Genomic DNA, 55480 nt, shown 5'->3' with positions numbered 1-55480 from the left:
GTCTTGAACGACTGCTTGTGTCTGCAAACGCGTTGTCTAAAGACAACTGCTGTGTGCCATTTTCGCTCCACACTTCCTTTCACCCCCCAACCCCTCCAACCAAGCAGCCGTCTCCGGCAGCCGGTGCAAATTGTTGCGGACCTCCAGCAGCAGGCGGGGGGTGGCGGGGAGGGCTGCAAGCGTGTCGATCACCGGTTGCCACGGAATGCGCCCGTCTCCGGGGTGCCAGTGGCGGTCGGCGTGGCCGTCGACGTCTTGCAGATGCACATGCACCAGCCGCGCGCCCGCAAGGGTCAGCACATCCACCACCGGCGGCGCGCCGTAGTTGCCATGCGCCAGATCGGCATGCCCGGTATCGACTGACAGCCCCAGCCGGGGATGGTTGATCATCGCCACCAGATCAGCGCGGTCTGCCGGGTCGGTGTCGTCGATATTCTCCAGCGCCAGCGTTACGCCCGCCGCCGAAGCACGCTCCAGCACCGGGGCAAGGCATTCGGCGCAGGCCTCCATCATGCCCGCGCGCAACTGGCCGTAGTTGACGTAATTCAGCCGGTGCCAGAAGGTGAAGGGCGAGTGGATGACCATCAGGTCAGCCTCCAGCCGCACCGCAATCTCCACCCCCTGCACCAGCCGCCGGGTCAGGACCGCCCGGATCTCACGGTCAGGGTTGGACAGGTCGATGCCAAAGAACGGCCCGTGAATGCCGCGCGGCCCGGTATGACCGTCCAGCATGGCGCGCCAGCGGGTGATCAGATCAGCCGGGTCACCAAGGTTCGGCACCACGAAATCCTGAATCTCGATGGGGCGCTGGGTGTCAAACAGCCAGTCGCGCAGGATCTCCATATGCGGCAGCAGGACGGCGGCGCCGATGGGGGCCATGGGGAAACCTTTCATTTGATGCCCGCGCGCATGAAGCTCTGCACGAATTGCCGCTGGAACAGCAGAAACCCGATGAGAAGCGGCGCGGAGGTGATGAGGGTGGCGGCAGTGATGATCGACCATTCGGTGCCGCTGTCAGAGGTGGCGAAGATGGACAGGCCGACGGTAAGCGGCCGGGTTTCGACCGACGAGGTGATGATCAGCGGCCAGATGAAGTTATTCCAGTGGTGACTGACCGAGACAAGGCCGAAAGCCAGCATTGTCGGTCTGGCAAGCGGCACATAAACGCGCATCAGCAGGCCCAGCCATGAACACCCCTCGATCCGCGCGGCCTCATCCAGTTCGCGTGGGATGGTCTTGAAGGTCTGGCGCAGCAGGAAGATGGCGAAGCCGCTGGCGAAATAGGGCAGGCCGATGGCGAGGATCGTATCGACAAGGCCAAGCGAGCGGATGGTGGTGTAGTTGCGCACCAGAAGGATGTCCGGCATCACCATCAACTGCACCAGCACCAGCGCAAAAAGCACCCCCTTGCCGGGAAATTCAAACCGGGCAAAGGCAAAGGCGGCGAGCGAGCACAGCACCAGCTGCGCGGCAAGCACCATGGTTACCAGCGCAATGGTGTTGAGGAAGTAGCGGCCAAAGGGCGCGGCGTTCCATGCGCGGGAAAAGTTCTCCAGCGTCAGCGGGGCGAACAGCACGAAGCGGGTTTCAAAGGCCGGGGGGTGAAACGCTGTCCAGACGGCATAGGCCAGCGGCAAAAGCCAGACCAGCGCCAGAAGCCATGCGCCAAGGGTGAAAAGCGCGCGGTCAGTGCTGCGGGTCATCGGTAATGCACCTTGCGGTCCAGCACGAAGAACTGACCGATCCCCACCAGCGCCAGTATCGCCACCATGACAACCGTCAGCGCCGAGGCATAGGACGTATCCCAATAGCGGAAGCCCTGCTCATAGATGTAGTAAAGCAGCAGCATCGAGGCGTTGTTCGGCCCGCCCTGCGTCATGACGAAAATATGGTCCACCGTGCGGAAGGCGTTGATTGTCGCGTTGACCGAGATGAACAGTGTGGTCGGCATGATCAGCGGCCAGGTGACGCGGCGAAAGAAGGTGACGCGACTGCAACCCTCGATGGCGGCGGCCTCGCGCAGCGACGCCGGGATGGTTTGCAATGCGGCCAGATAAAAGATCATGAAGAACCCCGCCTGCGCCCAGACGGTGACGACGGTTACGCCGTAAAGCGCGGTTGCCGGGCTGCCGATCCAGTTGCGCGGGGCGAGGCCCAGCGCGCCGCGGATCTGCTCGAACAGGCCAAAGCCGGGCAGGTAGAAGAACAGCCAGATATTGGCCACCGCGATGAGCGGCAGTACGGTGGGCGTGAAAAAGGCCATGCGCAGAAAGCCCCGGCCCAGAATGCGGCCCTGCACGAACAGCGCCATGGCCAGCGCGAGTGCGATGGAGGCGGGGATGGTGATGGCGCCGTAAATGGCGTTGTTGATCATGGCGCGGATGAAGACCGGATCGGCCATCATGCGGGTGTAGTTATCCGTTCCCACAAAGACCGACGGTCGCCGCCCCCGCGCCGTGGACCAGAAGCTGTCAATCACGGTCTGGATGGCGGGGTAATGGGTAAAGCCGAACAGAAGGATCAGCGCGGGCGCCAGAAAGGCAAGCGCTATCAGCCATTCGCGTTTCAACATGCCGGGCGGCCCTTGCAGAGACTTGTGGACATTCGGAAAGAAGCGAAGCGCCCGTTGCGGGGCGCCTCGCGGTTGCGTGGTCAGCGATAGGCGGCCAGTACAGCGTCGGCAGCGGCCTGAGCATCGGCCATGGCCTGAGCGGGGGTTTTTTCACCGACGATGGCGGCGGCAAGGTTGTCGTTCAGGATCTGGCGAACACGCGCATTCTCATAGGTCGAGAACTCGGCAACCGCATATTCAAGCTGATCGCGCGCAACCAGGGCGCCGGGGGCCAGCTCAACATAGGCGCGCATCGTCTCGGTTTCCCAGATATCCGGGCGCGGGGCGACATAGCCGGTGGCAATCGACCATGCCGCCGCCTGATCTGGCGCGGTGGCCCATTTCACGAAGTCGATGGCTGCGCGGGTCTCGTCATCGTTGTGGCCGCTGAACAGAAAGAAGTCACCGCCGCCGGTAGGCGCGCCGCGCTGCGTGCCGGCGGGCAACATCGCCACGCCGAAATCGAAAGTGGCATTGGCGCGGATGTTCGAGAAGTTGCCGGTCGTCGTCCAGACAATGGCGCTTTCGCCATCAAGGAATGCGCGGGGGGTGGCGCCCCAGTCGATGATGCCCGGCGGCATGATCTCATGCTCTTGCGACAGCGAGACCAGATACTCCAATGCCTCGACGGCCTCGGGACGGTCGAAATAGACCTCGGTCCCCTCAGCGTTCATCAACTCCAGGCCGTTGGCAGTGGTGAGGCCCTGAAACAGCCAGTAGGGAAAGCCCGACGAGGGAATGCGCAGGCCCCATTGAGTGACCCTGCCGCTATCGTCGCGCAGGGTCAGCGCCCGGCCCGCTTCAACCAGCTCTTCCCATGTTGCAGGGGGCGTTTCGGGGTCCAGCCCGGCGGCAGCAAAGGCCTCGCGGTTATAGTACATCACCGGGGTTGAGCGCTGAAAGGGAATGCCCCAGGTCTGCCCGTCGATGAGTGTGTTGGCGCGAAACGCGTCATAGAAGCCGCCAATCCAGCTTTCGATCTCGGAATCCGACAGATGCGCATCCCAGGGTTCGATGATGTCTTCCTCGATAAACATGAACACGTCCACCGCCGAGAGGATTGCCAGATGCGGCGGGTTGCCACCGCGCGCAGCGGTAATGGCGCGGGTGGTGGTATCGGCATAGCTGCCGGTATAGATGGCACTGATGGTCACATCAGAGTTTTCATCCATATACGCCTGTGTCAGGCCCTCGATGGTAGCGGCGGCGTCACCACCCACGGCGACCGGAAAATAGAATTCCAGTTCTGCCGCCCATGCGGCCTGCGCCACAAGGGCCAGCCCGGCAGAGCTGGTGGCGAGGGTTTTCAGAAAGGTTTTCATTCACGGTCTCCAATCAGGCAGGGGCGGACTTGACGAAGCGCCCGTCGCGGGGCGCCTCGCCGGGGTTGCAGGTCTCAGCGATAGGCAGCGAGGATGGCGTCAGCGGCGGCCTGTGCATCGGCCATGGCCTGCGCCGGGGTCTTGTCACCCACAATGGCGGCGGCGATGTTGTCATTGAGGATCTGGGTAACGCGCGGGCCCTCAAAGGTTGACAGCTCAGGCACCGCGAATTCCAGCTGATCGCGGGCAACCATGGCGCCGGGCACTTCCTGCGCATAGGCCTGCATGCGCTCGGTTTCCCATGTGTCGGCGCGCGGCGCGACATAGCCCGTGGCGATGGACCAGTCGGCCGCCTGATCAGGCGCGGTGGCCCATTGCGCGAAATCGACCGCCGCTTCAAGCTGCTCGGGCGAGGAGCCGTCGAACAGGTAGAAATTGCCGCCACCCGTGGGTGCGCCGGGACGGACATTGGCGGGAAGCATCGCCACACCGAACTCGAACGGGGCATTGGCCCGGATGTTGGTCAGGTTGCCCGTGGTCGTCCAGACAATGGCGCTTTCGCCGTCCATGAAGGCGCGCGGCGTTGCGCCCCAGTCCAGAATCCCGGGCGCCATGATCGCATGCTCACTGGCCAGCGAGGCCAGATATTCCAGGGCGCCGACCACTTCGGGCGTGTCGAAATAAACCTCGGTGCCCGCGTCATTCGCCAGCCCGTCCTGCCCGTTCGAGGCTACGAGGCCGGTAAACAGCCACGACGGAAAGCCTGAGGACGGGATGCGCAGGCCCCATTGCGTCACGGTGCCCGAGGCATCGCGGAGTGTCAGCGCGCGGCCCATATCCACCATGTCCTGCCATGTGGCGGGCGGGGTTTCCGGGTCAAGCCCGGCGGCGGCGAAGGCTTCCTTGTTCCAGTACATCACCGGGGTGGAGCGCTGGAACGGAATGCCCCAGGTCTGCCCGCCGGACTGGCTGTTGCGCATGAAGGACGGATAGAAACCGCCGATCCAGCTTTCGACCTCTTCCTCGGTCAGGAAATCTTCCCAGGGCAGGATGATGTCTTCGTCCATCATGGTGAACATGTCGGTGGACAGCAGGATCGCCAGTTGCGGCGGGTTGCCGCCGCGCGCGGCGGTGATGGCGCGCGTGGTGGTGTCAGCATAGCTGCCGGTATAGATGGCGTTGATGTTCACGCCGGGGTTGGCCTCCATATAGGCCTGGGTCAGACCCTCGATGGTGGCGGCGGCATCGCCGCCCACGGCGACCGGAAAGTAGAACTCCAGATCAACCGCCCATGCGGCTTGAGCCATCAGTGCCAGCCCGGCGGTGGTGGTGGCGAGGGTCTTGAGCAAAGGTTTCATTCAGCGACTCCTGGTGGGGTAGGGGGGTGGTATCGCTCAGCCCCGGTAGGCGCCTGCCGTGCTGATCGAAGTAATGAAGCGCATCGGCGGGCAGGCCCAGCGTCAGGCTTTGCTGTGCGGGCGGGGTCTGGCCGGGCTGGCGCAAAAGGATGCGGATGCTGCCCAGTTGCAGGGCAACAAGCTGGTCAGCGCCCAGATATTCGATGTTCAGCACCTGCGCGGTGAGGCTGTGCGCCTGCGGGGCGGGTTGCGCCAGCAGGTCTTCGGGGCGGATGCCGATAGTGGCCGTACCCTTCGGTGCGGGAAGGCCGGGCAGGTCAGCCACCGGAATCAGGTTCATCGGCGGGGTGCCGATGAAACCGGCAACAAAGGTGGTGGCCGGGCGCGCGTAAAGCGCGCGCGGGGTGGCGACCTGCTCAAGGCGCCCGGCGTTCATCACCACGATCTGGTCGGCCATGGTCATCGCTTCGACCTGATCATGGGTTACATACACCATGGTCAGCCCCAACCGCTGCTGCAACGCCCGGATTTCGCTGCGCATTTCAGCGCGCAGCTTGGCGTCGAGGTTCGACAGCGGCTCATCCATCAGGCAGACCGGGCGCTCGGAGATCACGGCGCGGGCCAGTGCCACGCGCTGCTGTTGCCCGCCCGAAAGCTCAGCGGGTTTGCGTGCCAGAAGCGTCTCCAGCCCCATCATCGTGGCCACGCGGTTCAGCCGCGCGGCCTGATCGCGCTTTGTCACCCGGCGCACGGCAAGGCCGAAGAGGATGTTTTCGGCCACGCTGAGATGCGGGAAAAGGGCGTAGGACTGAAACACCATCGACAGATTGCGCGCGGCGGGGGGCAGCCCGTCAATCCGCGCGCCGCCCAGCGTGATCTGGCCGCGTGTGGGGTGGTCCAGCCCGGCGATCAGCCGCAGCAGCGTGGACTTGCCGCAGCCCGAAGGCCCCAGCAGGACAGAGAAGCGCCCGGCAGGCAGGGTCACGCTGATATCGTGCAGGGCGGTGGCGGTGGCATAATCCTTGCGCAACCCGTCAATCCGAAGATCGGCGGGCGCAGGCGTCGTTACCGGGGGCGTGGTTGTGGTCAACATGCGCCGAGGGCTATGCGATCCACATGAACGGTTGATGACGTTTCGGTTAAGCGGCTGTGACAGAGCTCAGCGCAAACGAAAACCGCGCCGGGCAGGTTTCTGCGCGGCGCGGTTCTTTTTGTTTTTCAGTATGTTAACGTGAGCCGCCCGGTCAGGCAGCCGCGCGCGATGCCATGTCTTCGGCAGCGGGAACAAGCGCGTCATGGAGCAGCCTGATGGCCGTCTCCATCTTGTCGCGCGGAACAAGGAACTGCACATCGACCCGGCGCAGCCCCTGCTGTGCGGCCAGCGCCCGGACGTCGCCTTGCTCCAGCGCCGAAAGGCCGCGCGCCAGAACCGAAAGGTCGCTCAGGTCTGAGCCGATGACCGACACCATCGCCAGCGCCCGCGCCGTGATTTCGGCATTGGGATAGGTGCGCAGCACCTCCTGCTCGGCACGGCGGATGGCCTTGAGCGAGCCGGAAAGGTAATGCGTGATGGTATTGGCGTTTGAATGCTTGGAGACGATCCACAGGTTATGGCGGGTCAGCGCCTCAAGGATGCAGCGGTCATAACCCTTGACGCCCACCATGTCAGGCTCATGCACGGTGAAGGCATGCACGGCCAGCCCGGTGACCATTTCCACCCGGCCCGGCGCACCGCCCTCGGGGCCGATAAGGGTGCCGGCATCGTCAGGCTCGAACGCATGTTTGACACGCAGCGGCACATCGGCGCGGCGCAGCACGCGGGCGGCGTTGGGGTGGATTGCCTCCATCCCCATGTTCGACAGCTGATCCGCCACATCATAGCTGGTGCGACCGATCTTGACGGTGTTTTCAAGGCCCACAAGCTTGGGGTCGGCGGAAGAGAGGTGAAATTCCTTGTGGATGATCGCCTCCCGCGCGCCGGTCCGGGCGGCGAGATGGGCAAAGACCACTTCTGAGTAGCCGCGGTCATACTCGCGCATCAGCCCCTCGGCGCAATGGGCATAGCCGGTGACGACGGGCAGCTCAGTGCTCAGGTCCACACCCGAAAGCGCCTGATCCAGGCGCTCGCTCAGCGTGGGGTTCGCCTCATCGCGCCAGCCCGACAGATCGACGAAGCGGGCGTTCAGCCCATGGCGGCGCAGCAGCAGGGCGGTCACGAAAGCCGAATGCGCCTCGCCCATGCCCGAGAGCAGCTCGCGCAGCGTGTGCATCTGCTGGTCGATGCGGAAATGGCCGTAGGAGCCAAGGCGCTGAAGGTCCAGCAGGCAGGCGCGCGTACCCTCGATGCGGTCGCGCACAAAGGCATCGGCGCGCTCCCGGTCGGCGCCGTCATCCAGAATCTCGCCATGGATGTCGCACATCGCGCGGGCGGTGGCCTTGAGCGCCTCCAGCCAGCCCGCGCCGCTGTCATCGCTGGCGAACTGGGCATAAACGCCGGGTTTGCCGGTTTTCTTGTGTTCCAGCAGCATGTTGGTGATGCCGCCAAAGGCCGACACAACAAAGATGCGGCCGTAGCAGGCGGCGGGTTTGCGCTTGCCGATGTAAAGCGTGTCCAGCAATTCGCGCGAGCGGCTCATGCAGGTGCCGCCGATTTTCTCGACTGTATGGGTCATCAGGGGTCAGGGCAGGTGGCTTTTCACCCCTGCCCGCCTTTTTCAGGAAGTTTCCAGCGCGTAAGAGCCATCAGCCTGATGCACTTCTTTCCCCGTCACAGGCGGGTTGAAGCAGCAGGCAAAGACCATCTCGGTCTTGCAGCGCAGGATGTGTTTGTCATGCAGGTTCAGCGCATACATCACGCCGGGGCGCAGTTCATGCACCTCGCCGGTGGCAAGGTCTTCGATGCTGCCCTCGCCCGAGATGCAGTAAACGCTTTCAAAGTGGTTCTTGTAGTGAAACTGATGTTCGCTACCCGCTTCGATCGTGGTGATGTGAAAGGAAAAGCCCATCCCGTCATCGGCCAGCAGCATGCGCACCGATTCCCACTTCTTGTCAGCGACGCGGCGATTGGTGTTCTTTTCCTGATGAAAATCCCGGATGATCATGCTTGCTTACTCCGCTGCAATTTGCTGCCGGGCGCACTGCGTCTGCACGGCGGCTTTCAGAATATCGAGGCCCGCTTCAAGCTGGGCCTGCGGGATGGTCAGAGGGGCCAGCACCTTGACCACCTCATCATGCGAGCCTGAGGTCTCGATGATCAGGCCGTTGTCAAAGCAGGTGGCGCAGATCGCCGCCGCCAGTTCGCCCGATCCCACATCAATGCCCTGCATCATGCCGCGCCCCTTGAGCGTTGCACCCGGAACAAGCGCCGCGATGGCCTGCAGGCGCTCGGACAGGGCCGCCGCCTTGGCCTCGGTCTGGCGCTGGAAGGTGTCATCCGACCAGAACTTTTCCAGCGCCACGCGGGCGGTGACGAAAGCGTGGTTGTTGCCCCGGAAGGTGCCGTTGTGTTCAGCCGGTTTCCAGACATCCAGATCAGGGCGGATCAGCAGCGCGGCCATCGGCAGACCCATGCCCGAAAGCGATTTCGCCAGCGGGATCAGGTCAGGCTTGATGCCCATGCCCTCAAAGCTGAAGAACGGGCCGGTGCGGCCGATGCCTGCCTGAATGTCATCCATGATGATCAGCGCGCCATGTTCGCGCGCAATCGTCTGCAGACCCTTCAGGAACGCGGCCGAGGCGGCATTCAGCCCGCCCTCACCCTGAACCGGCTCAATCAGGAACGCCGCCGGGGCATCAAACCCGCTGGAGGGGTTTTCAAGCATGGCGCGGATCATCGCCAGCGAATCCACCCCCTCAACCGCGCCCTCATAGGGCAGGCGCATCACGCCGGACAGCGCCATGCCCGCACCGGCGCGCTTGCCGGCGTTGCCGGTGGCCGCCAGCGCCCCCATGGTCATGCCATGAAAGCCGTTGGTGAAGGCGATGATGTTTTCACGCCCGGTTGTCTTGCGCGCCAGCTTCATCGCGGCTTCAACGGCGTTGGTGCCGGTGGGGCCGGTGAACATGACTTTGTAGTCCATCCCGCGCGGCTTCAGGATCAGCTTCTCAAAGCTTTCCAGAAAGGCGGTCTTGGCGGTGGTGTGCATGTCCAGCCCGTGAGTGACGCCGTCAGCGCTGATATGTTCGATCAGCGCCGCTTTCATATCGGCATCATTATGGCCGTAGTTGAGCGACGAGCAGCCAGCGAGGAAGTCAATGTATTCACGCCCGTCGCTGTCGGTCAGCGTGGCGTTGCGGGCGGCAGTGAAGGTCACGGGGAACGCGCGGCAATAGCTGCGCGCGTTCGACTCGCGACGGGTATAGATATCGGTTGCGGAACCGGTGTTCATGGCTTTTGGCCTTTCGGTTTTCAGAGAGTCAGGGGTGACGCACGCCTGTTTTGGGGCCCGTTTGGGGGCGCCCGGAATCAGGCGGCGGCGCGCAGGCGCCTGCGCGGCAGTTCGATCGTCACCAGATGCTCGGTCGCATGGAGGCCATCCAGATGCGCGTCACGCTCGAAATGCGGGGCATCCGAAATGTCACCCCCCATATCGCGCGCGAAGCTCTGGAACAGGCCCCAGGAGGCGGCGTTGCTGCGGGTGATCGTGGTTTCCAGCTTGCGCGTATCGGTGCAGGCGGGGCGCGCAAGAAGCGCTTTCAGCATCCGTTTGCCCAGCCCAAGGCCGCGCGCATCTTCATGCACGGCAACCTGCCAGATGAAGAGGGTGTCCGGCGTATCCGGCTTGATATGGCCCGAGATCCAGCCCAGCACACGCCCGCCACGCTCTGCCAGAATGCACGTATCGGCGAAATGGTCGCACTGGAGCAGGTTCATGTACATCGAATTCTGATCAAGCGGCGGGCATTGCGCGATCAGGTTCCAGACCTCGGATCCGTCATCCTTGATGGGCTGGCGCAGGGCCAGCAGGTCACGGGAATTAGTGAATACGGTCGGGTTTTCTTTGGTCATAACTTCATTCTGTGGCTGCCAACGGATGTGATGAGAATATAGGCGCTTCTGATTGTTTTGCAACACTAAGCAATTTTCCGTGAGGGTTGACAGCTTTATTAATATAAATCAGTTATTTACGTTGTATGTCTTACGGGGTGCGCCCTAGTTATCTTCTAAATTCATTCGGTTTCATAAATTTATCTCTATCGAAGCGTAAACCGCCGATGACTTGCCTTTGCGCGCGGCGCGGGGCAATCTGGCGGCCCCGCCATCCCAGTATGCAGGTTCCCTTGCTTGACCGCTCCTCCGAGACTCTGATCGCGCTGCGCCGCATCATGCATGCGCTGGATGAAAACGCGCGGGCCATGGCGCGGGCTTCGGGCCTGACGCAGGCGCAATTGCTGGTGCTGCATGCGCTGGCCAAGAACGGGCAGGAGATGCCGCGCGACATTGCGCGCCTGCTGGGGGTTGGGCAGGCGACGATCACCATCCAGATCGACAAGCTGGAGGCGCGCGGGCTGGTGCGGCGTGAGCGCCGGCAGGCCGACCGCCGCGCCATCTGGGTTATCCTGACCGACGAGGGCCGCGCCCTGCTCGATCAGACGCCCGATTTTCTGCAAGAGCGGTTCGCCGGGCGCTTCCGCGATCTGGAACCGTGGGAGCAGGCGATGCTGCTGGCGGTGACAGAGCGGCTTTCAAGCCTGTTTGACGCCGAAGACATCGCCCCCTTCCCGCCAGAGGGGGTGGCGGGCAAAGCGCCTGTCGGCTGACCTGCGCACCGGCACTTACACGGCGGCGGCTTCCGGGGGCAGAACCCAGCCATCGCTGACCGCCATGCGCAGGTCGCTGCCCTCCGGCGCGCTGTCCACCTCACAGTGCAGATGGAGCTCCGGCGCGGCGTCGGGGCTGACGGTCAGTTGATAGCGGTCACCAAGCTGGCGGCAGTCGATGACCTGTGCCGCGAAACCCTCAGCGCCCGGCGCGATGTCACGCCGCCGCAGGCAGGCGAACGCCGCACCGCGGGCAAGGCCTGTGGGTGCGCGCAGGCTGACCTCATGGCCGAACAGGCGCGCGCGGGCGCGCGGCCCGGCCCCGGTCAGTTCTACCGGCACAATCTGACCCCGGCCCAGAAACCGCGCCACGGTGGCATCCGCCGGTTCGCGCCAAAGCTGTTGCGGCGCGCCGATCTGCAGCAGCTTCCCGGCTGACATCACCGCGATGCGGTCCGCCAGCGCCATCGCCTCGGCCTGATCATGGGTGACATAGACAATGCTGACGCCGGTCGCGCGGTGCAGGCGGCGGAACTCTTCCACCATGGCTTCGCGCAGATGGGCATCAAGGTTCGCCAGCGGCTCATCCAGCAGCAGCAGGCGCGGCTTCATGGCCAGACAGCGGGCAAGCGCAACCCGCTGGCGCTGCCCGCCTGACAGGTTCTGCACGCGGCGACCCTCAAACCCGGACAGGCCGACCGTTGCCAATGCCTCGGCCACGCGGGTGTTGCGCTGGGCGGTGGGCATCCGACGCACCTTCAGCCCGTAGCCGACATTTCCCGCCACATCCATATGCGGCCAGAGCGCGTAAGACTGGAACACCATGCCGATTTCGCGGTCTTCGGGGTCAAGGTGCAGGCCGGGGCCCGAGACAACGCGCTCTTCCAGCCGGATTTGCCCCACTGTTGCCCGCTCAAACCCCGCGATCAGCCGCAGCAGCGAAGACTTGCCGCAGCCCGAGGGGCCGACCAGCGCCAGAAACTCCCCCTCAGCCAGCGACAGGTCGATCTTTTGCAGAATGCGCGAGGAACCGGCGGCAAAGCCGACGCCCTCAAGGGTCAGGGCTGCCATGGCAACACTCCTTCAGGCAGGCGGCGCGCCAGCAATGAGACCAGACCGGCAAGGCCCAGGACCACGGCCAGAACCCAGACCGAGACCGCGGCCGCCATGGTGGTGCGTCCCTCGTCATAGAGCGAGAAGATGACCACCCCCAGCGTTTCATTCCCGCGTGACCACAGCAGGGCGGAAACCGTCAGCTCGGAAAACGCGCCAAGAAAAACAAGGATCGCACCGGCACCGACCGCAGGCGCGATCATCGGCAGGACGATGGTGAACAAGCGCCGCATCCCGCGCGCACCGGCGTTGCGCGCAGCCTCTTCCAGCGCGGGGTCAAGCTGGGTCAGGGCGGCAACGACCGGGCGCAGCGCCAGCGCGAAGAACCGCGCGAGATAGGCCAGCAGCAAGATCCAGAGGGTGTTGTAAAGGCTGATCCCCAGCACCGGCAGCGGCTGAAGGAAAGCGAGGATAAACGCAATCGACAGCACGATACCGGGCAGCACATAGGGCGCATCGGCGGCAAAGTTGAGCGCGCGGGCAAGGCGTGAACCCCGCGCCATCAGCCACGCCAGCGGGACGGCGGCAGCCATCGTCAGCGTGGCTGCCAGCAGCGCCAGCGTCAGGCTGTTGGCGAATGCGCGCCGCGTCACGCCAAGGTCGGTGATCACATGGCTCAGGTTCGCCAGTGTCACTGTGTCCGCCGTCAGCCGCACACCGACCGAAGGTACCAGCGCCGCCGCGACAAGCGCGGTCAGGGGCAGGATGGCGATGGCGGTCATCAGCGCCCAGACCGCAAGGCTGACAGGCCCCCGCGCGCGCCCCAGCGCAAAGCCGCGATGCCCGCCCGCCGTGCGGTCTGTCGCGACCGCGAAACGGCGCAGCGCCAGCGTTTGCAGCGCGATCCCCATGGCGGCGAGACCGGCAAGGATCAGCGCCAGCGCCGCCACATCGGGAAGGGCAGACGGGCCGAAGCCCGAAAGGCGCTGATAGATCAGCGTCGACAGCACCGGGAAGCGCCCGGGAATGCCCAGAAGCGCGGGCACGCCGAAATTGCCGATGGCCGACACAAAGGCCAGCGCCGCCCCGGCGGCCAGCGGCGGCCACATCAGCGGTAGCACCACACGCCACACGGCGCCCAACGGGCGCGAACCGGCGGCGCGGGCGGCGTCGATCAGGTCGCCCGGCAGCGCGCGCAGGCCCGCGCGCAGGGCCAGAAACACCATCGGCGCGTGTTCAATCCCCATGACCAGAATAACCCCCTCGCGCCCCAGAAGCGGGTTGCGGGCGGGGCGCAGAGCCTCCAGCCCCGGCAGCGTCCAGAGCGGGCTTTGCGGGCCGATCAGCGACATCCAGGCCAGCGCCGAAACCTGCGGCGGTATCAGCAGCGGGAGGATCAGCAGGAACACCAGCGCCACCCGCCCGCGCAGATCGCTCAGGCTGATCAGCAGCGCCATTCCCCCGCCCAGCACCACCGACAGCAGCGTTGCCCAGAGCGCGGCATCCAGCGTGTTCAGCGTGGCGACGCGCGCGGCCCGGCTGGCCCAGACCTGACCGACAAGGCCGATCCCCCCGGCCAGCCCGCCCTCGAACACCAGCGCCAGCAGGCGCAGCAGCGGCCAGAGGCACAGGCCCAGCACATAGAAACCGAGGGCCGCCAGCAGGAGGCCCTCGGGGGTGAACTGCGGTCTCAGGCCCGCGAAAACGCGCGACACGGCTGCGGGCATCAGCCGCCGAACAGATCGGCGAAGCGCTGCTTGATCTCTTCCGACTGCTCAAGCAGCAGCGCGGCATCGGCCTGGATGATCTCGATCGCCACATCGGGGAAGGTGGCGGGCCGGTCGATTCCGTCGCGCAGCGGCAGGTAACCCTGCTCGACATGGAAGCGCTGGCCCTCTTCGGAAAGCTGCCAGTTGACGAAGGCCTGCGCCGCCTCGACATTGCTAGCGCTGGACAGGATCGCCACCGGCTCGGTCACCGCCGTCACGCCCTCATCGGGGAAGACAAAGGCGATGGGCGAGCCGTCGGCGGCCGCGTTGAGCGGCATGTAGTCGATGATGACACCATAATCGGCCTCACCACTGGCAACCGCCGACAGCACGCCACCATTGCCGCGCCCGGCGATGGCACCATTGGCGGCCAGCGTTTCATAATATTCCCAGCCGAAGCCAGCGGTGTTCGCCACCGTCCCCACATGGATCATCGCCGCGCCGGAATAGAGCGGGCTTGCCATGGTCAGGCGGCTGGCGATGGCGGGATCGGTCAGCGCGGCCCAGCTGGTGACAGGCTCGGGCACGTTTTCGGTGTTATAGGCAAAGCCGGTGGTGATCAGCTTGGTTGAGAAATAGTAACCATCGGCATCATGCAGCGTGGGGTCGGTATCGGTGGTGTCGGCTTCCGGGAAGGCCAGCAGCCGGTCTTCGGCTTTCAGGCCCTCCATCACCACGGTATCGGCGATCAGCAGCACGTCCGGCATGGGGTTTCCGGCGGCGAACTCGGCCTCAAGGCGGTTCATCACCTCGGTCGTGCCCGAGCGGAAGTATTCAACCGCAACATCGGGGTAGCTTTCGTTGAACCGCGCGACAAGCTGGTCCATCTGGTCGGTCGGCGTGGACGTATATATTACCAGCGGGCCGGACTGGGCGAAGGCGCCCGTGGCAAGGGTTCCGGCGACAAAGGCGGCAAGAGTGGTCCTGAAGGTGGTGCGCACAGGCATCTCCCGGTGTTGAATGTTCATATCCGCGCCTTCGTAGCCGGGCTGTGTCACAGTCAGATGACACTGGCGCAGGTGCGGCGGCCCGGGCACCACCGGCACCAGCGCGGAACTGGCACCGACACCGAAATAATACAAATCCGTCATCAAGATGTTGTGCCTGCCATGTCACGCAGTGGCGTCCTTAGGTGAGGCCCGCTGCCCATGCCCTTTGACCGCTTTTGCTCTGAGCCACCGGCGCCCGGCAGGACGCTGTTTCTGTCAGACCTGCATCTGGGCGCGCTGGGTTCGCGCAGTGACCTTGTGCTGGATTTCCTGCAACGCCACCCGGCACGCACCTATGTTCTGGTCGGCGATGTGCTTGACCTGTGGCAACCGCTGTTGCCGCATTGGACGCCTGCGGATCAAGCCGTGATCGACCACCTGAACCAGCGCTGGAAAAGCGGCGCGCGGCTGGTCTATGTGCGCGGCAACCATGACCCTGACCCGGCCTGCGCGCCGGACCATGCCCGCCTTGCGGTAACGCCCGTGCCCTCATACCGGCACCGGGCGGGTGACGGGCGGCGCTATCTGGTGGTGCATGGCGACGAGGCCGACAGCCGCCTCATCCGTACCCATCTGATGACCCGTCTGGGCAGCCGCATTGACCACGCGCTACGCCGTCTTGACCAGCGTCTGCGCAGGATCGGGCGCAGCCACGATGCGCCGCGCAGCACGGTAGAATGGCTGATCAAGGCGGCCAATGGCATGGCCTATGCCGGGCGCTCGCATGAGCGGCGCATGGTCGAGATGGCGCGCGCCGAGGGGGTGGACGGGGTGATCTGCGGGCATTTCCATATCGCCGGGTTGCATGACCGCTTTGGCCTGACCTATGCCAATTGCGGCGACTGGGTGGACAGCATGACCGCGCTTGAAGACAGTGGCGACGGCGTGTTGCGGCTGCTGGGCGGTCGGCGCGTGGTGTCTGACCTTGTCGCGCAGCCGGACGGGGTTGCCCTTTCATGAGCACGTTTCTGCTGGCGCTGTCGGCGGTGCTGCTGGTCGCGCATCTGGCCAGTATTCTGCTGGCTTTGCCGCGCCGGGCAGAGCGCCGGAAACCGCCTGACCAAAATCAGGGCACCCATAACCACATCGGCCTCCCGCCCGTCACCCTTCTGCGCCCGGTCTGCGGCAGCGATCCGTTTGACGCGCTGACGCTGGGTGCCTCTTTCCGGCAGGATCATCCTGACTACCGGGTGATCTTCTGTGCCCCCAGCGCCGAGGATCCGGCCTGCGATCTGGTTCGCCGCTTGATGGCCGAGCATCCGCATGTCCCTGCCCGCCTGCTGACCGGCGAGGATGCCGGGCTGCGCAACCCCAAGCTGCGCAATGTCTGGAAAGGTTGGCACGCGGCTGCCGACGACTGGATCTGCATGACCGACAGCAACCTGCTGATCCCCGACAGCTACCTGTCCGACCTTTGCGCCGCATGGGGCCCCGCGACGGGGCTGGTTTCCGGCCCGCCCGCAGGGATATGGCCGGAGGGGGCTGGCGGGCATCTGGAATGCGCCTTTCTGAACGCCAATCAGGCGCGGCTGCAACTGGCCGTGGCCCGGCTGGGCAATGGCTTTGCGCAGGGCAAGACCCTGTTCTTCAACCGTCCGCTGACCGAGGCGGCAGGCGGGCTCAGGGCGCTTGACAGGTATCTGGCCGAAGATGTCGCTGCTACCCGCCTGATCCGGGGCATGGGCCGCAAGGTCACGCAGACCCCGGCGCTTTATGCCCAGCCGATCGGCCGGCGCAGCCTGCGGCAGGTCTGGGACCGGCAGGTCCGCTGGGCAAAGATCCGGCGTGAGGGTTTCTTGCCACTGTTCCTGCTGGAGCCGCTGAACGGCGCGCTGGCGGCGCTGGGCCTCTGGGCGGCGGGCATGTCCGGCGCGGGGCTGCCGGGCTGGTCGCTGCTGGCACTGGCGCTGGTCTGGTATGGGGCCGAGTTTGCCTTGCTTGGCCGTCGCGGCTGGTCTGCGACATGGCGCGATCTGGTGGCGCTGCCGCTGCGCGACCTGATGATGCCCGCTATCTGGATCGCGGCGCTGGGCCGCCGAAACTTTGTCTGGCGCGGCAATCCGGTGGCAGATGTGACGCCGGAAGAGCCGCCGCTGGCTGCCTGACGGCTAGCGCGCCAGTGCCAGCAGCCCCGGCACATCCAGATTCGCCTCGATATGACCGGCCAGCGCATCGAGCGTGGCATCAATCAGCGCGCCGTGCTGCAACCCTGAAGGCGCAATGCCCAGCCCCGCCAGAAACGCCGCGCGGAACCTGTCGGAGGCAAAAATGCCGTGCAGATAGGTGCCCGTCACCCGCCCGTCTGCCGATACCGCGCCCTCATCGCGGCCCTCAACACCGTCCTCAATGCGGGCAAAGGGCCGCGCGCCATCCGGCCCCGATGTCCGGCCCATGTGAATCTCGTATCCCGCAACCTCCTGCCCCGTGGCCTGATGCCGCGCCCGCACCCGCGCCAGCCGCTTTTCCGGCACCATGACCGTTGACACATCCAGCAGGCCCAGACCGGGCGTCTCCCCCGCCGGGCCCTCAACGCCGCCGGGGTCTGACACCACCTGCCCCAGCATCTGATACCCACCGCAAAAGCCCAGCACATGGCCGCCGCGCCGCAGATGCGCGGCAAGGTCGATATCCCAGCCCTGCGCGCGCAGGAACGCCAGATCGCCGCGCGTTGATTTTGACCCGGGCAGAATCACCAGCCGCGCGTTGCCCGGTATCGCCTCGCCGGGCCGCACCATGACCAGCTCCACGCCGGGTTCGGCCTGCAACGGGTCAAGATCATCGAAATTGGCGATGCGCGACAGGGCAAGGCAGGCCACCACCACCCCGCCCGAAGCGGCCCCGCGCCCCAGATCCAGCGCATCCTCGGCGGGCAGCAGGCGGGCGCGCTCAAACCACGGCAGAACGCCAAAACCGGGCCAGCCGGTGCGCGCTGCGATCATCTGGTAGCCATCGTCAAACAGGCGGGGGTCGCCGCGGAACTTGTTGATGACAAACCCCGCCACCATCGCCGCATCGCCCGCTTCCAGAACCGCCTGCGTGCCCACGATCTGCGCGATGACGCCGCCCCGGTCGATATCGCCCGCCAGCACCACCGGCACACCGGCGGCGCGGGCAAAGCCCATATTGGCAATGTCGCCGGGACGCAGGTTGATCTCGGCGGGGCTGCCCGCACCCTCGGTGATCACCAGATCATAGGTTGCGCGCAGTCGGGCATGGCTCTCCAGCACGGCGGCCAGAAGCGAGGGTTTGAGCGCGGCATAGTCGCGCGCCCTGAGCGTGGCAATGCGGTGGCCTTGCACCACAACCTGCGCCCCGGTTTCGCTTTCAGGCTTAAGCAGAACGGGGTTCATATCCGTCACAGGCTCCAGCCCGCAGGCCAGTGCCTGCAATGCCTGCGCGCGTCCGATCTCACCCCCATCAGCGGTGACGGCGGCGTTGTTCGACATGTTTTGTGGCTTGAAAGGCGCAACCGACAGCCCGCGCTGCCGCGCCGCCCGGCACAGACCGGCAACCAGCATCGACTTGCCCACGTTCGAGCCGCAGCCCTGAATCATCAGCGTGCCCACGGGCAGCCCCCTGCCGCGCGCGAAGGCCGCGTCATCAGAACTCCACCCCCGGCTGACCCTTCACGCCCGCGCGGAACGGATGCTTGACCAGCGTCATCTCGGTGACCAGATCGGCAGCACCGATCAGCGCCTCTTTCGCGTTGCGCCCGGTCAGGCAGACATGGGTCAGGGGCGGCTTTTCGGTTTGCAGGAAGCTCACCACCTCGTCGATATCCAGATAATCGTAGCGCAGCGCGATGTTGATCTCATCCAGCAGCACAAAGCGGATTTCCGGGTCGCGGATCAGCTCTTTGGCCTTTTCCCAGCCCTTGCGCGCCATGACGATGTCGCGCGCCTTGTCCTGCGTTTCCCAGGTGAAGCCCTCGCCCATGGCGTGGAACTGGCACAGCTCTGCGAAATGCCCTTCGATCAGGCGCCGCTCGCCGGTGTCCCACGCGCCCTTGATGAACTGCACCACTGCGCAGGGCATGCCATGGGCGATGCAGCGCAGAATCATCCCGAAACCGGAAGATGACTTGCCCTTGCCCGGCCCCGTGTGAACGATGATCAGGCCCTTTTCACCCTCTTTTCCCGCCATGATCTTGTCCCGCGCGGCTTTTTTCTTTGCCATTTTCGATGCGTGGCGGGCCAGATCCGCGTCGGTATCGGCGGCTGGCATTGTCGGCGAATTTTCGGTTGTGTCGGTCATGTTCCCGGTCCTTTTGCTTGACTCCGCTTGTTTATCTGGCAAGGGAGAGGCGTAACTTGAGCGCTGGTGCCTGTCGTAAGACAGGCCAAAAGGGAATGCGACAGGTTTTGCGACCCTATGGTCAAGGAACCCAAGCGCAGCCGCCCCCGCGACCGTGACCGGAAAGGTCCACCCAATGCCACTGGCCGCAAGGTTCGGGAAGGCGGGTGGAGCGCCGGAGCCCCGCCGAAAGGCAAAGCTCCGATATCCGCAAGCCGGGAGACCTGCCAGCACGCTGAACTGAAACGGGCGGACGGGGTGTTCCGCTACCTTCGGACATGGGTGCGCAGGCACCCGTCCCGTCGGCGCGTCATCCCTTTGCCGTGAAAGGGGATGAAATGGCGACTGTGCTTCATGTCTGCATGACCTGCCGGGCCGGGCAGCCCGTGCCCGAGGGGGAGGCCTGCCCGGGTGCGCGCCTCTTTGCCGCGCTGTCGGTGGCCGGTGCGCCCGAGGGTGTCACCATCAGGCCGGTTGAATGCCTGTCCGCCTGCGACCATGGCTGCGCCGTTGCCCTGACACGGCCAGACGGCTGGTCCTATGTCTACAGCCGCATGACGGAGGCCGACGCGCCCGAAATCCTGCGCGGCGCCGGTCTTTATGCCCAGAGCAATGATGGCATCGTGCCGTGGCGTGAGCGCCCGGTGATTTTCCGCAAGCAAAGCCTTGCCCGCATTCCCCCGATGGAGGCCCTGAATGTCTGATCTCACCAAAACCCCCGTGACCGTGATCACCGGCTTTCTGGGCGCGGGCAAAACCACGCTGATCCGGCATCTGATGGCCAATCCGCAGGGCAGGCGGCTGGCGGTGCTGGTCAACGAGTTTGGCACGCTGGGCGTGGACGGCGATATCCTGAAATCCTGCGCTGACGAAAACTGCCCCGCCGAGAATATCGTCGAGCTGGCCAACGGCTGCATCTGCTGCACCGTCGCGGATGATTTCATTCCCACGATCGAGGCGCTGATGGCGCTGCCGCAGCGCCCGGACCATATCCTGATCGAAACCTCGGGCCTTGCCCTGCCAAAGCCGCTGCTCAAGGCCTTTGACTGGCCCGCGATCCGCTCAAGGATCACGGTTGACGGGGTGATCGCCCTTGCCGATGCCGAGGCCGTCGCTGCAGGCCGCTTTGCCCCCGACGTGGCCGCCGTGGATGCGCAGCGCGCGGCGGATGACAGCCTTGACCATGAAACCCCCTTGTCCGAAGTGTTCGAAGACCAGATCGCCTGCGCTGATATCGTTCTTCTGTCCAAGGCCGATCTGGCCGGTGAGGCGGGCCTTGCCACCGCGCGCGCCACAATCAGCGCTATCACCAGCACCCTGAACCGGGACAGCGCCCTGCCGGTTCTGCCAATGACCGAAGGCGTCATTGATCCGCGCGTGGTGCTGGGCCTGAACGCTGCGGCGGAGAACGATCTGGGCGCGCGCCCCAGCCATCATGACGGCCACGACGATCATGAGCATGATGATTTCGACTCGGTCGTGATCGACCTGCCCGAGGTGGCGGATATCGAGGCGCTTGTCGCCCGGGTTCAGCGCCTTGCCCGCGAGCAGAATATCCTGCGCGTGAAGGGTTATGTTGCGGTTTCCGGCAAGCCCATGCGCCTGCTGCTGCAAGCCGTGGGCGAGCGGGTGCGCCATCAGTTTGACCGGCCATGGGCCGGGATGCCGCGCGAGTCGCGTCTGGTGGTGATCGCCGGGCATGACGATATCGACGAGGCCGCGATCCGCGCCACTCTGACCGTCTGAGCACCCATGCACGTCGTTTTCCGCGAAACCCATGGGCTGGACGAAGCAGGCGCCCCCTTTGATCCGGGGCAGGACCCGGCTGATCTGGTGGTGCTGTCGTTTTCCGACAGCGACCTTGGCGCTTTCGCGGCGGGCTGGCACAGGGCGGCGCGCGCGCCCGGCACGCGCCTGCCGCCGCTCAGGTTGCAGAACATCGTGGCGCTGAAGCATCCGGTTTCCGTCGATACCTATGTGGAGCGCACTTTGTCAGGCGCGCGGGCCATCCTGATCCGGCTGATCGGCGGCGAGGCCTATTGGCCCTATGGGCTGGCCTCGGTGCAGGACATGGCCCGGCGGCGCGGCATCGCGCTTGCCGTGCTGCCCGCCGACGGGCGGCCTGATCCGGCGCTGGACGCGGCCTCAACCCTGCCGGTATCGACCCTGCGCCGCCTGCAGGACCTGTGCGATGCGGGCGGGGCCGTGGCGGCGCAGGCCGCGCTGGCGCAGCTTTGCCTTGCGGCGGGGCTCTATGCAGGCCCGGTTCCGGGCGACAAGCGCATGCCTGACATGGGCTTTTATGACCCTGAGCGCGGCGTCATTGCCGCCCCGCCAGACGGGGCGCTGGTGCTGGTGTCCTTCTACCGCTCATATCTGACGGCGGCAGATACCGGCCCGGTCGATGCGCTGATCGGGGCATTGCGGGCGGCGGGTTTTGCGGCCTGCGGCGTTTTCGCGCCCTCGCTCAAGGCGCCGGGCTTTTCCGGCTGGCTGCGGCCGTGGCTGGAGCAGGGGTCAGAGCGGCATCCGCCCGTCGCCATCATCAACGCAACCGCCTTTTCCGCGCGTGATGACAATGGAGCAACCCCGTTCGATGCAGCGGGCTGCCCGGTGTTTCAGGTTGCGCTGTCAACCGCGCGACGGCGGGACTGGGCATTGTCAGACCGGGGCCTTTCCCCTGCCGATCTGGCCATGCATGTTGTCCTGCCTGAGGTTGACGGGCGCCTTTTTGCCGGGCTCGTGTCGTTCAAATCCCCGGGTGAGCGGGACAGCGCGTTGCAGTTTTCCCGCTTCGCCCATCGCGCTGATGCCGGGCGGGTGGAGGCGGTGGTGCAGAAGGTTGCGCGCTGGCACCGGCTGGCGACAACGCCCGTGGCGCAGCGCAGGCTGGCGATTATCCTCTCCACCTATCCCGGGCGCGCCTATCAGATGGCGCATGCCGTGGGGATGGATGCGCTGGCCTCGACCGAGGCGCTGCTGAGCGACCTTGCCGAAGAAGGCTATTCCGTGCAGCCCGATGCGCCGCTGGCCCGCGCGCTGAGCGAAGCGTATCTGGAATGGCCGCTGACCGATTATCACGCGGCGCTGGAAACCCTGCCGCAGGCGCTGCGCGACGATCTGCGCGCCGTCTGGGGCGCCCCAGAGGATGACCCGGCCTGCCGCGATGGTGCCTTCCGCTTTGCCGCGCAGGAGCGGGGCGCGGTGCTGATCGCCCTGCAACCCGAGCGCGGCGATACGGCGCGGCGGGAGGATGAGTATCATGACCTGTCGCGCATTCCGCGCCATGCCTATGTCGCCTTTTACCTGTGGCTGCGTGCGCAGGCGGTGGATGCGCTGGTGCATATGGGCGCGCATGGCACGCTGGAATGGTTGCCGGGCAAGGCCGTGGCCCTGTCGGATACCTGCTGGCCTGAGGCGCTGACCGGGGCCATGCCGGTCATTTATCCGTTCATCGTCAATGACCCGGGTGAGGCGGCGCACGCCAAGCGGCGTATCGGGGCGGTCACGCTGGGCCATCTGCCCCCGCCGCTGGCCCTCAGCGTTCTGCCGGACGGGATGCACCGGCTTGAGCGGCTTCTGGACGAATACTCAACCGCTGACGGGCTTGACCCTGCGCGGCGTGACCGGCTGGTGGCCGATATCCGCGCCGAGGCACAGGCCTGCGGCGTGGAAGAGGATCTGGGCCTGCCGCAGGATGCCGGCATGGCCGAGGCCCTGACCCGCATTGACCGCTTTGTCTGCGACATCAAGGAAAGCCAGTATGGCATGGGGCTGCATGTCTATGGGCGCGGCGACTGTGGTGTTTCCGAGCGGGCGGGGCTGATGGCAGCGCTCGCCGGGCAGCGTGTGGCGCCCGGCCCCTCTGGCTCTCCCGCGCGGGGGCGGGCCGATGTGCTGCCCACGGGGCGCAACCTCTTCGCCGTTGACCCGCGCGCGGTGCCAAGTCAGTCGGCCCATGCGCAGGGGGTGAAACTGGCGGAAGAGCTGTTGCGCAAGCATCTGCAGGATCAGGGCGACTGGCCGCAGGGGCTGGTGGTTGATCTGTGGGGCTCTGCCACCATGCGCACGGCGGGCGAAGAATTCGCCATGGCGCTGCATCTGGCCGGGCTGGCGCCGGTCTGGGATGCGGGGTCAGGCCGGGTAAGCGGGGTGGAGGTAGTGCCGCTTGCCCTGCTGGGGCGGCCGCGGATTGACGTGACATTGCGGGTTTCCGGCCTGTTCAGAGACGTTTTTCCGGCGCTGGCCGCGCTTTTTGAGACGGGGGCCGCGGCGCTGGCAGAGCGCGGGGAAGCGGCTGAGGACAACCCCTATCACCACCGCGCGGCCCGGGTGTTTGGCCCGCGCCCGGGCCAGTATGGCCTTGGTATGGGTGTGGCGATGGAGGATTTCACCGCCGAAGCGCGCGCGGCAGCGGGGGAGGCGTGGATCGCGGCTTCCGGCTGGGCGATCGGTGCTGATGGCCTGTCGCGCGCTGACCGGGCGGGGCTTGAGGCGCGGTTGCGCGGGGCCGACAGCTTTGTGCATGCGCAGGATCTGCCGGAAAGCGACCTGCTTCTGGCTGCTGATTATGCGGCGCATGAGGCAGGCTTCGCGGCGGCGCTGGCGCGGCTCGGTGCGGCAAAGCCCGCGCTCTATCATCTGGATGCCACCCGGCCAGAGCGCCCGCGCGCCCGCACCCTGACCGAAGAGATCGCCCGCGTGGTGCGCGCCCGTGCTGCCAACCCGGCCTGGGCCGACGGGATGATGGCGCATGGCTTTCGCGGTGCCGCCGAGATTGCGGCGACGCTTGATCATCTGGCGGCCTTTGCCCATCTGGCCGGGGTGGTGCCCGCGCATCTGTTCGACCTGTATCATGACGCCACGCTGGGCCGGGAAGCGGTGGTCGCCTTCATGTCGCGCGAAAACCCCGCCGCATTGCACGCGCTGCACGACCTCTTCGCGCGGCTGCGCGATGCGGGCCTCTGGGTGACGCGGCGCAACGCCATCGCCGCAACGCTGGAGGCCCCGCAATGACGCCGCCCTTCACCGTGCAGGGCTGGTGCCCGGGTGCCCTGCGGCCCATGATGTCGGGCGACGGGCTGGTGGTGCGGGTGCGCCCGCCCGGCGGGCGGCTGACCGCCGCGCAGGCCTCCGGCCTTGCGGAAGCGGCGCAGGCCTTTGGCAACGGACTGATTGATCTGTCAGCGCGCGCCAGTCTTCAGTTGCGCGGCGTCGCGCCCGCGCAGCACCCCGCTCTGATCGCCCGTTTGCAGGCGCTGGGGCTGGTTGATGCCGATCCGCTGGCCGAGGCGCGCGGCGCTGTGCTGGTAACGCCTTTTGCCGATGCCCGCACCGATGCGCTGGCGATGGCTGTATCGGAGGCCCTGCTGCAAGCGCCTGATCTGCCCGCCAAGTTCGGTTTTGCCGTCGATACCGGCCCCGCCCCGCTGCTGCGCGATACGCCTGCTGACATACGGCTTGAACGCGATGTGGGGGGCGGCCTGATCCTGCGTTGTGACGGTGCCGCCAAGGGTGCCCCGGTTACGGCGGAGGGTGCGGGCGCCATGGCTGTCGCGCTGGCGCATTGGTTTGTCGCCGCCGGGGGTGTCAGCGCTGGCAGGGGCCGGATGGCCGCGCTGATCGCGCGCGGGGTGCTGCCCGGCGGCAGGCTTGCCGGGCAAGTGGCGCCCGCACCCGCCGCTGATCCGCCGGGGCCCGGGCTGGTGCCCGCCGCCTTTCGCGTGACCGGCGCGCTGGTGGGCTTTGCCTTCGGGCAGACCGGGGCCGCGACACTGGCTGCGCTCGCTGCCCATGGCGATATCCGGCTGACACCCTGGCGGATGCTTCTGCTGGAGGGGGTGACGACCCTTCCTGACCTGCCCGGCCTGATCCTGTCAACGGATGACCCTTTGCGCCGGGTTCAGGCCTGCACCGGGGCGCCGGGATGTGTGCAGGCGCTGCGGGCCGTGCGCCCCCTTGCGCGCCTTCTTGCCCCGCAGGTGCCCGAGGGGCGTGTGCTGCATGTCTCCGGCTGTGCCAAGGGCTGCGCCCATCCGTTGCCCGCCGATGTCACGCTGGTGGCGACGGCGGCGGGCTTTGATCTGATCACATCGGGCAGCGCGCAGGATGCCTCGCAACGCAGCCTCTCGCCTGATGCGGCGATGGACCTGAAAGGAATGTTCTGATGCCCCATACCTATGAGACCGATGGCGCGAAAATCTACCGGCAGTCCTTTGCCATCATCCGCGCTGAGGCCGATCTGGCGCGCTTCACCCCTGAGGAAGAGGGGGTCGCGGTGCGCATGATCCATGCCGCCGGGATGGTGGGGCTGGAGCATTACCTGCGCTTCACCCCCGGCATGGCGCGCGCCGCGCGGACCGCGCTTGAGGCGGGTGCGCCGGTCCTGTGCGATGCGCGCATGGTCAGCGAAGGGATCACCCGCGCGCGCCTGCCTGCCGGTAATGAGGTGATCTGCACGCTGCATGACCCCTCGGTGGCCGCCCTTGCCGCCGAGAGCGGCAACACCCGCTCTGCCGCCGCCGTTGCGCTGTGGCGGCCGCATCTGCAGGGCGCGGTGGTGGCCATCGGCAATGCGCCCACGGCGCTGTTCTACCTGCTCAACATGCTCGAAGACCCTGCCTGCCCGCGCCCTGCGGCGATCATCGGCTGCCCGGTGGGGTTTGTCGGCGCGGCCGAGTCAAAGGCGGCGCTGATCGCCGCGCCCCCCGCGCCTGCCCTTGTGGTGGAGGGGCGGCTGGGGGGCTCAGCCGTCACGGTGGCCGCAGTCAATGCTCTGGCCAGCCGGAAGGAATGAGCATGGGCCGCATCCTTTGTGCCGGGCTTGGCCCCGGCGACCCTGATCTGATGGCCGTGCGCGCTGACAGGGCGATCCGCACCGCGCGCCACATCGCCTATTTCCGCAAGGCCGGGCGGCAGGGGCAGGCGCGCCGGATTGTCGAGGGGATGCTGGCGCCCGGCGCGGTGGAGCATGCGATGGAATACCCCGTCACCACCGAAATCCCCTTTGACAGCCCCGAATACAACCATCTGCTGTCAGCCTTTTATGACGGCTGGGCGGGGCGGCTGGCTGCGCTTGCCGGTGCCAGGCAGGAGGTTGTGGTGCTCTGTGAGGGGGACCCGTTCTTTTACGGCTCGTTCATGCATCTTTATGTGCGGCTCAAAGACCATGTCCCGGTTGAGGTGATCCCGGGCATTCCGGGGATGGTGGGCTGCTGGAATGCCATGGGCACGCCGGTGACATGGGGCGATGACGTGCTGACGGTGCTTATGGGCACCCTGCCTGAGCAGGAGCTGGTCGCCCATATGCGCGGCGCCGATGCGCTGGCGATCATGAAGACGGGGCGCAACCTGCCGCGTGTCCGGCGGGCCTTGCAGGCGGTGGGGCGGCTGGACGATGCATGGCTGATCGAGCGGGGCACCATGCCGGGCCAGCGCATTGCCCCGCTGGCGCAGATTGATGCCGATGACTGCCCTTATTTCGCTATCGTTCTGGTGCACGGGCGGGGCCGCCGTCCGGTGGCGCGGGGCGTGGCATGACCGGCTGGGTAGCGGTGGCAGGCCTTGGCCCCGGCGATGCGGCGCTGATCACGCCGGAGGTGACGGCGGCGCTGGGCGCGGCGAGCGATGTTGTGGGCTATGCGCCCTATGTGGCGCGCATTGCCCCGCGCCCCGGCCTGCGCCTGCACCCGTCTGACAACCGCGAAGAGCTTTCGCGCGCGCTGTCTGCGCTGCGGATGGCCGCTGAGGGGCGGCGTGTCGTTATCGTCTCTTCCGGTGATCCGGGGGTGTTTGCCATGGCCGCTGCCCTTTTCGAGGTGATGGAGGCGCATCCCGGGCATGCGGATGCCGATATCCGCATCCTTCCCGGCATCACCGCGATGCTGGCGGCGGCGGCCCGCGCGGGTGCGCCGCTGGGACATGATTTCTGCGCGATCAACCTTTCCGACAACCTCAAACCCTTTACCGAGGTTGAGCGCCGCCTGCGCCACGCCGCGCGGGGTGGCTTTGCGATGGCGTTCTACAACCCGCGCTCGGCGTCACGGCCGCACCAGTTTGCGCGTGTGCTGGATATCCTGCGCGAGGAATGTGAGCCTGCGCGCCTGATCCTGTTCGCCCGCGCCGTCTGCACCTCCGACGAGCGCCTGACGACCGTGCAACTGGCCGATGCCCTGCCTGCCATGGCCGATATGCGCACCGTGGTCATCGTCGGCAATGAGGCCACGCGCCGTGTGGGGCGCTGGCTTTACACGCCCAGATCGGTCGCGCCATGATGCAGCCATGCCATCACCGCGCCGGGGCTGGTGACAAGCTGCCGCTGCGGCAGCGCAGGCCGGTCAATCATGATCACCGGCAGGCGCAGCGCCCGCGCGGCGGCCAGCTTGGCGCTTGCGCCCTGACCGCCGGCATTCCGCGCAACAATATGGGTGATCGCCTGCGCGCGCAGCAGCGCTGTGTCCCCCGCAATGTCAAACGGCCCGCGCGCGATCACGACGCTGGCGTTTGGCAGGGGCAGCGGGCCCTGGGGTGGATCGACAAGGCGCAGAAGGTAGTGGTGGTGCGGTCTGGCGGCAAAGCTGGCCAGCGCCTGCTTGCCGATGGCCAGAAAAACCCGCGACGGGGTTTCCGGCAGGGCCTGCACGGCGGCGGCGGTATCGGCGACATGGTGCCAGTCATCGCCCGGCCCCTGCTGCCATGGCGCGCGTTCCAGCGCGATCAGTGGTGTGCCGGTCCGGGTGCAGGCGGCAAGGGCATTGGCGCTGATCCCGGCGGCAAAGGGGTGGGTCGCATCCACGACATGGCTGATCGCGTTCTGCGCCAGAAACGCGGCCAGCCCGTCCACGCCGCCAAAGCCGCCCACCCGCGTGGGGATCGGCTGTGCGCGGGGCGCATCGGTGCGCCCGGCATAGGAATAAAGCGCATCACAGCCCGCCCCGGCCAGCAACTGCGCAAGCGCGCCTGCCTCGGTTGTGCCGCCAAGCAAAAGGATGCGCGTCATGTCTGAGCCCTGGCTTTCCATCATCGGTCTGGGCGAAGATGGACCGGATGGCCTTTCCATGGCAAGCCGCGCCGCGCTGGACGGGGCCGAGGTTGTGTTCGGCGCGCCGCGTCATCTGGCGCTGGCCGCCACCGGCGCGCGCGGGCGGGAATGGCCGGTGCCCTTTGACCCCGCGCCGCTTTTGGCGCTGCGGGGGCGGCGGGTGGCGATGCTGGTCTCGGGCGATCCGTTCTGGTTTGGCGCGGGCGGCACTGTCGCGCACCAGCTTGCGCCGGATGAGTGGCGCGCCTTTCCGGTGGCCGGGGTGTTTTCGCTGGTGGCGGCGCGGATGGGGTGGCGGCTGGAGGAGGTGCTGTGCCTTGGCCTTCACGCCGCCCCCTTCGCGCGCCTTAGGCCGGTTCTGGCGCGCGGTGTCCGTGCGATCTGCACGTTGCGCGATGGTGCGGCGGTGGCGGAGCTGGGCGCATGGCTGGCCGCGCATGGCTTTGGCGCGGTGCGCGTCACGGTCTGTGAACGCGTCGGTGGCCCGCAGGAGCGTCTGCGCGAAGGCACCGGCTGGTCTGATATCGCGGCGCCCGTGGCAGTTGCGCTGGACGGGGCCAACCTGCCGCGCAGCGCGGGGCTGCCGCGCGCGCCGGGCCTGCCGGATGACCTTTTCCGCCACGACGGCCAGATCACCCGGCGCCCGGTCCGTGCGCTGACGCTTTCGGCGCTGGCCCCGCGCCCCGGTGCGTTGCTGTGGGATATCGGCGGGGGTTCCGGGTCGGTCGCGGTGGAATGGTGCCTTGCCGGGGGGCAGGCGATCAGCATCGAAAAGCGCGAAACGCGCGCCGCGACCATCCGCGCCAATGCCGAAGCGTTCGGCCTGTCGCACCGGCTGCGCGTGGTGCTGGGCCGCGCGCCCGAAGCGCTGGCCGGTCTGCCCGCGCCCGATGCGGTCTTTGTCGGCGGAGGTGGTGACGGCGCGCTGCATGCCGCGCTCTGGCCCCTGCTGGATGAAGGGGTGCGGCTGGTTGCCAATGCCGTAACGCTGGAAACCGAGGCGGTGCTTGCCGCCTGTCACGCCAGACATGGCGGCAAGCTGCTGCGCGCCGATCTGGCCGAGGCGGCGCCTTTGGGCGGGTTTCGTGGCTGGGTTCCTGCCCGCCCGGTGGTGCAATGGAGCGTGGTGAAATGAGGGTGGCGGGGCTGGGCTTTCGCACCGATGCACCCCTTGCCGCGCTTGAGGCCGCGCTGCTGCTGGCTGAGGCGCAGGGCGGCCCGGTTGCCGCGCTGGCCACCGTTCCCGGCAAGGCCGGTGCGCCGCAGCTTGCCGCGTTGGCGCAGGCCCGCGGCATTCCGGTTCTTGCGGTTGCCATACGGGGTGTGGCGACGCCCGCGCAGTCACCGCGCATCATGGCGTTGCATGGCACCGGCTCGGTCGCCGAGGCGGCGGCGCTGGTGGGTGCGGGGCCGGGCGCGCGGCTGTTGGTGCCCCGCCTCAGAACAGCCGATGGCATGGCAACCGCCGCCATCGCGCTCAGCATGGGAGAATGCGAATGACCGTCCATTTCATCGGCGCAGGCCCCGGCGCGGCGGATCTGATCACGCTGCGCGGGCGCGACCTGATCGCCGCCAGCCCGGTCTGCCTGTTTGCGGGCAGTCTGGTGCCCGAGGCGTTGCTGGCGCACTGCCCGCCCGGCGCGCGGATTGTGAACACCGCCCCGCTGAGCCTTGATGCCATCATCACCGAGATTGCCGGTGCCCATGCCAAGGGACAGGATGTGGCGCGGCTGCATTCCGGTGATCTGTCCGTCTGGTCGGCGATGGGTGAACAGCAGCGCCGGTTGCGCGCGTTGGGCATCCCCTATGATGTGACGCCGGGTGTACCCTCTTTCGCCGCCGCCGCCGCCGTGCTGGGGGCAGAGCTGACGCTGCCGGGGGTGGCGCAATCGGTGGTGTTGACGCGCACTTCGGGCCGCGCTTCGGCCATGCCGGAAGGTGAAAACCTTGAGGCCTTCGCGGCCACCGGGGCGACCCTGGCGATCCATCTCTCGGTGCATGTGCTGGGCGATGTGGCGCGGCGGCTGACCCCGCATTACGGCCCTGACTGCCCGGTGGCGGTGGTTTTCCGGGCAAGCTGGCCTGACCAGCGGGTGGTGCGCGCCACGCTTGCCACCCTGAACCTCGCGATCGGCGCGGGGGAGCGCACCGCGCTTATCATGGTCGGCCATGCGCTGGGGGCCGAGGATTTTGACGAAAGCCGCCTTTATGCCGGTGACTATGACCGCCGCTTCCGCCCCACCGGCACCGCGCCGCGCTTTCCGGAGGGTGCATGATACCGCCCGGCATTCTGATATCGGCTCCCGCATCGGGCACCGGCAAAACCATGGTCACGCTGGGCCTGCTGGGGGCGTTTCGCGCGCAGGGGATGGCGGTTCAGCCCTTCAAATGCGGGCCGGATTACATCGACCCCGCCTTTCACACCGCCGCCAGCGGGCGCCCGTCGGTGAACCTTGACAGCTGGGCGATGGGGCCTGAGCGGACCGGCACGCTGGTCGGGGCCGCGGCGGGCGCCGGTCTGATAATCGCCGAGGGGTCGATGGGGCTTTTTGACGGCGTGGCCAGGCGCGGTGAGGCGGGCACCGGGGCCAGCGCCGATATCGCGGCGCAGATGGGCTGGCCGGTGATTGTGGTGCTAGATGTCTCAGGTCAGGCGCAGACGGCGGCGGCCGTGGCGCAGGGGCTGGCGCAGTTCCGGCCCGATGTGCGGGTCGCCGGGGTGATCCTGAACAAGGTCGCCTCGCCCCGGCATGAGGCGCTGGTGCGCGCGGGGCTGGAAATGGCGGGTCAGAACGGCATGGCGCTGCCGGTTCTGGGCGCGCTGCCCCGCCGGCCTGACATCAGCCTGCCCGCGCGGCATCTGGGCCTTGTTCAGGCCGAAGAACTGCCGCAGCTGCATAAGATACTGGCGCAGGCCGCTGCCTTTGTCGGCGAACATTGCGATCTGGCGGCGATCAGGGCGGCTGCGCGGGGCACCGGGACTTCCGCTACCAGCGCCGCGCCCCTGCCGCTGCCCTTGCCGGGCGGTCGGATTGCGCTGGCCCGCGATGCCGCGTTTTCCTTTGTCTATCCGCATCTGCTGGCAGGCTGGCGGGCGCAGGGCGCAACGATCCTGCCGTTCTCGCCGCTGGCGGATGAAGCGCCGGACCCTTCGGCAACTACCTGCTGGCTGCCCGGCGGATACCCTGAGCTGCACGCTCCGCGCCTTGCCGCCTGCACAGGGTTCCGCGAAGGGCTGCGCCGCTTTGCCCTGACAAGGCCGGTTCACGGCGAATGCGGCGGCTATATGGTGCTTGGCGCCGGGCTGGTGGCGGCGGATGGGGTGCGCCATGAGATGACCGGCCTGCTGGGGCTGGAGAGCAGCTTTGCCACGCGCCGCATGCATCTGGGCTATCGTCTGGCCCTGCCGCACCGGCCCTTTGCGGGCGCTCCCGCGCGGGCCGGTCTGCGCGGGCATGAGTTTCACTATGCCACGGTGCTTGCCCAGCCTGACGCGCCGGCGGCGCGGGTGCTGGATGCGGCGGGGGCCGAGGTGGCCGAGGCGGGCTCATTCCGCGCCATGCCGGGGGGCGGGCAGGTGAGCGGCAGCTTCTTTCATCTGATTGCCCCGGCAGGGGAAAACGGATGACCGGCTTTGTCTCGTTTGTCTCATCGGGGCCGGGTGACCCTGAACTGCTGACCTTCAAGGCGGCAGACCGGCTTGCGCGGGCCGATGTGATCCTGTTCGATGACCTCTCGTCAGGGCCTGTTCTGGGCCACGCCGGGCCGCAGGCCGAGCTGATCGCGGTGGGAAAACGCGCCGGAAAACCCTCGCCCCGGCAAGACCATGTCAGCCGCCTGCTGGTGGATCAGGCGCGCACCGGTGTGCGCGTGGTGCGCCTGAAATCCGGGGATTGCGGGATTTTCGGGCGGCTGGAGGAAGAGATCACCACACTGGAGCGCGCGGGCATCGCCTATGAGATCATCCCGGGCGTGCCCTCGGCCTGTGCGGCGGCGGCCATGGCCGGTATTCCGCTGACCCGGCGTCTGACCGCGCGGCGGGTGCAGTTCATCACCGGCGCTGACGTGACAGGCGATCTGCCGCAGGGGCTGAACTGGGCGGCGCTGACCGACCCTGAGGCGACGACCGTGGTGTATATGGGCAAGCGCACCTTTCCGCGCCTCGCCGCAGAGCTGATCCGTCACGGCCTGCCGCCCCGGACCCCGGGCCTGCTGGCCGAGGCCGTCAGCCACCCGCAGCAACGGCTGCACCGCGCCAGTATCGCGCAACTGGCTGAAATGCTGAGCCACCAGCACAGCGATCAGCCCGCGCTGATCCTGTATGGCGCGCTGGCGGGCGGTGCGCCGGAAGGCATACCCGAAAGCGTGCCGGGGGAGGGGGATTAACACCTGCCGCAATCGCGCTTGACCGGCAAACACCGCCAGCGCACAAAGCAAGCCTCAGGTGCCCGGAACGCAGACGCATGCCGGGCTGAAACGGGAATGGGGAAGGGCGGACCAAATTGCGGCGCCCCAGCCCCAGCCGCCCCCGCGACTGTAAGCGGTGAGCGGCCATCCGATACGCCACTGGCCTTCTGGCCGGGAAGGTGGATGGTCGCCACGACCCGCGAGCCAGGAGACCGGCCTGTATCATGAAACCGCAAAGCCGTCGGGTGTGACGGTATGGAGAACGATCATGCATATTGAACCGGGCATCGTGGATGCCGCCAAAATCGGGCTGAGCTATGCCACAGCCGCCGCCGCCGGGGCCACCGGCCTGTGGTTTGTGCGCGAGACATTGCGCGAAAGGGGCCTGCCCTCGTTGCTGGCGCGCGCGGCGGTGGCGACTGTCGGCACCTTCGTGTTTTTCGAGGTTCTGCCCACCTTTTCCGTCGGCGTGTCGGAGGTGCATTTCATCCTTGGATCGACCTTGTTCCTGATCCTTGGGGCCGGGCCTGCCGCCATCGGGCTGGTGCTGGGCCTGCTGTTGCAGGGGCTGTTCTTTGCCCCCGATGACCTGCCGCAATTCGCCATGAACGTCACCACGCTGCTGGTGCCGCTCTATGCGCTGACCGCGCTGGCCCGCCGTATCATCGCGCCCGGCACCGCCTATGTCGATCTGCGGTACGGGCAGGTGCTGGCGCTGTCGGCCACCTATCAGGCCGGTGTCGTGGCCTGGGTGGCCTCCTGGGCCTTTTACGGCATGGGGGCCGAGGCGCTGGCCCCGACCGCCACCTTCGCGCTGGCCTATATGCTGGTGATCGTGCTGGAGCCGCTGGTTGACCTTGCCGTCCTCGCCCTTGCCAAGGCGCTGCGCGACAAGACGCCCGCGGGACTGGTCACACCGCGCCTTCACACCCCCGCCTGAGCGCGGAATCCCCTGACAGGGCGCGGCCTGTAGCGGGCCGCGCTTTTTTCCTGAAGGCACAAAGATGATCGAGCTTTTCCTGATCGGTATCGGAACCGGCAACCCGGACCATGTCACCCGGCAGGCCGAAAAGGCGATCAATGCCTGCGATCTGATCCTTGTGCCGCTGAAGGGTGAGGACAAGGCCGATCTGGCCGGGCTGCGGCTGGCGATCTGCCGGTCCTGCATCACCAACCCCGATACAAGGGTCGAAACCTTCGACCTGCCGCAGCGCGACCCGGCAGTACCTGACTATCTGGCCCGCGTGACGGACTGGCATGATGCCATCGCCGCCTGCTGGATTGCGGCCATCGACCGACACCGCAAGGCGGGCGGGGGCGGGCGTGTGGGCTTGCTGGTCTGGGGCGATCCGTCGCTTTATGACAGCACATTGCGGATTGCAGAGCGGGTGGCCGCGCACATACCGCTCAGGCAGCGGGTGATCCCGGGTATCACCGCGATACAGGCGCTGTGCGCGGCGCATGCGGTCCCCTTCAACGATCTGGGCGCGCCAGTGCTTGTCACAACCGGCCGCCGGCTGCGCGATCACGGCTGGCCCGAAGGTTGCACAACGCTTGTCGTCATGCTGGACGCGGGCGGGGCCTTTGCCACGCTCACCGGCGCGGAGTATGACATCTGGTGGGGCGCCTATGTCGGGATGGAGGGTGAGATCCTGATCGCAGGTCCGCTTGCGACAGCCGGGCCGGAAATTCTTGCCAGACGGCAGCAGGCACGGGCCGCGCATGGCTGGATCATGGATATCTATCTGCTGCGCAGACGCGCGGTGCCGGGGCCACAAGCGCGGGTATCATGAGCGGCGCGCGCATGAAAAAGGGCCGCTGAACAGCGGCCCCCGGTATGCGATGTGTCGAAAGATCAGCCGTTCACGCTGTCCTTGAGCGCTTTGGCGATGGTGACCTTGACGGTCTTGTCGGCAGCTTTGGTCATGGTCTCGCCGGTGGCCGGGTTACGGACCTGACGCTCAGGGCGCGCACGGCAGAAGATCTTGCCGATACCGGGCAGGGTAACCGCACCGCCATTTGCCACTTCACGGCTGACCAGCGCGCCAACGGCATCCAGGGCGGCATTGGCGGTTTTCTTGTCCGTGCCCATTTCTTCGGCAAGGGCGGCGACGAGTTGGGTCTTGGTCATCGGTTTCGACATCGTTTGCTCCATTTAACGTGTTATGCGCTTTTTTTCCAGAACACTGGGGGTGCTACCCCTCCCTCGGGACTGCTGCGCATGTAGCCGCATTTCCCTGAGGCATACAATCGGAAAGCTGGCCCCGGCACCGCAAAAACAGGGAAAGTCGCTGATTTTTGCCGGTTTGCGCTGACTCAAAGGAAGGCGGTTTCGTCAAAGGAGCGCAACTTGCGGCTGTGAATGCGCTCAAGCGGCATGGCGCGCAGAAGCTCCATCGCCCGGATTCCGATCAGAAGATGGCGCGCAACCTGGGTTTTGTAGAAGGCGCTGGCCATGCCCGGCAGCTTCAGTTCGCCATGCAGCGGCTTGTCGGATACGCACAGAAGCGTGCCATAAGGCACCCGGAAGCGGAACCCGTTGGCCGCGATGGTGGCGCTTTCCATATCCAGCGCGATGGCGCGCGAGGTGGAGAGGCGCTGCACCGGGCCGGACTGGTCGCGCAGCTCCCAGTTGCGGTTGTCGATCGTGGCGACGGTGCCGGTGCGCATGATCTTCTTCAGCTCGAACCCTTCAAGCTGGGTGATCTCGGCCACGGCCTCCTGCAGGGCGATCTGGATTTCGGCCAGCGCCGGGATCGGCACCCAGACCGGCAGGTCATCGTTCAGAACATTGTCCTCGCGCAGATAGGCATGGGCCAGCACGAAATCGCCAAGGGATTGCGAATTGCGCAGCCCGGCGCAGTGGCCGACCATCAGCCAGGCATGCGGGCGCAGAACGGCGATATGATCGGTCGCGGTCTTCGCATTCGAGGGGCCGACGCCGATATTGACCAGCGTAATCCCCTGCCCGCCGGGGCGTTTGAGGTGATAGGCAGGCATCTGCGGCAGGCGGGCAAGCGGCGGCAACGGGGTGTCAGGGTCGGTCAGAACCGCATTGCCGGGCGCAACAAAGGCGCTATAGCCGCTTTCGGGGTCGCCAAGGGCCTGACGGGCGTAGGCCTCGAATTCATCAACGTAGAACTGGTAGTTGGTGAACAGGACGTGGTTCTGAAAATGCTCGGCCTCGGTGGCGGTGTAATGGGCAAGGCGGGCCAGCGAATAGTCCACACGCTGCGCGGTGAACGGCGCCAGCGGGACAGAGCCGTCGGCATTGCGCACCCGCTCACCATTGACGATATCATCGTTGGTGATGGCAAGGTCCGGCACATCGAAGATGTCGCGCATGCTGAGCTTCAGTTCGCCATGCGGCGGCAGGATGACATCGCCGCGCCCGGCCATGGCAAAATGCAGCGGAATGGGTGTTTCGGACGGGCCGATGCTGACCGGAACGCGGTGATTGCGGATCAGAAGGCCGATCTGCTGCTCAAGATAATCGCGGAACAGGTCAGGCTGCGTGACGGTGGTGGCATAAGTGCCCGGCTCCGGCACATGGCCGAACGAGAGGCGGCTGTCAGGCTGGTCATAGGTAGTCGTGGTGATGCGGATCTCAGGGTAAAAGGCACGGTAACGCGCCGGGGCCTGCCCGGTTTCAAGCAGGCGCTGGAACCTGTCCACCAGAAAGCCGGTGGCGGCAGCGTGCAGCGCGCAAAGGTGATCAACCGCCGCTTTCGCATCATTGAACTGGCGCGGCTCGCTGGGCGGAAGCATTTCGACGGGAAGCGACTGGGGTGTTTTCATCGATATCTCAACAGGTTTGCCCTGCGCCAGTATGACCCGGCGATATGGCGTTTATGTGAGGATGGCACCGACAGATCAGGAAGGGAAGCGCGAAGGCCGCGCTACGCCCGCTTGCTGCCCAGTTGCGCCACGCCCAGCACCTGAAGCACCTTCGCCTCGATGTCAGCGGCGTTCATGCCGGCAACGGCGTACATATCAGTCGCGCTGGCCTGATCGATGAAAGTATCGGGCAGCACCATCGAGCGGTATTTCAGCCCGCGGTCGAACACGCCCTCATTGGCGAGCAGTTGGGCGACATGGCTACCGAATCCGCCGATCGCGCCTTCCTCGATGGTGATCAGCGCTTCATGATGCGCGGCCAGTTGCAGGATCAGGTCACGGTCCAGCGGTTTGGCAAAGCGGGCATCGACCACGGTGGGCTGGATGCCGCGCGCGCCCAGCCCTTCGCAGGCTTTCAGCACCTCCGCCAGCCGCGTGCCGAAGCTGAGAAGCGCCACGCGCCCGCCCTCGCGCATCACCCGGCCCTTGCCGATTTCCAGCGGGGTGCCGCGCTCGGGCATATCCACGCCCATCCCCTCGCCACGCGGAAAGCGGAAGGCGATCGGCCCCTCGTCATGCGCGGCGGCGGTGGCGACCATATGCACCAGCTCAGCCTCATCGGCGGCGGCCATCACCACAAAGCCCGGCAGGTTGGCCAGATAGGCCACGTCGAACGAGCCCGCATGCGTGGCGCCATCGGCCCCCACCAGCCCCGCCCGGTCAATCGCAAAGCGCACCGGCAGCCGCTGGATGGCCACGTCATGCACCACCTGATCATAGCCGCGCTGCAGGAAGGTGGAATACATCGCGCAGAAGGGTTTCAGCCCGCCCGCCGCAAGTCCGGCGCAGAAGGTCACGCCATGCTGCTCGGCAATGCCGACATCGAAGCAACGGCGCGGGAAGCGCTCAGCAAACAGGTTCAGCCCGGTGCCATCGGGCATGGCGGCGGTGACAGCCACGATCTTATCGTCCTGCTCGGCCTGCGCGATCAGCGAGCGGGCAAAGACCTTGGTATAGCTGGGCGCGTTCGAGGGCGCGGATTTCTGCTTGCCGGTGATGACATCGAACTTGGCCGTGGCATGGCCCTTGTCAGTGGCCATTTCGGCAGGGCGATAACCCTTGCCCTTTTTCGTCAGCACATGGATCAGCATCGGCCCCGTGGCGCGGTCATGCACGGTGCGCAGGACGGCCAGAAGCTGCTCCATGTCATGCCCGTCAATCGGGCCGACATATTTGAAGCCCAGCTCCTCAAACAGCGTACCGCCCACGGTCATATGCTTGAGCATGTCCTTGGCGCGCTTCGCCCCTTCCTGAAACGGCGGGGGCAGCAGGCTGAGGGCGCCCTTGGCGGCGGCTTTAAGGTCATGCATCGGGGATTGTGCGTAAAGCCGCGACAGGTAGGAAGACAGCGCGCCGGTGGGTGGTGCGATGGACATCTCGTTGTCATTGAGGATGACGAACAGCCGCTTGCCAAGGTGGCCTGCGTTGTTCATCGCCTCAAACGCCATGCCCGCCGACATGCTGCCATCACCGATCACCGCGATGGCGTCACCCAGCGCAGGGTCCGGCGCGCCGCCCAGATCATGCGCCACCCTGAAACCCAGCGCCGCCGAGATGGAAGTGGAGCTATGCGCCGCGCCAAACGGGTCATAGGGGGATTCACTGCGCTTGGTGAAGCCGGAAAGCCCGTCTTTCATACGCAGGGTGCGGATACGGTCACGCCGCCCGGTGATGATTTTATGCGGATAGCATTGGTGGCTGACATCCCAGATCAGCCGGTCGCGCGGGGTGTCGAACACCGCGTGCAGCGCCACCGTCAGTTCCACCACGCCAAGCCCCGCGCCCAGATGCCCGCCGGTCTCGGATACCGCGCTGATGGTTTCCGCGCGCAGCTCGTCTGCAAGCTGCCTGAGCTGGGCATCCGAGAGCCGCTTGATGTCGGCGGGAACCGTGATGGTGTCCAGCAGGGGTGTTTGGGGGCGGTCCGAACTCATGGGCGACTTTCCGTTTACCTGTCCCGGCTGATAACGAATCGCGCCGCATCACGCAAGGATTGTGCCCCATCGCCATAGGGTTCCAGCGCCGCGCAGGCCGTATCAATCAGGGTTTCGGCGCGTTCCCGCGCAGCATCAAGGCCCAGAAGCGAAACGAAGGTGGCCTTTCCCGCCTCGGCATCCTTGCGCAGGCGCTTTCCGGCGGTGCTTGCATCACCCTCGGTATCAAGAATGTCGTCGGCGATCTGAAAGGCAAGGCCCATGGCGGCGGCATAGCGCGCAAGGGGCGCGGGGTCTGCCCCGGCCATGCGCGGCCCGGCGGTGCAGGCCCATTCAAAGAGCGCGCCGGTCTTGCCCGCCTGAAGCGCGGTGATCTCTTCCAGCGTCAGGGGCTGGGCGGCGGTTTCGGCCGCGATATCCAACGCCTGACCCAGCACCATGCCAGCAGCCCCGGCGGCGCGTGCCAGCGTCAGGGCCATCTGCGCGCCATTGGGCTGGCCGGGAAGGCAGACCAGCTCGAACGCCAGCGCCTGAAGGGCGTCACCGGCCAGAATGGCGGTGGCCTCATCCCATGCCAGATGCACGGTGGGCTGGCCACGGCGCAGGTCATCGTCATCCATGGCGGGCAGATCGTCATGCACCAGCGAATAGGCATGCATCGCCTCGATCGCGGCAGCCGCTGTCAGGGCATGGTCACGCGCAACGCCATGCAGCGCGGCGCTTTCCAGCACCAGATAGCCGCGCAGACCCTTGCCGCCCCTGAGCGCATAGCCCATCGCCTCACGCACCGCGCTGGGCGGCAGTGTCGCCAGCGCGGCGTCCAGACGGCCCGCCACCTGACCGGCGGCGGTTTGCAGACGGGTTGGAAAGCTCATCCGGCGTCGAAAGGTGCGGTGCCGGTGGGCGTGCCGTTTTCGGCCAGCGTGATCTGTTCGATCCGGGTCTGTGCCTGCGCCAGCTTGGCCTCGCAATGCTTCTTCAGATCGGCACCGCGCTCATAAAGGGCGATGGACTTTTCCAGCTCGACATCACCGCGTTCCAACTGGCCTACCACCGTTTCCAGCTCGCGCAGGGCCTCCTCGAACGACATCTCGGTAACTTCTTTCATGCGCCCTGCTCCATCAAAACCGTGACATGCGCTTTGACCGAGGCCGCAAGCGCCGACAGGTTATAGCCGCCCTCAAGCACGGAAACCAGCCGCCCCTGCGCGTGGCGGTCGGCCAGTGCGCACAGGCGGCGGGTGATCCAGACAAAATCTTCCACCTCAAGCGCCAGCTGCGCCAGCGGGTCTTCGATATGGGCGTCAAACCCTGCGGAGACGAGCACCAGTTCGGGCGCAAAGGCCTCAAGTCGCGGGAAAACATGGTTTTCATAGGCGGCGCGGAACATGGCACCATTGCAGCCCGGCGGCAGGGGCAGGTTCAGGATGTTATCATGCGCGCCCCGCTCAGACGCCTCGCCGGTGCCGGGCCAGAGCGGCATCTGATGGCTGGACACGAAAAGCACGCGGCCCTCATCCCAAAGCAGATCCTGTGTGCCGTTGCCGTGGTGGACATCGAAATCCACCACCGCCACGCGGGACAGGCCGTGATGATCGAGCGCGCGTCTGGCGGCAATCGCCACGGTGCCGAACAGGCAAAAGCCCATCGGCCTGGCGGTTTCGGCATGGTGGCCCGGCGGGCGGATCGCCGCGAATGCGTTCCTTGCCTCACCGGCCATCACCGCATCCAGCGCGCCCAGTGCCTGACCAACCCCGGCCAGCGCGCCGGTAAAGCTGCCGGGCGAGACATGAGTATCGGCATCAAGCGGGCGCAGGCCCTCAGTGGGAATGGCGGCGCGGATTTCGTCGATATAGGCCTGCGGATGGCAGCGCAGCAGCTCACTTTCAGGCGCGGGCGGGGCCTGATGGCGCGCAAGCGCGGCAAAGGCGGGCGTATCAAGCGCGGCAAGGACATGCTTCAGCCGCTCAACACGCTCCGGATGTCCGTCTGGCATGCGGTGGTCAAGGCAGGCGGGGTGGGTGAAAAATACGGTGCTCATGGCGCGCAGGCTAGCGCGGATTACCGCCTGCCCGCAACTGCCCAAAAGTGCCCCCTGCGGGGTGATCTGACATAGTATAACATCGGCCTGCGCGTTAGGTTGCGCGCAAAGCATGTGCGAAAAGGAAACCCGATGAAAACCCGCGCCGCCGTGGCCTTTGAGGCCAAGAAACCCCTTGAAATCGTTGAACTTGATCTGGAGGGCCCGCGCGCGGGTGAGGTGCTGGTGGAGGTGATGGCGACCGGCATCTGCCATACTGACAGCTACACGCTGGACGGGTTCGACAGTGAGGGGATCTTCCCCTCAGTGCTGGGCCATGAGGGCGCTGGGATTGTGCGCGAGGTGGGGCCGGGCGTGATCTCAGTGCAGGTGGGTGACCATGTCATCCCGCTTTACACGCCCGAATGCCGCCAGTGCAAAAGCTGCCTTTCGGGCAAGACGAACCTGTGCACTGCGATCCGCGCGACACAGGGCAAAGGGGTGATGCCCGATGGCACCTCGCGCTTCAGCTACAAGGGCCAGACGGTTTATCACTACATGGGCTGCTCGACCTTCTCAAACTTCACCGTGCTGCCCGAAATCGCGGTGGCGAAGGTGCGCAAGGACGCGCCCTTTGACAAGGTCTGCTACATCGGTTGCGGCGTCACCACCGGCGTGGGCGCGGTGATCAACACGGCGAAAGTGACGCCCGGTTCCAACGTGGTGGTGTTCGGACTGGGCGGCATTGGCCTGAACGTGCTTCAGGGCGCGCGGATGGTGGGCGCGGACAAGATCATCGGTGTCGATCTGAACGACGACAAGGCGCAGTGGGGCAAGATGTTCGGCATGACCCACTTTGTGAACCCCGCGAAGATTGACGGCGATATCGTCGCGCATCTGGTGGAAATGACCGATGGCGGCGCCGATTACACCTTTGACTGCACCGGCAACACCAATGTCATGCGCCAGGCGCTGGAGGCCTGCCACCGGGGCTGGGGCGTTTCTACCGTGATCGGTGTGGCCGAGGCGGGGAAAGAGATTTCGACGCGGCCGTTCCAGCTGGTCACCGGGCGGGTGTGGAAGGGTTCGGCCTTTGGCGGGGCGCGGGGGCGCACGGATGTGCCGAAGATCGTGGACTGGTACATGAACAAGAAGATCGAGATCGACCCGATGATCACCCACACGCTGAGCCTGGAAGAGATCAACAAGGGGTTTGACCTGATGCATGCGGGTAAATCCATCCGCGCGGTCGTGGTATTCTGATGGAGCGCCTGCAACGCTGGCGTAGCCATGGCGGCTGGCAGGAGGTCTGGAAGCATCAGAGCCGCGAGACGGGCACACCGATGGAATTTTCGGTGTTCCTGCCCGATGCGGCCAATACTGCCGGGGGCCCGCGCCCGGTGGTCTGGTACCTGTCCGGGCTGACCTGCAACTGGGCGAATGTGACCGAAAAGGGCGAGTTTCGCGCTGCCTGCGCCCGCCACGGGCTGATCTTTATCGCGCCCGATACCTCGCCGCGTGGCGAAGGCGTGCCGGATGATGCCGACGGGGCCTATGATTTCGGGCTGGGGGCTGGGTTTTATGTCGATGCGACGCAAAAGCCCTTCGCAAAACACTACCGGATGCGCAGCTATATCGAGCGCGAACTGCCCGATCTGGTGGCGAAGTATTTCCCCGTTGATCTGACGCGGCAGGGGATCATGGGGCATTCGATGGGTGGGCACGGCGCGCTGACCATCGCGCTGCGCAACCCTGAGCGCTTTCGCGCCGTGTCAGCCTTCGCGCCGATCTGCGCGCCCGGGCAGTGCCCATGGGGGCAAAAGGCGTTGGGCGGCTATCTGGGCGATGATCCGGCAGCATGGGCGGAATACGATGCCTGCCGCCTGATCGAGGCCGGGGCGCGGGTGCCGGAAATACTGGTCGATCAGGGTGCGGCGGACGGGTTTGTGGACAGTCAGCTGATGCCCGGCGCGCTGCGTGCCGCCTGCGACAAGGCGGGCATTGATCTGACCCTCAACCTGCATGAGGGCTATGACCACAGCTATTATTTCATCTCAAGCTTCATGGCATCACAACTGGACTGGCAGGCGGCGCGGCTGACGTGAGAAGGGGGCATTCTGCCCCCTCTTGGCTGCGCCAATTCACCCCCTGAGGATATTTTCAGACAGAAAATGCGCAATCAGGTCTTTTGCATCCGCAGGAAGGTGAACAGGCCGAAGGGTGCCATGCGGCGCTCTTCGGCGACCTGAAGCGAGGGCTCGCCCATGATGCGGTCGCGTTCAAAGTCTGAATGCCAGCCCAGCTTGTCAGCCAGAGGCGCAAACAGCCGCTCTACCCAGGCCAGCAGCCCGTTTTCGCGCGCGAAATGGTTGACGATGATCACCTGACCGCCGGGTTTGCACACGCGCGCAACCTCGGCCATGACGCGCTCAGGGTTGGGGACGACGGAAACCAGATACATCGCCACCACGGTATCGAAATGCCCGTCAGGGAAATCAAGCGACTGGGCATCCATCTGCCGCAGCTCGCGCACCTGCGACAGGTTCTCGGTTTCAATGCGGCGGCGCGCAACCTGAAGCATGTCTTCGGAATAGTCGATGCCGGTCACTTCCAGATGCGGGGCATAGCGTGAGAGCGACAGGCCGGTGCCCACCCCAACCTCAAGCACGCGGCCGCGGCGGGCGTTGATGGTTTCCACCGCCCGGTTGCGCCCCATGCGGGTAATCCGCCCGAAGGTGGCATCATAGACCGGCGCCCAGCGGCGATAGGAATTCTTTACGGCATCAAGTTCCATGCGCGATGCTGCTCCTTACTGCGGTGGTGTTTACCAGGTTTGTGTAACGCTTTTTCCGGCAGGGAAAAAACAAAACCGGGTCACGGATGCGTCAACACCACCTCAGGTGTCGAGGTTTTCGACGCTGAGCGCGTTCTTCTGGATGAACTCGCGCCGGGGTTCGACGATATCGCCCATCAGCTTGCTGAAGATGTCGTCAGCCTCTACCAGATCTTCGACCTTCACCTGCAGCAGCGTGCGCGCGTTGGGGTCAAGCGTGGTTTCCCAGAGCTGGCCGGGGTTCATCTCGCCCAGCCCCTTGTAGCGCTGCAACGAAAGGCCCTTCTCGCCTTCGGTCAGAATGGCGTTCAGCAGGTCCACGGGACCGTAGATCACCTGGCTACGCTCACGGCGGACCAGCCGGGTGGGGCGGGCGTAAACATCCTGCAGCGACTGGGTGTGCCGCGAGAGGCGCCGGGCTTCGGCGGAGCGCAGCACCTGACCATCAAGCACCCGCACCTCTTCGACACCGCGCACCATGCGGGTCAGGCGGATGCCGTGGTCTTGCGTGGGCCGCCCCTGCCAGCCCTTTTCATACTCGCGCGCCACCAGATCCAGCCGTTCGGCCACGCGGTCAGCAACGGCCTGCGCGTTTGCATCCAGCTGGCCGGCAAGCAGGGCACCGGCGATGGCGGCCTGTTCCAGAATGTTGCGCGCGTAGTTTGTCGGAAATCTCTCAAGGCTCCGGCGCACTTCCCGCGCCTCGGTGATGATGCGCAGAAGATCCTGCCCGGTGATTTCCTCGCCATTCTCCAGCTTGAGGATGGCGCCGTCGATGCCCTGCTGGATCAGGTAATCTTCCAGCGCGGGCTTGTCCTTCAGATAAACCTCAGAGCGGCCGCGCGCGACCTTGAACAGCGGCGGCTCGGCGATATAGAGGTGCCCGCCCTCGATCAGCTGGGGCATCTGGCGGAAGAAGAAGGTCAGCAAAAGCGTGCGGATATGCGCGCCGTCCACATCGGCATCGGTCATGATGACGATCTTGTGGTAGCGCAGTTTCGCCAGATCGAATTCGTCGCGCCCGATGCCGGTGCCAAGCGCAGTGATCAGGGTGCCGATCTCCTGACTGCCCAGCATCCGGTCGAACCGCGCGCGCTCGACATTGAGGATCTTGCCTTTCAGGGGCAACACGGCCTGGTTCTGCCGCGACCGGCCCTGTTTCGCCGAACCACCTGCCGAGTCACCCTCGACGAGGAACAGTTCTGACAGCGCGGGGTCTTTCTCCTGGCAATCGGCCAGTTTGCCGGGCAGCGAGGCGACATCCAGCGCGGTCTTGCGGCGCGTCAGGTCACGCGCCTTGCGCGCCGCCTCGCGTGCCAGCGCGGCCTCGATGATCTTGCCGACGATGGATTTGGCCTGGCCCGGGTTCTCTTCGAACCATTCCGACAGCTTTTCGTTCACAAGGTTTTCGACCGCCGGGCGCACCTCGGACGAGACAAGCTTGTCCTTGGTCTGGCTGGAGAATTTGGGGTCAGGAACCTTGACCGACAGCACACAGGTCAGCCCCTCGCGCGCGTCATCGCCGGTGAAGTTGATCTTCTCGCGCTTGGCGATGCCGGAGGATTGCGCGTAGTTGTTGATGGTCCGCGTCAGCGCGCCCCGGAAGCCCGCCAGATGCGAGCCGCCGTCACGCTGGGGAATGTTGTTGGTGAAGGGCAGAACCGTCTCGTGGTAGCTGTCATTCCACCACATCGCCACTTCGATGCCGATATCGTCACGCTCGCCGGTGATGAAGATGGGGTCTGCCATGACCGGCGATTTGGAACGGTCGAGGTAGCGCACGAATTCGCGCACACCGCCCTCATAGAACAGCTCACTGCGCAGGATCTCGGCGGGGCGGCGGTCTTCGAGGATGATGCGCACGCCGGAATTGAGGAAGGCCAGTTCACGCAGCCGGTTTTCCAGCGTCTTGAAGCTGTATTCAAGGTTTGAGAAGGTATCGAGCGAGGCCATGAAGCGTACCTCGGTGCCCTTGCGGCCCTCGGCGTCGCCCACCACCTTCAGCGGGATAACGGTGTCGCCGCGCTCAAAGCGGGCGTAATGTTCCTTGCCGTTGCGCCAGATGCGCAGGTCCAGCCAGTCGCTGAGCGCGTTCACCACGGACACACCCACGCCGTGCAGGCCGCCGGACACCTTGTAGCTGTTGGAGTCAAACTTGCCGCCCGCATGAAGCTGGGTCATGATGACCTCGGCGGCTGAGACCCCCTCTTCGGTATGAATGGCGGTAGGAATGCCGCGCCCGTTATCGGTGACGGAGACGCTGGAATCGTTGTGAATGATCACTGTTACGGCATCGGCATGGCCTGCAAGGGCTTCGTCAATGCCGTTATCGACGACCTCATACACCATGTGATGCAGGCCCGAGCCATCATCCGTATCGCCGATATACATGCCCGGACGTTTGCGCACCGCATCCAGGCCCTTGAGAACCTTGATGGAATCGGCGCCATATTCTTCGTTCTGGGCGGGTTGCGCGCTCATGCCAGTTTCCCTTGATTTCACTGCCTGACTTATAGGCAGTTCCGGGGGGATTGTCACGCGCCCGACACAAGATTTAGCGGTTCACCCCAGCGCGATTGCGATGCCGACAACAACCAGCAGCCCCCCGGCAATGCGATTGGTGCGCGCCACCGCTTTAGGCGAGCGCAAAAGGGCGCGCGCCTTGCCGATCAGCGCCGCCACCGTCAGATTGCCCGCCATCGGAATGATGGCCGAGATTGCCAGAATGGCGACAATGTCAGCGGCAGTGATCTGGCTGAGATCAAAGAAGCCCGGCAGCACACCCATGTAGAACAGGATCGCCTTCGGGTTGGCGAGGATCACGGCGACACCGGCGGTGAACCCTGCCCAGCGGCCCGGCTTCGTCAGACGGCTGTCGGCGGAAAGGTCGCGCTGCGCGTGGCGGATCAGCTGCACGCCCATGATGATGAAGACCGCCACCGCGATCCAGCGCATCAGGCCAAGGATATCGCCGTAGAGCGATACAATCCAGCTGAGGCCGAAGATCGCGGCGAGCGGCCACATCAGATCGCCCAGCGAGACCCCGATCGCCAGCGGCACCGCCGAGGCAAAACCGCCCGACAGGCTGCGTGCCGTCAGCGCCACCCAGACCGGGCCGGGGGTGATGAACAGAAGGAAGATCGCCCCGGCGTAAAGGGTCAGTTGCCAGGGGGTGACGGTCAGGGCAAAGCTCATGGCTGCGGGCTTTCAGCAAGGCGGGAATGGCCGCCATCATCAGTAAGGGTGAACCAGTGGGCGCGCGGGCCAAGCGGGGCAAAAAGCGCGGGCTCGGTGCCGGTGAGAAAGACCTGCGCCCCCAGCGCGCAAAGCTCATCAAAAAGCGCGGCGCGGCGGGTGGCGTCAAGATGGGCGGCAAGCTCGTCCAGCAGCAGGATCGGCGGGGTGCCGGTATCCGCGGCCAGCGCGCGGGCATTGGCCAGCACCAGCGACAGAAGCAGCGCTTTCTGCTCGCCGGTGGAGCATTGCGCGGCGCTCATCCCCTTGGCCCGCCAGACCGCGCCCAGATCGGCGCGATGGGGGCCAAGCAGGCTGCGCCCGGCGGCCATATCTGCGCGGCGGCTGCCGGCGAGAGCCTGCGCCAGCGCCGGCTCATCGGTGGGTGCGTCGCATGAGAGCGTCAGATCGGCGGCGGGAAAGGCGCTGGAAGGGTCGCTGGCCTGCGCCAGCCGGGCGATGACCATGCGGCGGTTGGCACTGAGCTGCGCGCCCGATTGCGCCATCTGCGCTTCCAGCGCGCCATACCACGCACCGTCAGCCACATGATCGCGCAGGAGGCGATTGCGCTGGCGCATGGCCTTTTCATACCCCAGCGCGGCCTCTGCATGATCGGGGACGAAGGCCAGCACCATCCGGTCCAGAAACCGCCGTCGCCCCTCAGCCGCCTCGATCCAGAGGCGGTCCATGGCCGGGGTCAGCCAGAGCATGGAGGCCACGCGCCCCAGCGCCGATTGCGGCGCGGCCTTGCCGTCAATGCGCAGGCTGCGGGGCTGGCCGGGCAGCGCGCCGGTTTCAACTTCGTGCAACGCGTCGCCGCGCGCGATGGTAGCGGTGATCTTCCAACCGATGCCCTGCGGCTGGCGGATCAACTCCTCAGGTGCGGCGCGGCGCAGGCCACGGCCAGGGGACAAAAGTGAGATCGCCTCGATCAGATTGGTCTTGCCCGCGCCATTCGCGCCCAGAAACACCACCGGGCGCCCATCAAACGCCGCTTCCGTGCGCTGATGCGAGCGGAAATGCGAGAGCTTCAGATGGGTCAGACGCAGCGCCATGACGGGAACCGGGCAAAAAGGGAAGGGGGGCGCTGCCCCCCTCTTGGCTGCGCCAATTCACCCCCCGGCGTATTTTCGGCAAGATGAAGGGGGCGCGGCGGAGTCAGACGCGCATCGGCATGACGACATAGACCGCGCTGGTATCATTGCCTTCGCGCACCAGCGCCGGGTCGCCCGCCGTGTTGAACAGGAAGACGGCGTTTTCACGGTCGATCTGGCTGGCGATTTCCAGCAGGTATTTGGCGTTGAAGCCGATCTCAAGCTTTTCGTCGCCGTAAGCCACCACCAGCTCGTCGCTGGCATTGCCGCTGTCAGGCGAATTGACGGAAAGCGTGAGCTTGTCTTCCTCCAGCATCAGCTTCACCGCGCGCGACCGCTCGGAGGAAACCGTGGCGACGCGGTCAACGGCCTTGGCGAAATCATTCGCATCCACCTCAAGGCGCTTGGTGTTCCCGGAGGGAATGACGCGGGTATAGTCAGGGAAGGTGCCGTCGATGACCTTGGAGGTCAGCGAGATTTCCGGCGTTGCAAAGCGCACCTTGGTTTCCGAGACCGAGATGGCGATCTGCATCTCGTCATCATCCAGAAGCTTGCGCAGTTCACCCACCGTCTTGCGCGGGACGATCACGCCGGGCATGTCTTCGGCGCCCGGGGGCAGCGGGGCATCGACGCGCGCCAGACGGTGGCCATCGGTGGCCACGCAGCGCAGCATGCGCCCGCCCTCGCCCTCGGCGACATGCATATAGACGCCGTTGAGGTAGTAGCGGGTTTCCTCGGTCGAGATGGCGAATTTCGATTTCTCGAACAGGCGTTTGAGAACACCCGCCTTGGCCGCGAAATTCGAGGTGTATTCAGACGAGGCCATGACCGGGAAATCTTCGCGCGGCAGCGTTGCCAGCGAGAAGGTGGAGCGCCCGGCCTCGACCGTGAGCCGCCCGGTGCGGGGGTCATCGGTGAGCGCGACCAGCGCGCCGTCAGGCAGTTTGCGCACGATCTCATGCAGCATGACCGCCGAGACGGTTGTTGCGCCCGCGCGTTCGACCTGCGCCAGCGCGCGGTCAACCACCTCGATGTCGAGGTCGGTGGCGCGGAAGCTGACGCTTTCGCCCTCAGCCTCGATCAGGACGTTGGCGAGGATCGGAATGGTATTGCGCCGCTCGACGACCGATTGCGCCTGCGACACGGCCTTGAGCAGGGTGGCGCGTTCGATGCTGATCTTCATGGCTCCGGTCCTCCGCCCCTGTGGGGCAAACAGCAAAACAAGGGAGGCCGAGACTAGCGAAAACCGGCCCGGCCTCAAGGGCAAAGTGACGTTTTGCAATGGTTTGGGGCCCTTTGTGCCTGAGGTCAAGCACAAGGAGGGCCGTGGTCAGCTTTCCAGAAGGCGGCGGAGCAGATCAAGATCCTCGGCAAGCTGGCTATCGGCGGCGCGCAGCTCTTCAACCTTCTTCACGCCGTGCATGATTGTGGTGTGGTCGCGCCCGCCGAAACGGCGCCCGATATCGGGCAGCGAGCGGGTGGTCATCTGCTTGGCGAGATACATTGCAATCTGCCGCGGGCGGGCGATGGTGCGCAGGCGTTTGGGGCCGATCATGTCGGACAGGCGGATATTGTAATGCTCAGCCACCTTGCGCTGGATCTCTTCGACGGTGACCTTGCGGTCAGAGGAGCGCAGGATATCGGCCAGCGTATCCTGTGCCAGATCAAGCGTGATCTCGCGGCCGACAAGGCTGGCCAGCGCGAAGAGCCGGGTCAGCGCGCCTTCAAGGACGCGGACATTGGTGGTGATTCGATGGGCGAGAAACTCAAGCACGCCATCGCCCATCGCGACATTGCCATAGGTGGTGCGGTTCTGTTCGACCTTTTGCTGCAGGATGCCGAGGCGCAGCTCATAATCGGTCGGATGCAGATCAACCACCAGCCCGCATTGCAGGCGGGATTTGATCCGGTCTTCAAGATCCTTGATCTCGCCCGGTGCGCGGTCGGCGGAAATGACGATCTGCTTGTTCTGATCCACCAGCGCGTTGAAGGTGTGGAAGAACTCTTCCTGCGTGCTTTCCTTGCCGGCGATGAATTGGACATCATCCACCATCAGCACATCGACCGAGCGGAAGAGGCCCTTGAAATCCATGATCTGGCGGTCGCGCAGGGCCTGCACGAAGCGATACATGAACTGCTCGGCGGAGAGGTAGAGCACGCGCAGATCAGGCTGGCGCGCCTGAAGCTCCCAGCCGATGGCATGCATAAGGTGGGTTTTGCCCAGACCCACGCCGCCATAGAGAAACAGCGGGTTGAAGGTGACCGGCCCGCCCTCGGCCACGCGGCGGGCGGCGGCATGGGCAAGCGCGTTGGGCTTGCCCACCACGAAATTATCAAACGTGAAACGCTGATCCAGCGCGGCGGCGGGCAGATCGCCGTCGTCGGAGGCGCGGGGCGTGGCGGGCACGGCGGGCGTGGGGGTGCCGCTGGCGGTAATCGCGCGCTGGACCGAGGCCGGGGCGCGCGCGACCTGCGCATCAACGGTGATCTCTACACGATGGACGATCTGACCATTGGCGATCAGCGCGCGCATGATGTGCTCGGCGAAATTGCGGTTGACCCAGTTGGCGACGAAATTGGTGGGTGCGGTCAGATGGGCAACGCCTTCGCCAAGGCTGGCGAGGCGCAGCGGTTCGATCCAGGTTATGTAGTTGTTATCGCCAACCAGCCCTTGCAATACATTTCGAACGTCGCCCCACACCGCGTTTGTCATTCTGTCCCGACCTATGCGCCATGCGCTTTCGCGCTGGCCTCTTCTTGTTATCAACCGCGCCGGGCGAACCCGGACTTTTCCGCGCAACACATCACGTGACCGGAACCGGCCCGAAGCGGGGGCCGGACGGCACCAAAAATCTATCCTGCATCCTGCCCTCAGGCGAATGCACACAATATGGGGTCGGGCACGAACCGGGCGCAGCAGCGCCAGTCAGTTCAGTACCGGGCACGAAAATCCTGACAGGCCGCAGCGGGCAAGGCTGCAGCACAAGAAAGATAAACGTGTCACATTCAGACCCCCCCAGGGCAATGTGAATCGCAAGGCCAAGCTACCAAGAGGTGCTGGCAGGGGGCAATCAAACAACTCGCTTGACACTTGCCCGGGGGAAAAGAATCGCTTGGGCCGTGCGCTTCATGTCACAGGCGGGTTCGCGGACCGCAAAGAAAAAGCGCACCCGGAGAGGGTGCGCTTGCAGCAGGGCATGGGTGCCGGTGGTCCCCTCGCGGGGTGCCAGGCGTGATCAGGCGGTGAGAACCTTCACACGGTGCGACAGGCGCGACATCTTGCGCGCAACGGTGTTCTTGTGCAGCACACCCTTGGTGACACCACGGTCCAGCTCAGGTTGGGCGGCCAGCAACGCGGCCTTGGCGGCCTCGGCATCGCCGGAAGCAAGCGCTTCTTCGACCTTGCGCAGATAGGTGCGGATGCGCGAGCGGCGGGCTTTGTTGATCTCAAAGCGACGTTCGTTCTGACGGGCGCGTTTCTTGGACTGGGGCGTATTGGCCATGGGTGTTCTGATCTTTCGGGTCTGTTACGGTTCTATCGCGCAAAAGACCCGGACCCGGCCAAAGCTTGCCAGATCGATTCTTGCCTAAGCGGGCCCACGCGCATGTGGCGGCAGCCTATAAGGCAAAGCCGGAGGGAAGGAAATAGGAAATCGCGCGCGCTCAGCGGTCGCGGAACTGGGGCTCACGTTTTTCGAGGAAGGCGCTCATGCCTTCCTTCTGGTCTTCGGTGGCAAACAGCGCGTGGAAGGAGCGGCGTTCAAACAGAATCCCTTCGCGCAGAGTGGTTTCATAGCTGCGGTTCACGGCTTCTTTCACCACCTTGGTGGCAATGGCCGATTTCGAGGCGATCTTCTGCGCCGCTGCCATCGCCTCGTCCAGCAGCTTCTTGGCGGGCACCACACGGCTGACAAGGCCAGAGCGCTCAGCCTCTTCGGCATCCATGAAGCGGCCGGTGAGGTGCATGTCCATCGCCTTGGACTTGCCGATGAAGCGCGTCAGGCGCTGGGTGCCGCCGATCCCGGCAACAACGCCCAGATTGATCTCAGGCTGGCCGAATTTGGCATTGTCGGCGGCGATGATGAAATCGCACATCAACGCCAGTTCGCATCCGCCACCCAGGGCATAACCCGCTACAGCCGCGATGATCGGCTTGCGCACGCTGACAAGGTCATCGCTTTCGGGGCCGAAAAGATCGCTTTCCAGCACGTCTACATAGCTTTTGGTAGCCATTTCGCTGATATCGGCCCCGGCGGCGAATGCCTTCTCCGAGCCGGTGATGATGATACAGCGCACCTTCTCATTGCGGTCGGCCGCTTTCAGCGCCTCGGACAGTTCCGACATCAGCTTTGCGTTCAGCGCGTTCAGCGCCTCGGGCCGGTTGAGCTTGATAAGCGCAACATGCTGGGCGATATCGACGATGATGGTTTCGTAAGCCATGAGGGGACCCCCGTTAAGCGTTCAAGGGTCCGTGAATAACAGGATGGGCGCGGGGATCAAGCGGACTCTCGACAGGTTAAATCTGGCAGACAGGGCAGAAGAAGCTTGATCGCCCGCCCTGCACGATCCGGCTGATCTGGCCCGGGCAGGCCGGGGTGGGGCAGGGGTGGCCCGCGCGGTCATAGACGCGGAAGCTGTGCTGAAAATAGCCCAGTTCGCCATCGGCTTGCCGATAATCGCGCAGGCTGGAGCCACCTGCCGTAATCGCCTCCTGCAACACCTCGCGGATGATCGCCGCCAGCACCTCAAGCTGTGCCGCGCTGATGCGCCCGCCGGCGCGGGCCGGGTGGATACCGGCGCGGAACAAGGCTTCGCAGACATAGATATTGCCGAGGCCCGCAACGATTCGCTGATCCAGCAGCAGCGCCTTGACCGGCCCCTTGCGCCCCTTCAGCCGTGCCGCCAGATAGGCGCCGCTGAAGGTGTTGCCCAATGGCTCAGGCCCCAGCGTGGCCAGAAGCGGGTGGGCGTCGGCGCTATCCGTGGCGATCAGGTCCAGCGCGCCAAAGCGGCGGGCGTCGTTGAAGGCCACGCGCGCGCCGTTATCCATGTGAAAGATCACATGGTCATGCTTTTCAGGCGCCGGGTGGTGGTGGTGGAACTGCCCGGGCACATGCGGCGCCTCCAGCCCTGACAGGGTGATGCGCCCGGACATGCCCAGATGCAGCAGCATGGTCTCATTGGTGGAAAGGTCGGCCAGTATGTATTTTGACCGCCGCCTGAGCCGCTCAACCCGCGCGCCCTCCAGCCGCTGCGCAAGGCCGAGCGGGAAGGGCCAGCGCAGCCCCTCGCGCCGCACCTCGGTGCGCAGGATGCGTTGCCCCTCCATCGCCGGTTGCAGGCCACGGCGCACAGTTTCCACTTCAGGCAGTTCAGGCACATCAGGCTCCGGCGTCGCATTGTGCAGGGGCCGCATCCTCCTGTAAGGAGGAACAAGGCGCAAGGTCTGACAGGAGGCGGTATGAGCCCGGACAACCCGCAAACCACGCATTTCGGTTTTCAGACCGTCGATGAGGGCCAGAAGGCCGGGATGGTGCACGGGGTCTTCACGCGCGTCGCCTCGAAATACGACGTGATGAATGACCTGATGTCGATGGGCATTCACCGCATCTGGAAAGACGCGATGATGGACTGGCTTGCCCCGCGCCCGGGCCAGCGCCTGCTGGATGTGGCGGGCGGCACCGGCGATGTGGCGTTCCGGTTTCTGAAGCGCGCGGGTGCGGGGGCGCAGGCAACCGTGCTGGACCTGACCGAATCGATGCTGGAAGAGGGGCGCAAACGTGCCGAGGCCGAGGATCTGGCCGGGGCGCTGGACTGGGTGGTGGGTGACGCCATGGCGCTGCCCTTCGCGGACAATACCTTTGATGTCTATACAATCAGCTTCGGCATCCGCAACGTCACCCGCATTCCCGATGCCCTGCGCGAGGCGTATCGCGTGCTGCGCCCCGGCGGGCGGCTGATGGTGCTGGAATTCAGCCAGCTGCCCAGCCCGGCGCTGCAAAAGGCCTATGATCTGTATTCTTTCAACGTGATTCCGACGATGGGGAAGATCGTGGCGAATGACCGCGAGAGCTATCAGTATCTGGTCGAATCGATCCGAAAATTCCCTGAGCAGGAGGTGTTCGCCGCAATGATCCGCGACGCCGGGTTTGAACAGGTGAAGTACCGCAACCTGTCGATGGGCATCGCCGCGCTGCATTCCGGCTGGAAGATCTGAGCGATGCGGGGCCCGCATAACATCTGGCGGCTGATCCGCACCGGCGCGACTTTTGAGCGCACGGGCGCCATGCATGATGTGCTGGACGCCATGAAGGCCCCGCCACGCCTGCGGCTGGCCGCGCGCGTGCTGGGCTGGCCGTTCAAGCTGCTGGGCCTGCGCGGTGATCCGGCCCTGCCGCCCCTTGTGCGGGCGCTGACCGCGCTGGGCCCGGCCTATATCAAGTTCGGCCAGACACTGGCGACGCGGCCCGATATTGTGGGGGCAGATCTGGCCATCCAGCTTCGCTACCTGCAGGACAAGCTGCCGCCTTTCCCGCTGGCACAGGCGCGCGCCCAGTTCGAGGCTGAAATGGAAATGCCGGTTGATTCGGTCTTTTCCAGCTTTTCCGAGCCGGTTGCCGCTGCCTCCATTGCGCAGGTGCACCGCGCGCGGGTGATCGAAACCGGCGAGGATGTGGCGGTCAAGGTGCTGCGGCCCGGGATTGAACGCGCGTTCCGCAAGGATATCGACGCGTTCTATTTCGCCGCCGGGATGATCGAATGGCTCCTGCCCTCCACCCGCCGCCTGCGTCCGGGCGATGTGATCGCGCATTTTGACAGCGTGGTGCAGGGAGAGCTGGACCTGCGGATGGAAACCGCCGCCGCTGCCGAATTTGCCGCCAATACCGAGGAAGACGCCGGCTTCCGTGTGCCGCGCCCGCTGTGGCACCTTTCCGGCCGCTCGGTGATGACGCTGGGCTGGGCCGAGGGCGTGCCGCTGGGCGACAATGCCGCGATTGATGCGCTGGGCGTGGATCGGGCGGAACTGGCCACGCGGGTGCTGCGGCTGTTCCTGAAACACGCCATGCGCGACGGATTCTTTCACGGCGATATGCATCAGGGCAATCTGAAGGTCGCCGCGAATGGCGATATCATTGCCTATGATTTCGGCATCATGGGCCAGATCGACGAATATTCGCGCCGGGTCTATGCCGAAATCCTGTTCGGATTTATCCGCAAGGACTACCGCCGCGTTGCCGAGGTGCATTTCGAGGCAGGCTATGTGCCCGCTGACCGCGATATCGACGAGTTCGCCCGCGCCCTGCGCTCGGTCGGGGAGCCGATCTTCGGGATGGATGCGACGCGGATTTCGATGGCGCGGCTTCTGAGCTACCTGTTCGAGGTGACCGAGCGTTTCGGCATGGAAACGCGGACCGAGCTGATCCTGCTGCAGCGCACCATGGTCGTGGTCGAAGGGGTGGCGCGCTCGCTCAACCCGTCGATCAACATCTGGGAAGTGGCGCAGCCGGTTGTCGAGGATTATATCCGTGGCAATCTGGGCCCGGCGGCGATGGCGCGGGATCTGGCGCGCACGGCGCGGGTTCTCAGCCGGTTCGGGCCGCAATTGCCCGCCGTCGTTGAGGCCGCGCTGATCCGCCTGCGCACCCCTCCGCCCGATGCCGGGCGGCGCGTGGGCCTGCACCCGGTGTGGTGGGTGCTTCTGGGTGCGGCGATCAGCGGGCTGGGATTCTGGGCGGGGGTTGCGGCGGGCTGAAACGGCTGGCGCCGACTGCCTCTTGCGGAGGGCTGATTGCCTGGGTGGCGTGTATCGAGGGGATATTGGCACAGGCGACCCGTCAATACAGACCGCCGAGGGCCCCATCAGGGG

At 65.7% G+C, this 55480-nt stretch carries 52 protein-coding genes and 2 riboswitches; of the genes, 21 read left to right on the top strand and 31 right to left on the bottom strand.

The window, feature by feature from the left end; all coding sequences use genetic code 11:
- Positions 1-36: 36 nt before the first annotated feature.
- The 10 genes from V7Q53_RS10490 to ectA form a co-directional block, all read right to left on the bottom strand.
- Positions 37-879, bottom strand: coding sequence for a sugar phosphate isomerase/epimerase family protein (locus tag V7Q53_RS10490; protein WP_333828490.1), 843 nt, complete (start codon positions 877-879; stop codon positions 37-39).
- A gap of 11 nt (positions 880-890) precedes the next feature.
- Complete coding sequence (locus V7Q53_RS10485; protein ID WP_333828489.1) at positions 891-1703, bottom strand: carbohydrate ABC transporter permease; 813 nt, start codon at positions 1701-1703, stop codon at positions 891-893.
- Positions 1700-2572: a carbohydrate ABC transporter permease gene (locus V7Q53_RS10480; RefSeq protein WP_333828488.1), complete on the bottom strand. Its 873-nt coding sequence runs from the start codon at positions 2570-2572 to the stop codon at positions 1700-1702. The genes V7Q53_RS10485 and V7Q53_RS10480 overlap by 4 nt, the downstream gene beginning before the upstream one ends.
- A gap of 80 nt (positions 2573-2652) precedes the next feature.
- On the bottom strand, positions 2653-3933 hold the full coding sequence (locus V7Q53_RS10475) for an ABC transporter substrate-binding protein (protein ID WP_333828487.1): 1281 nt from the start codon (positions 3931-3933) through the stop codon (positions 2653-2655).
- Positions 3934-4007: 74 nt separating this feature from the next.
- Positions 4008-5291: an ABC transporter substrate-binding protein gene (locus V7Q53_RS10470; RefSeq protein ID WP_333828486.1), complete on the bottom strand. Its 1284-nt coding sequence runs from the start codon at positions 5289-5291 to the stop codon at positions 4008-4010.
- Positions 5215-6384: an ABC transporter ATP-binding protein gene (locus tag V7Q53_RS10465; RefSeq protein ID WP_333828485.1), complete on the bottom strand. Its 1170-nt coding sequence runs from the start codon at positions 6382-6384 to the stop codon at positions 5215-5217. Before V7Q53_RS10465 ends, V7Q53_RS10470 begins: the two co-directional genes overlap by 77 nt.
- Before the next feature lie 151 nt (positions 6385-6535).
- Positions 6536-7963 (bottom strand): aspartate kinase, encoded by a 1428-nt coding sequence (locus tag V7Q53_RS10460; RefSeq protein WP_333828484.1) that lies wholly within the window; start codon positions 7961-7963, stop codon positions 6536-6538.
- Positions 7964-8005: 42 nt separating this feature from the next.
- Positions 8006-8392, bottom strand: coding sequence for an ectoine synthase (locus tag V7Q53_RS10455; RefSeq protein ID WP_333828483.1), 387 nt, complete (start codon positions 8390-8392; stop codon positions 8006-8008).
- Between the two features lie 6 nt (positions 8393-8398).
- Entirely contained in the window at positions 8399-9679 is a 1281-nt protein-coding gene (ectB, locus tag V7Q53_RS10450; protein ID WP_333828482.1) for a diaminobutyrate--2-oxoglutarate transaminase, read from the bottom strand.
- A gap of 77 nt (positions 9680-9756) precedes the next feature.
- The gene (gene ectA / locus V7Q53_RS10445) at positions 9757-10299 is read right to left on the bottom strand and encodes a diaminobutyrate acetyltransferase (RefSeq protein ID WP_333828481.1); all 543 of its coding nucleotides are present in this window, start codon (positions 10297-10299) and stop codon (positions 9757-9759) included.
- Positions 10300-10571: 272 nt separating this feature from the next.
- Here ectA and V7Q53_RS10440 point away from each other — a divergent pair, with 272 nt between their 5' ends.
- On the top strand, positions 10572-11051 hold the full coding sequence (locus V7Q53_RS10440; protein ID WP_333828480.1) for a MarR family winged helix-turn-helix transcriptional regulator: 480 nt from the start codon (positions 10572-10574) through the stop codon (positions 11049-11051).
- 15 nt (positions 11052-11066) lie between these two features.
- Here V7Q53_RS10440 and V7Q53_RS10435 read toward each other — a convergent pair whose 3' ends face one another.
- The 3 genes from V7Q53_RS10435 to V7Q53_RS10425 are packed head-to-tail and all read right to left on the bottom strand — an operon-like array spanning position 11067 to position 14964.
- Positions 11067-12122, bottom strand: a complete 1056-nt coding sequence (locus V7Q53_RS10435) for an ABC transporter ATP-binding protein (protein WP_333828479.1) — start codon at positions 12120-12122, stop codon at positions 11067-11069.
- A complete protein-coding gene (locus tag V7Q53_RS10430; RefSeq protein ID WP_333828478.1) occupies positions 12110-13831 on the bottom strand; it encodes an ABC transporter permease in 1722 nt (573 codons plus the stop codon). The genes V7Q53_RS10435 and V7Q53_RS10430 overlap by 13 nt, the downstream gene beginning before the upstream one ends.
- Positions 13831-14964, bottom strand: coding sequence for an ABC transporter substrate-binding protein (locus V7Q53_RS10425; protein ID WP_333828477.1), 1134 nt, complete (start codon positions 14962-14964; stop codon positions 13831-13833). Before V7Q53_RS10425 ends, V7Q53_RS10430 begins: the two co-directional genes overlap by 1 nt.
- 57 nt (positions 14965-15021) lie before the next feature.
- Between V7Q53_RS10425 and V7Q53_RS10420 the strand changes: the two genes are divergently transcribed.
- Both V7Q53_RS10420 and V7Q53_RS10415 read left to right on the top strand, forming a co-directional pair.
- Positions 15022-15822, top strand: a complete 801-nt coding sequence (locus V7Q53_RS10420) for a UDP-2,3-diacylglucosamine diphosphatase (RefSeq protein WP_333828476.1) — start codon at positions 15022-15024, stop codon at positions 15820-15822.
- Positions 15819-16967 (top strand): glycosyltransferase, encoded by a 1149-nt coding sequence (locus V7Q53_RS10415; protein ID WP_333828475.1) that lies wholly within the window; start codon positions 15819-15821, stop codon positions 16965-16967. Before V7Q53_RS10420 ends, V7Q53_RS10415 begins: the two co-directional genes overlap by 4 nt.
- A gap of 3 nt (positions 16968-16970) precedes the next feature.
- On the opposite strand, the gene V7Q53_RS10410 is transcribed toward V7Q53_RS10415, so the two are convergent.
- Complete coding sequence (locus V7Q53_RS10410; RefSeq protein WP_333828474.1) at positions 16971-18428, bottom strand: cobyric acid synthase; 1458 nt, start codon at positions 18426-18428, stop codon at positions 16971-16973.
- A gap of 34 nt (positions 18429-18462) precedes the next feature.
- Positions 18463-19086 (bottom strand): cob(I)yrinic acid a,c-diamide adenosyltransferase, encoded by a 624-nt coding sequence (cobO, locus tag V7Q53_RS10405; protein WP_333828495.1) that lies wholly within the window; start codon positions 19084-19086, stop codon positions 18463-18465.
- A 77-nt stretch (positions 19087-19163) separates the two neighbouring features.
- A riboswitch (cobalamin riboswitch) is annotated at positions 19164-19401 on the top strand.
- A gap of 92 nt (positions 19402-19493) precedes the next feature.
- Here cobO and V7Q53_RS10400 point away from each other — a divergent pair.
- The 7 genes from V7Q53_RS10400 to cobJ are packed head-to-tail and all read left to right on the top strand — an operon-like array spanning position 19494 to position 27428.
- On the top strand, positions 19494-19859 hold the full coding sequence (locus tag V7Q53_RS10400; protein ID WP_333828473.1) for a DUF1636 domain-containing protein: 366 nt from the start codon (positions 19494-19496) through the stop codon (positions 19857-19859).
- A complete protein-coding gene (gene cobW / locus V7Q53_RS10395) occupies positions 19852-20901 on the top strand; it encodes a cobalamin biosynthesis protein CobW (protein ID WP_333828472.1) in 1050 nt (349 codons plus the stop codon). Before V7Q53_RS10400 ends, cobW begins: the two co-directional genes overlap by 8 nt.
- A gap of 6 nt (positions 20902-20907) precedes the next feature.
- Positions 20908-24171, top strand: a complete 3264-nt coding sequence (gene cobN / locus V7Q53_RS10390) for a cobaltochelatase subunit CobN (protein WP_333828471.1) — start codon at positions 20908-20910, stop codon at positions 24169-24171.
- Complete coding sequence (gene cobG / locus V7Q53_RS10385) at positions 24168-25322, top strand: precorrin-3B synthase (protein ID WP_333828470.1); 1155 nt, start codon at positions 24168-24170, stop codon at positions 25320-25322. Before cobN ends, cobG begins: the two co-directional genes overlap by 4 nt.
- On the top strand, positions 25322-25951 hold the full coding sequence (locus V7Q53_RS10380) for a precorrin-8X methylmutase (protein WP_333828469.1): 630 nt from the start codon (positions 25322-25324) through the stop codon (positions 25949-25951). Before cobG ends, V7Q53_RS10380 begins: the two co-directional genes overlap by 1 nt.
- Positions 25952-25953: 2 nt before the next feature.
- Positions 25954-26694: a precorrin-2 C(20)-methyltransferase gene (locus tag V7Q53_RS10375; RefSeq protein ID WP_333828468.1), complete on the top strand. Its 741-nt coding sequence runs from the start codon at positions 25954-25956 to the stop codon at positions 26692-26694.
- On the top strand, positions 26691-27428 hold the full coding sequence (gene cobJ / locus V7Q53_RS10370) for a precorrin-3B C(17)-methyltransferase (RefSeq protein WP_333828467.1): 738 nt from the start codon (positions 26691-26693) through the stop codon (positions 27426-27428). Before V7Q53_RS10375 ends, cobJ begins: the two co-directional genes overlap by 4 nt.
- Here the strand turns inward: cobJ and V7Q53_RS10365 are convergent.
- Entirely contained in the window at positions 27401-28153 is a 753-nt protein-coding gene (locus tag V7Q53_RS10365) for a cobalt-precorrin-6A reductase (protein ID WP_333828466.1), read from the bottom strand. The genes cobJ and V7Q53_RS10365 overlap by 28 nt on opposite strands.
- On the opposite strand from V7Q53_RS10365, the gene cbiT reads away from it, so the two are divergent.
- From cbiT to cobF, 7 genes are all read left to right on the top strand, one after another.
- Complete coding sequence (cbiT, locus tag V7Q53_RS10360) at positions 28152-29330, top strand: precorrin-6Y C5,15-methyltransferase (decarboxylating) subunit CbiT (protein ID WP_333828465.1); 1179 nt, start codon at positions 28152-28154, stop codon at positions 29328-29330. The two genes, V7Q53_RS10365 and cbiT, sit on opposite strands and share 2 nt — an antisense overlap.
- Positions 29327-29695, top strand: coding sequence for a cobalamin biosynthesis protein (locus tag V7Q53_RS10355; protein WP_333828494.1), 369 nt, complete (start codon positions 29327-29329; stop codon positions 29693-29695). The genes cbiT and V7Q53_RS10355 overlap by 4 nt, the downstream gene beginning before the upstream one ends.
- Positions 29692-30471, top strand: a complete 780-nt coding sequence (gene cobM / locus V7Q53_RS10350; RefSeq protein WP_333828464.1) for a precorrin-4 C(11)-methyltransferase — start codon at positions 29692-29694, stop codon at positions 30469-30471. The genes V7Q53_RS10355 and cobM overlap by 4 nt, the downstream gene beginning before the upstream one ends.
- Entirely contained in the window at positions 30468-31823 is a 1356-nt protein-coding gene (locus V7Q53_RS10345; RefSeq protein ID WP_333828463.1) for a cobyrinate a,c-diamide synthase, read from the top strand. Before cobM ends, V7Q53_RS10345 begins: the two co-directional genes overlap by 4 nt.
- Positions 31820-32581: a uroporphyrinogen-III C-methyltransferase gene (cobA, locus tag V7Q53_RS10340; RefSeq protein ID WP_333828462.1), complete on the top strand. Its 762-nt coding sequence runs from the start codon at positions 31820-31822 to the stop codon at positions 32579-32581. Before V7Q53_RS10345 ends, cobA begins: the two co-directional genes overlap by 4 nt.
- A 39-nt stretch (positions 32582-32620) precedes the next feature.
- Positions 32621-32837: riboswitch (cobalamin riboswitch) on the top strand.
- A gap of 33 nt (positions 32838-32870) precedes the next feature.
- The gene (locus tag V7Q53_RS10335; RefSeq protein WP_333828461.1) at positions 32871-33542 is read left to right on the top strand and encodes an energy-coupling factor ABC transporter permease; all 672 of its coding nucleotides are present in this window, start codon (positions 32871-32873) and stop codon (positions 33540-33542) included.
- Positions 33543-33606: 64 nt separating this feature from the next.
- Positions 33607-34395 carry a precorrin-6A synthase (deacetylating) gene (gene cobF, locus V7Q53_RS10330; RefSeq protein ID WP_333828460.1) on the top strand — a complete coding sequence of 263 codons (789 nt, stop codon included), beginning with the start codon at positions 33607-33609 and terminating at the stop codon, positions 34393-34395.
- Positions 34396-34457: 62 nt separating this feature from the next.
- Here cobF and V7Q53_RS10325 read toward each other — a convergent pair whose 3' ends face one another.
- The 6 genes from V7Q53_RS10325 to V7Q53_RS10300 form a co-directional block, all read right to left on the bottom strand.
- A complete protein-coding gene (locus V7Q53_RS10325) occupies positions 34458-34745 on the bottom strand; it encodes an HU family DNA-binding protein (RefSeq protein ID WP_333828459.1) in 288 nt (95 codons plus the stop codon).
- A 173-nt stretch (positions 34746-34918) separates the two neighbouring features.
- Positions 34919-36400 carry an AMP nucleosidase gene (locus V7Q53_RS10320; RefSeq protein WP_442954429.1) on the bottom strand — a complete coding sequence of 494 codons (1482 nt, stop codon included), beginning with the start codon at positions 36398-36400 and terminating at the stop codon, positions 34919-34921.
- A 101-nt stretch (positions 36401-36501) separates the two neighbouring features.
- On the bottom strand, positions 36502-38433 hold the full coding sequence (gene dxs / locus V7Q53_RS10315; protein ID WP_333828458.1) for a 1-deoxy-D-xylulose-5-phosphate synthase: 1932 nt from the start codon (positions 38431-38433) through the stop codon (positions 36502-36504).
- A 14-nt stretch (positions 38434-38447) separates the two neighbouring features.
- Complete coding sequence (locus V7Q53_RS10310) at positions 38448-39308, bottom strand: polyprenyl synthetase family protein (protein ID WP_333828457.1); 861 nt, start codon at positions 39306-39308, stop codon at positions 38448-38450.
- Complete coding sequence (locus V7Q53_RS10305) at positions 39305-39541, bottom strand: exodeoxyribonuclease VII small subunit (protein ID WP_333828456.1); 237 nt, start codon at positions 39539-39541, stop codon at positions 39305-39307. Before V7Q53_RS10305 ends, V7Q53_RS10310 begins: the two co-directional genes overlap by 4 nt.
- Positions 39538-40473, bottom strand: coding sequence for a histone deacetylase family protein (locus tag V7Q53_RS10300; RefSeq protein ID WP_333828455.1), 936 nt, complete (start codon positions 40471-40473; stop codon positions 39538-39540). Before V7Q53_RS10300 ends, V7Q53_RS10305 begins: the two co-directional genes overlap by 4 nt.
- Positions 40474-40605: 132 nt before the next feature.
- On the opposite strand from V7Q53_RS10300, the gene V7Q53_RS10295 reads away from it, so the two are divergent.
- Together V7Q53_RS10295 and fghA are read left to right on the top strand one after the other, a co-directional pair.
- Positions 40606-41715, top strand: coding sequence for an S-(hydroxymethyl)glutathione dehydrogenase/class III alcohol dehydrogenase (locus V7Q53_RS10295; RefSeq protein ID WP_333828454.1), 1110 nt, complete (start codon positions 40606-40608; stop codon positions 41713-41715).
- Positions 41715-42557, top strand: a complete 843-nt coding sequence (gene fghA / locus V7Q53_RS10290) for an S-formylglutathione hydrolase (RefSeq protein WP_333828453.1) — start codon at positions 41715-41717, stop codon at positions 42555-42557. The genes V7Q53_RS10295 and fghA overlap by 1 nt, the downstream gene beginning before the upstream one ends.
- Before the next feature lie 74 nt (positions 42558-42631).
- On the opposite strand, the gene V7Q53_RS10285 is transcribed toward fghA, so the two are convergent.
- The 9 genes from V7Q53_RS10285 to mutM form a co-directional block, all read right to left on the bottom strand.
- Positions 42632-43246 (bottom strand): class I SAM-dependent methyltransferase, encoded by a 615-nt coding sequence (locus tag V7Q53_RS10285; protein WP_333828452.1) that lies wholly within the window; start codon positions 43244-43246, stop codon positions 42632-42634.
- A 102-nt stretch (positions 43247-43348) separates the two neighbouring features.
- A complete protein-coding gene (gene gyrB, locus V7Q53_RS10280; RefSeq protein WP_333828451.1) occupies positions 43349-45766 on the bottom strand; it encodes a DNA topoisomerase (ATP-hydrolyzing) subunit B in 2418 nt (805 codons plus the stop codon).
- An 81-nt stretch (positions 45767-45847) separates the two neighbouring features.
- Positions 45848-46468: a LysE family translocator gene (locus V7Q53_RS10275; protein WP_333828492.1), complete on the bottom strand. Its 621-nt coding sequence runs from the start codon at positions 46466-46468 to the stop codon at positions 45848-45850.
- A gap of 8 nt (positions 46469-46476) precedes the next feature.
- The gene (gene recF, locus V7Q53_RS10270; RefSeq protein WP_333828450.1) at positions 46477-47574 is read right to left on the bottom strand and encodes a DNA replication/repair protein RecF; all 1098 of its coding nucleotides are present in this window, start codon (positions 47572-47574) and stop codon (positions 46477-46479) included.
- 103 nt (positions 47575-47677) lie between these two features.
- A complete protein-coding gene (gene dnaN, locus V7Q53_RS10265; RefSeq protein WP_333828449.1) occupies positions 47678-48796 on the bottom strand; it encodes a DNA polymerase III subunit beta in 1119 nt (372 codons plus the stop codon).
- A 147-nt stretch (positions 48797-48943) separates the two neighbouring features.
- Positions 48944-50326 carry a chromosomal replication initiator protein DnaA gene (gene dnaA, locus V7Q53_RS10260; RefSeq protein ID WP_333828448.1) on the bottom strand — a complete coding sequence of 461 codons (1383 nt, stop codon included), beginning with the start codon at positions 50324-50326 and terminating at the stop codon, positions 48944-48946.
- 523 nt (positions 50327-50849) lie between these two features.
- Positions 50850-51116: a 30S ribosomal protein S20 gene (gene rpsT, locus V7Q53_RS10255; RefSeq protein ID WP_333828447.1), complete on the bottom strand. Its 267-nt coding sequence runs from the start codon at positions 51114-51116 to the stop codon at positions 50850-50852.
- Between the two features lie 160 nt (positions 51117-51276).
- The gene (locus V7Q53_RS10250; protein WP_333828446.1) at positions 51277-52053 is read right to left on the bottom strand and encodes an enoyl-CoA hydratase; all 777 of its coding nucleotides are present in this window, start codon (positions 52051-52053) and stop codon (positions 51277-51279) included.
- Between the two features lie 76 nt (positions 52054-52129).
- Entirely contained in the window at positions 52130-52993 is an 864-nt protein-coding gene (mutM, locus tag V7Q53_RS10245; RefSeq protein WP_333828445.1) for a bifunctional DNA-formamidopyrimidine glycosylase/DNA-(apurinic or apyrimidinic site) lyase, read from the bottom strand.
- An 81-nt stretch (positions 52994-53074) separates the two neighbouring features.
- Between mutM and ubiE the strand changes: the two genes are divergently transcribed.
- Both ubiE and ubiB read left to right on the top strand, forming a co-directional pair.
- Positions 53075-53830 carry a bifunctional demethylmenaquinone methyltransferase/2-methoxy-6-polyprenyl-1,4-benzoquinol methylase UbiE gene (gene ubiE, locus V7Q53_RS10240; RefSeq protein ID WP_333828444.1) on the top strand — a complete coding sequence of 252 codons (756 nt, stop codon included), beginning with the start codon at positions 53075-53077 and terminating at the stop codon, positions 53828-53830.
- Between the two features lie 3 nt (positions 53831-53833).
- The gene (gene ubiB / locus V7Q53_RS10235; protein WP_333828443.1) at positions 53834-55366 is read left to right on the top strand and encodes a 2-polyprenylphenol 6-hydroxylase; all 1533 of its coding nucleotides are present in this window, start codon (positions 53834-53836) and stop codon (positions 55364-55366) included.
- Positions 55367-55480: the final 114 nt, after the last annotated feature.

Origin of the sequence: Pararhodobacter sp., assembly GCF_036802785.1 — a bacterium.
Lineage (GTDB): Bacteria > Pseudomonadota > Alphaproteobacteria > Rhodobacterales > Rhodobacteraceae > Pararhodobacter.
The sequence above is the reverse complement of the archived record's forward strand: the minus strand, read 5'-3'. Positions and strand labels throughout refer to the sequence as shown.

Excerpts from the sequence above, each read along its gene's own strand:
- cobJ (WP_333828467.1), top strand. The coding sequence starts at position 26,691 with ATGACCGGCTGGGTAGCGGTGGCAGGCCTTGGCCCCGGCGATGCGGCG.
- V7Q53_RS10305 (WP_333828456.1), bottom strand. The coding sequence starts at position 39,541 with ATGAAAGAAGTTACCGAGATGTCGTTCGAGGAGGCCCTGCGCGAGCTG.
- cobG (WP_333828470.1), top strand. The coding sequence starts at position 24,168 with ATGACGCCGCCCTTCACCGTGCAGGGCTGGTGCCCGGGTGCCCTGCGG.
- V7Q53_RS10345 (WP_333828463.1), top strand. The coding sequence starts at position 30,468 with ATGATACCGCCCGGCATTCTGATATCGGCTCCCGCATCGGGCACCGGC.
- V7Q53_RS10355 (WP_333828494.1), top strand. The coding sequence starts at position 29,327 with ATGAGGGTGGCGGGGCTGGGCTTTCGCACCGATGCACCCCTTGCCGCG.
- V7Q53_RS10365 (WP_333828466.1), bottom strand. The coding sequence starts at position 28,153 with ATGACGCGCATCCTTTTGCTTGGCGGCACAACCGAGGCAGGCGCGCTT.
- cobO (WP_333828495.1), bottom strand. The coding sequence starts at position 19,086 with ATGCCAGCCGCCGATACCGACGCGGATCTGGCCCGCCACGCATCGAAA.
- V7Q53_RS10415 (WP_333828475.1), top strand. The coding sequence starts at position 15,819 with ATGAGCACGTTTCTGCTGGCGCTGTCGGCGGTGCTGCTGGTCGCGCAT.
- cobW (WP_333828472.1), top strand. The coding sequence starts at position 19,852 with ATGTCTGATCTCACCAAAACCCCCGTGACCGTGATCACCGGCTTTCTG.
- V7Q53_RS10320 (WP_442954429.1), bottom strand. The coding sequence starts at position 36,400 with ATGAAAACACCCCAGTCGCTTCCCGTCGAAATGCTTCCGCCCAGCGAG.
- V7Q53_RS10250 (WP_333828446.1), bottom strand. The coding sequence starts at position 52,053 with ATGGCTTACGAAACCATCATCGTCGATATCGCCCAGCATGTTGCGCTT.
- cobF (WP_333828460.1), top strand. The coding sequence starts at position 33,607 with ATGATCGAGCTTTTCCTGATCGGTATCGGAACCGGCAACCCGGACCAT.
- cobN (WP_333828471.1), top strand. The coding sequence starts at position 20,908 with ATGCACGTCGTTTTCCGCGAAACCCATGGGCTGGACGAAGCAGGCGCC.
- V7Q53_RS10420 (WP_333828476.1), top strand. The coding sequence starts at position 15,022 with ATGCCCTTTGACCGCTTTTGCTCTGAGCCACCGGCGCCCGGCAGGACG.
- V7Q53_RS10485 (WP_333828489.1), bottom strand. The coding sequence starts at position 1,703 with ATGACCCGCAGCACTGACCGCGCGCTTTTCACCCTTGGCGCATGGCTT.
- fghA (WP_333828453.1), top strand. The coding sequence starts at position 41,715 with ATGGAGCGCCTGCAACGCTGGCGTAGCCATGGCGGCTGGCAGGAGGTC.
- V7Q53_RS10380 (WP_333828469.1), top strand. The coding sequence starts at position 25,322 with ATGCCCCATACCTATGAGACCGATGGCGCGAAAATCTACCGGCAGTCC.
- V7Q53_RS10455 (WP_333828483.1), bottom strand. The coding sequence starts at position 8,392 with ATGATCATCCGGGATTTTCATCAGGAAAAGAACACCAATCGCCGCGTC.
- V7Q53_RS10375 (WP_333828468.1), top strand. The coding sequence starts at position 25,954 with ATGGGCCGCATCCTTTGTGCCGGGCTTGGCCCCGGCGACCCTGATCTG.
- V7Q53_RS10300 (WP_333828455.1), bottom strand. The coding sequence starts at position 40,473 with ATGAGCACCGTATTTTTCACCCACCCCGCCTGCCTTGACCACCGCATG.
- ectB (WP_333828482.1), bottom strand. The coding sequence starts at position 9,679 with ATGAACACCGGTTCCGCAACCGATATCTATACCCGTCGCGAGTCGAAC.
- ectA (WP_333828481.1), bottom strand. The coding sequence starts at position 10,299 with ATGACCAAAGAAAACCCGACCGTATTCACTAATTCCCGTGACCTGCTG.
- V7Q53_RS10310 (WP_333828457.1), bottom strand. The coding sequence starts at position 39,308 with ATGAGCTTTCCAACCCGTCTGCAAACCGCCGCCGGTCAGGTGGCGGGC.
- V7Q53_RS10475 (WP_333828487.1), bottom strand. The coding sequence starts at position 3,933 with ATGAAAACCTTTCTGAAAACCCTCGCCACCAGCTCTGCCGGGCTGGCC.
- V7Q53_RS10480 (WP_333828488.1), bottom strand. The coding sequence starts at position 2,572 with ATGTTGAAACGCGAATGGCTGATAGCGCTTGCCTTTCTGGCGCCCGCG.
- cobM (WP_333828464.1), top strand. The coding sequence starts at position 29,692 with ATGACCGTCCATTTCATCGGCGCAGGCCCCGGCGCGGCGGATCTGATC.
- gyrB (WP_333828451.1), bottom strand. The coding sequence starts at position 45,766 with ATGAGCGCGCAACCCGCCCAGAACGAAGAATATGGCGCCGATTCCATC.
- V7Q53_RS10425 (WP_333828477.1), bottom strand. The coding sequence starts at position 14,964 with ATGACGGATTTGTATTATTTCGGTGTCGGTGCCAGTTCCGCGCTGGTG.
- V7Q53_RS10470 (WP_333828486.1), bottom strand. The coding sequence starts at position 5,291 with ATGAAACCTTTGCTCAAGACCCTCGCCACCACCACCGCCGGGCTGGCA.
- dnaN (WP_333828449.1), bottom strand. The coding sequence starts at position 48,796 with ATGAAGATCAGCATCGAACGCGCCACCCTGCTCAAGGCCGTGTCGCAG.
- ubiE (WP_333828444.1), top strand. The coding sequence starts at position 53,075 with ATGAGCCCGGACAACCCGCAAACCACGCATTTCGGTTTTCAGACCGTC.
- V7Q53_RS10430 (WP_333828478.1), bottom strand. The coding sequence starts at position 13,831 with ATGCCCGCAGCCGTGTCGCGCGTTTTCGCGGGCCTGAGACCGCAGTTC.
- V7Q53_RS10285 (WP_333828452.1), bottom strand. The coding sequence starts at position 43,246 with ATGGAACTTGATGCCGTAAAGAATTCCTATCGCCGCTGGGCGCCGGTC.
- V7Q53_RS10400 (WP_333828473.1), top strand. The coding sequence starts at position 19,494 with ATGGCGACTGTGCTTCATGTCTGCATGACCTGCCGGGCCGGGCAGCCC.
- V7Q53_RS10325 (WP_333828459.1), bottom strand. The coding sequence starts at position 34,745 with ATGTCGAAACCGATGACCAAGACCCAACTCGTCGCCGCCCTTGCCGAA.
- V7Q53_RS10490 (WP_333828490.1), bottom strand. The coding sequence starts at position 879 with ATGGCCCCCATCGGCGCCGCCGTCCTGCTGCCGCATATGGAGATCCTG.
- rpsT (WP_333828447.1), bottom strand. The coding sequence starts at position 51,116 with ATGGCCAATACGCCCCAGTCCAAGAAACGCGCCCGTCAGAACGAACGT.
- cbiT (WP_333828465.1), top strand. The coding sequence starts at position 28,152 with ATGTCTGAGCCCTGGCTTTCCATCATCGGTCTGGGCGAAGATGGACCG.
- V7Q53_RS10465 (WP_333828485.1), bottom strand. The coding sequence starts at position 6,384 with ATGTTGACCACAACCACGCCCCCGGTAACGACGCCTGCGCCCGCCGAT.
- recF (WP_333828450.1), bottom strand. The coding sequence starts at position 47,574 with ATGGCGCTGCGTCTGACCCATCTGAAGCTCTCGCATTTCCGCTCGCAT.
- V7Q53_RS10460 (WP_333828484.1), bottom strand. The coding sequence starts at position 7,963 with ATGACCCATACAGTCGAGAAAATCGGCGGCACCTGCATGAGCCGCTCG.
- dnaA (WP_333828448.1), bottom strand. The coding sequence starts at position 50,326 with ATGACAAACGCGGTGTGGGGCGACGTTCGAAATGTATTGCAAGGGCTG.
- cobA (WP_333828462.1), top strand. The coding sequence starts at position 31,820 with ATGACCGGCTTTGTCTCGTTTGTCTCATCGGGGCCGGGTGACCCTGAA.
- dxs (WP_333828458.1), bottom strand. The coding sequence starts at position 38,433 with ATGAGTTCGGACCGCCCCCAAACACCCCTGCTGGACACCATCACGGTT.
- ubiB (WP_333828443.1), top strand. The coding sequence starts at position 53,834 with ATGCGGGGCCCGCATAACATCTGGCGGCTGATCCGCACCGGCGCGACT.
- V7Q53_RS10435 (WP_333828479.1), bottom strand. The coding sequence starts at position 12,122 with ATGGCAGCCCTGACCCTTGAGGGCGTCGGCTTTGCCGCCGGTTCCTCG.
- V7Q53_RS10295 (WP_333828454.1), top strand. The coding sequence starts at position 40,606 with ATGAAAACCCGCGCCGCCGTGGCCTTTGAGGCCAAGAAACCCCTTGAA.
- V7Q53_RS10335 (WP_333828461.1), top strand. The coding sequence starts at position 32,871 with ATGCATATTGAACCGGGCATCGTGGATGCCGCCAAAATCGGGCTGAGC.